This window comes from Vibrio pomeroyi (assembly GCF_024347595.1).
Lineage (GTDB): Bacteria > Pseudomonadota > Gammaproteobacteria > Enterobacterales > Vibrionaceae > Vibrio > Vibrio pomeroyi.
In genome coordinates this window covers 576,714-634,384 of sequence record NZ_AP025506.1, presented here as the reverse complement: position 1 = coordinate 634,384, position 57,671 = coordinate 576,714, and the positions used below count along the sequence as shown (strand labels likewise).

The 57,671-nt window shown below is 44.6% G+C and carries 47 protein-coding genes, 3 tRNA genes, 3 rRNA genes and 1 other annotated feature (2 of these 54 cut by a window edge); of the genes, 20 read left to right on the top strand and 33 right to left on the bottom strand.

The genetic code is table 11. The annotated features are described in order from the left end of the window. The 7 genes from hscA to trmJ all read right to left on the bottom strand — a co-directional run. Nucleotides 1-1,151 carry the 5' portion of a Fe-S protein assembly chaperone HscA gene (gene hscA, locus OCV12_RS02795; RefSeq protein WP_261885294.1) on the bottom strand. It extends 712 nt beyond the left edge of the window, so only the first 1,151 of its 1,863 coding nucleotides appear in the window; its start codon is at nt 1,149-1,151; its stop codon lies beyond the left edge, outside the window. Between the two features lie 22 nt (nt 1,152-1,173). Then, nucleotides 1,174-1,689, bottom strand: a complete 516-nt coding sequence (hscB, locus tag OCV12_RS02790; protein WP_261885293.1) for a co-chaperone HscB — start codon at nt 1,687-1,689, stop codon at nt 1,174-1,176. 84 nt (nt 1,690-1,773) lie between these two features. After that, nucleotides 1,774-2,097 (bottom strand): iron-sulfur cluster assembly protein IscA, encoded by a 324-nt coding sequence (gene iscA / locus OCV12_RS02785; protein ID WP_010440519.1) that lies wholly within the window; start codon nt 2,095-2,097, stop codon nt 1,774-1,776. Nucleotides 2,098-2,195: 98 nt separating this feature from the next. Next, a complete protein-coding gene (gene iscU, locus OCV12_RS02780) occupies nt 2,196-2,573 on the bottom strand; it encodes a Fe-S cluster assembly scaffold IscU (RefSeq protein ID WP_004735094.1) in 378 nt (125 codons plus the stop codon). Nucleotides 2,574-2,606: 33 nt separating this feature from the next. Further along, complete coding sequence (locus OCV12_RS02775) at nt 2,607-3,821, bottom strand: IscS subfamily cysteine desulfurase (protein ID WP_261885292.1); 1,215 nt, start codon at nt 3,819-3,821, stop codon at nt 2,607-2,609. A gap of 27 nt (nt 3,822-3,848) precedes the next feature. Then, entirely contained in the window at nt 3,849-4,370 is a 522-nt protein-coding gene (iscR, locus tag OCV12_RS02770) for a Fe-S cluster assembly transcriptional regulator IscR (protein WP_010440512.1), read from the bottom strand. 116 nt (nt 4,371-4,486) lie between these two features. Further along, on the bottom strand, nt 4,487-5,215 hold the full coding sequence (trmJ, locus tag OCV12_RS02765; protein WP_123301608.1) for a tRNA (cytosine(32)/uridine(32)-2'-O)-methyltransferase TrmJ: 729 nt from the start codon (nt 5,213-5,215) through the stop codon (nt 4,487-4,489). 181 nt (nt 5,216-5,396) lie between these two features. On the opposite strand from trmJ, the gene suhB reads away from it, so the two are divergent. Further along, complete coding sequence (gene suhB / locus OCV12_RS02760) at nt 5,397-6,200, top strand: inositol-1-monophosphatase (RefSeq protein WP_017062520.1); 804 nt, start codon at nt 5,397-5,399, stop codon at nt 6,198-6,200. 140 nt (nt 6,201-6,340) lie between these two features. Continuing rightward, complete coding sequence (locus tag OCV12_RS02755) at nt 6,341-7,354, top strand: IS110 family RNA-guided transposase (protein ID WP_261884832.1); 1,014 nt, start codon at nt 6,341-6,343, stop codon at nt 7,352-7,354. A 444-nt stretch (nt 7,355-7,798) separates the two neighbouring features. Here OCV12_RS02755 and secF read toward each other — a convergent pair whose 3' ends face one another. From secF to queA, 5 genes are all read right to left on the bottom strand, one after another. Continuing rightward, on the bottom strand, nt 7,799-8,746 hold the full coding sequence (gene secF / locus OCV12_RS02750; RefSeq protein ID WP_086716169.1) for a protein translocase subunit SecF: 948 nt from the start codon (nt 8,744-8,746) through the stop codon (nt 7,799-7,801). A gap of 14 nt (nt 8,747-8,760) precedes the next feature. Further along, nucleotides 8,761-10,617 (bottom strand): protein translocase subunit SecD, encoded by a 1,857-nt coding sequence (secD, locus tag OCV12_RS02745; RefSeq protein WP_123309911.1) that lies wholly within the window; start codon nt 10,615-10,617, stop codon nt 8,761-8,763. Between the two features lie 20 nt (nt 10,618-10,637). Further along, nucleotides 10,638-10,967, bottom strand: a complete 330-nt coding sequence (yajC, locus tag OCV12_RS02740; protein WP_010440492.1) for a preprotein translocase subunit YajC — start codon at nt 10,965-10,967, stop codon at nt 10,638-10,640. A 112-nt stretch (nt 10,968-11,079) separates the two neighbouring features. Beyond that, entirely contained in the window at nt 11,080-12,216 is a 1,137-nt protein-coding gene (gene tgt / locus OCV12_RS02735; RefSeq protein ID WP_261885291.1) for a tRNA guanosine(34) transglycosylase Tgt, read from the bottom strand. Between the two features lie 195 nt (nt 12,217-12,411). Beyond that, nucleotides 12,412-13,464, bottom strand: a complete 1,053-nt coding sequence (gene queA / locus OCV12_RS02730) for a tRNA preQ1(34) S-adenosylmethionine ribosyltransferase-isomerase QueA (protein WP_176681929.1) — start codon at nt 13,462-13,464, stop codon at nt 12,412-12,414. Between the two features lie 334 nt (nt 13,465-13,798). Between queA and OCV12_RS02725 the strand changes: the two genes are divergently transcribed. After that, nucleotides 13,799-14,245 (top strand): CBS domain-containing protein, encoded by a 447-nt coding sequence (locus OCV12_RS02725; protein WP_017629871.1) that lies wholly within the window; start codon nt 13,799-13,801, stop codon nt 14,243-14,245. A gap of 74 nt (nt 14,246-14,319) precedes the next feature. Here the strand turns inward: OCV12_RS02725 and OCV12_RS02720 are convergent, their stop codons facing one another. Continuing rightward, complete coding sequence (locus OCV12_RS02720; RefSeq protein ID WP_017632986.1) at nt 14,320-15,225, bottom strand: hydrogen peroxide-inducible genes activator; 906 nt, start codon at nt 15,223-15,225, stop codon at nt 14,320-14,322. Between the two features lie 210 nt (nt 15,226-15,435). On the opposite strand from OCV12_RS02720, the gene OCV12_RS02715 reads away from it, so the two are divergent. The 5 genes from OCV12_RS02715 to OCV12_RS02695 all read left to right on the top strand — a co-directional run bounded on the left by OCV12_RS02715 (nt 15,436) and on the right by OCV12_RS02695 (nt 19,452). Further along, nucleotides 15,436-16,044: a peroxiredoxin C gene (locus OCV12_RS02715; RefSeq protein ID WP_004740353.1), complete on the top strand. Its 609-nt coding sequence runs from the start codon at nt 15,436-15,438 to the stop codon at nt 16,042-16,044. A 316-nt stretch (nt 16,045-16,360) separates the two neighbouring features. Beyond that, complete coding sequence (locus tag OCV12_RS02710; protein WP_261885290.1) at nt 16,361-17,104, top strand: copper homeostasis protein CutC; 744 nt, start codon at nt 16,361-16,363, stop codon at nt 17,102-17,104. A gap of 101 nt (nt 17,105-17,205) precedes the next feature. Then, a complete protein-coding gene (locus tag OCV12_RS02705; protein WP_261885289.1) occupies nt 17,206-18,135 on the top strand; it encodes a LysR family transcriptional regulator in 930 nt (309 codons plus the stop codon). Between the two features lie 129 nt (nt 18,136-18,264). After that, nucleotides 18,265-18,816: a porin family protein gene (locus OCV12_RS02700; protein ID WP_261885288.1), complete on the top strand. Its 552-nt coding sequence runs from the start codon at nt 18,265-18,267 to the stop codon at nt 18,814-18,816. Between the two features lie 144 nt (nt 18,817-18,960). Further along, nucleotides 18,961-19,452, top strand: coding sequence for a hypothetical protein (locus OCV12_RS02695; protein WP_261885287.1), 492 nt, complete (start codon nt 18,961-18,963; stop codon nt 19,450-19,452). Nucleotides 19,453-19,478: 26 nt separating this feature from the next. Here OCV12_RS02695 and phoU read toward each other — a convergent pair whose 3' ends face one another. From phoU to OCV12_RS02675, 4 genes are all read right to left on the bottom strand, one after another. After that, nucleotides 19,479-20,177: a phosphate signaling complex protein PhoU gene (phoU, locus tag OCV12_RS02690; RefSeq protein ID WP_017632981.1), complete on the bottom strand. Its 699-nt coding sequence runs from the start codon at nt 20,175-20,177 to the stop codon at nt 19,479-19,481. A 75-nt stretch (nt 20,178-20,252) separates the two neighbouring features. Continuing rightward, nucleotides 20,253-21,071, bottom strand: coding sequence for a phosphate ABC transporter ATP-binding protein PstB (pstB, locus tag OCV12_RS02685; RefSeq protein ID WP_017632980.1), 819 nt, complete (start codon nt 21,069-21,071; stop codon nt 20,253-20,255). Next, on the bottom strand, nt 21,072-22,766 hold the full coding sequence (gene pstA, locus OCV12_RS02680; protein WP_261885286.1) for a phosphate ABC transporter permease PstA: 1,695 nt from the start codon (nt 22,764-22,766) through the stop codon (nt 21,072-21,074). It abuts the gene before it with no gap. A 44-nt stretch (nt 22,767-22,810) separates the two neighbouring features. After that, entirely contained in the window at nt 22,811-25,039 is a 2,229-nt protein-coding gene (locus OCV12_RS02675; RefSeq protein WP_261885285.1) for an ABC transporter permease subunit, read from the bottom strand. Nucleotides 25,040-25,242: 203 nt separating this feature from the next. On the opposite strand from OCV12_RS02675, the gene ppk1 reads away from it, so the two are divergent. Both ppk1 and ppx read left to right on the top strand, forming a co-directional pair. Continuing rightward, nucleotides 25,243-27,342: a polyphosphate kinase 1 gene (gene ppk1, locus OCV12_RS02670; RefSeq protein ID WP_261885284.1), complete on the top strand. Its 2,100-nt coding sequence runs from the start codon at nt 25,243-25,245 to the stop codon at nt 27,340-27,342. Between the two features lie 112 nt (nt 27,343-27,454). Continuing rightward, the gene (ppx, locus tag OCV12_RS02665; RefSeq protein WP_261885921.1) at nt 27,455-28,912 is read left to right on the top strand and encodes an exopolyphosphatase; all 1,458 of its coding nucleotides are present in this window, start codon (nt 27,455-27,457) and stop codon (nt 28,910-28,912) included. A 15-nt stretch (nt 28,913-28,927) separates the two neighbouring features. Here the strand turns inward: ppx and OCV12_RS02660 are convergent, their stop codons facing one another. The 3 genes from OCV12_RS02660 to phoB are packed head-to-tail and all read right to left on the bottom strand — an operon-like array spanning nt 28,928 to nt 31,923. Beyond that, on the bottom strand, nt 28,928-29,884 hold the full coding sequence (locus tag OCV12_RS02660; RefSeq protein ID WP_239828615.1) for a PstS family phosphate ABC transporter substrate-binding protein: 957 nt from the start codon (nt 29,882-29,884) through the stop codon (nt 28,928-28,930). 17 nt (nt 29,885-29,901) lie between these two features. Further along, nucleotides 29,902-31,200 (bottom strand): phosphate regulon sensor histidine kinase PhoR, encoded by a 1,299-nt coding sequence (gene phoR, locus OCV12_RS02655; protein ID WP_261885283.1) that lies wholly within the window; start codon nt 31,198-31,200, stop codon nt 29,902-29,904. A 33-nt stretch (nt 31,201-31,233) separates the two neighbouring features. Next, nucleotides 31,234-31,923: a phosphate regulon transcriptional regulator PhoB gene (gene phoB, locus OCV12_RS02650; RefSeq protein ID WP_004735064.1), complete on the bottom strand. Its 690-nt coding sequence runs from the start codon at nt 31,921-31,923 to the stop codon at nt 31,234-31,236. 194 nt (nt 31,924-32,117) lie between these two features. Between phoB and rdgC the strand changes: the two genes are divergently transcribed. From rdgC to OCV12_RS02635, 3 genes are all read left to right on the top strand, one after another. Next, nucleotides 32,118-33,032 (top strand): recombination-associated protein RdgC, encoded by a 915-nt coding sequence (gene rdgC / locus OCV12_RS02645; RefSeq protein WP_017062534.1) that lies wholly within the window; start codon nt 32,118-32,120, stop codon nt 33,030-33,032. A 206-nt stretch (nt 33,033-33,238) separates the two neighbouring features. Then, nucleotides 33,239-34,642 (top strand): prephenate-dependent tRNA uridine(34) hydroxylase TrhP, encoded by a 1,404-nt coding sequence (gene trhP, locus OCV12_RS02640; RefSeq protein ID WP_239849038.1) that lies wholly within the window; start codon nt 33,239-33,241, stop codon nt 34,640-34,642. A 28-nt stretch (nt 34,643-34,670) separates the two neighbouring features. Next, entirely contained in the window at nt 34,671-34,925 is a 255-nt protein-coding gene (locus tag OCV12_RS02635) for a YfhL family 4Fe-4S dicluster ferredoxin (protein WP_004735061.1), read from the top strand. A 40-nt stretch (nt 34,926-34,965) separates the two neighbouring features. Here OCV12_RS02635 and OCV12_RS02630 read toward each other — a convergent pair whose 3' ends face one another. The 11 genes from OCV12_RS02630 to rluD all read right to left on the bottom strand — a co-directional run bounded on the left by OCV12_RS02630 (nt 34,966) and on the right by rluD (nt 47,046). Beyond that, a complete protein-coding gene (locus OCV12_RS02630; protein ID WP_076656433.1) occupies nt 34,966-35,274 on the bottom strand; it encodes a hypothetical protein in 309 nt (102 codons plus the stop codon). A gap of 274 nt (nt 35,275-35,548) precedes the next feature. Beyond that, nucleotides 35,549-36,388, bottom strand: a complete 840-nt coding sequence (mepA, locus tag OCV12_RS02625) for a penicillin-insensitive murein endopeptidase (RefSeq protein WP_261885920.1) — start codon at nt 36,386-36,388, stop codon at nt 35,549-35,551. Between the two features lie 318 nt (nt 36,389-36,706). Continuing rightward, nucleotides 36,707-36,783, bottom strand: a tRNA-Trp gene (locus OCV12_RS02620). A gap of 35 nt (nt 36,784-36,818) precedes the next feature. Then, nucleotides 36,819-36,895: transfer RNA gene (locus OCV12_RS02615), tRNA-Asp, on the bottom strand. Between the two features lie 45 nt (nt 36,896-36,940). Beyond that, nucleotides 36,941-37,056: ribosomal RNA gene (gene rrf / locus OCV12_RS02610) — 5S ribosomal RNA — on the bottom strand. A gap of 93 nt (nt 37,057-37,149) precedes the next feature. Beyond that, nucleotides 37,150-40,041: ribosomal RNA gene (locus OCV12_RS02605) — 23S ribosomal RNA — on the bottom strand. Between the two features lie 298 nt (nt 40,042-40,339). After that, nucleotides 40,340-40,415 (bottom strand) — tRNA-Ala (locus OCV12_RS02600). A 76-nt stretch (nt 40,416-40,491) separates the two neighbouring features. Next, nucleotides 40,492-42,046 (bottom strand): 16S ribosomal RNA (locus tag OCV12_RS02595). Together the 16S, 23S and 5S rRNA genes with 3 tRNA genes alongside form the textbook arrangement of a ribosomal RNA operon. Before the next feature lie 566 nt (nt 42,047-42,612). Then, nucleotides 42,613-45,186 carry an ATP-dependent chaperone ClpB gene (clpB, locus tag OCV12_RS02590; protein ID WP_176682032.1) on the bottom strand — a complete coding sequence of 858 codons (2,574 nt, stop codon included), beginning with the start codon at nt 45,184-45,186 and terminating at the stop codon, nt 42,613-42,615. A 142-nt stretch (nt 45,187-45,328) separates the two neighbouring features. Continuing rightward, nucleotides 45,329-46,063, bottom strand: a complete 735-nt coding sequence (pgeF, locus tag OCV12_RS02585; RefSeq protein WP_261885919.1) for a peptidoglycan editing factor PgeF — start codon at nt 46,061-46,063, stop codon at nt 45,329-45,331. An 8-nt stretch (nt 46,064-46,071) separates the two neighbouring features. After that, nucleotides 46,072-47,046, bottom strand: coding sequence for a 23S rRNA pseudouridine(1911/1915/1917) synthase RluD (gene rluD, locus OCV12_RS02580; protein WP_017629774.1), 975 nt, complete (start codon nt 47,044-47,046; stop codon nt 46,072-46,074). Nucleotides 47,047-47,183: 137 nt separating this feature from the next. Here rluD and bamD point away from each other — a divergent pair, with 137 nt between their 5' ends. The 6 genes from bamD to yjjX all read left to right on the top strand — a co-directional run bounded on the left by bamD (nt 47,184) and on the right by yjjX (nt 54,809). Beyond that, nucleotides 47,184-47,912 carry an outer membrane protein assembly factor BamD gene (gene bamD, locus OCV12_RS02575; protein ID WP_176682030.1) on the top strand — a complete coding sequence of 243 codons (729 nt, stop codon included), beginning with the start codon at nt 47,184-47,186 and terminating at the stop codon, nt 47,910-47,912. A 140-nt stretch (nt 47,913-48,052) separates the two neighbouring features. Next, on the top strand, nt 48,053-49,477 hold the full coding sequence (locus OCV12_RS02570) for an MltF family protein (RefSeq protein WP_315972794.1): 1,425 nt from the start codon (nt 48,053-48,055) through the stop codon (nt 49,475-49,477). Between the two features lie 408 nt (nt 49,478-49,885). Beyond that, complete coding sequence (gene hpf / locus OCV12_RS02565; RefSeq protein WP_004735034.1) at nt 49,886-50,221, top strand: ribosome hibernation-promoting factor, HPF/YfiA family; 336 nt, start codon at nt 49,886-49,888, stop codon at nt 50,219-50,221. A gap of 110 nt (nt 50,222-50,331) precedes the next feature. Next, nucleotides 50,332-50,453: a sequence feature (Phe leader region), on the top strand. 12 nt (nt 50,454-50,465) lie between these two features. Beyond that, nucleotides 50,466-51,641, top strand: coding sequence for a prephenate dehydratase (gene pheA, locus OCV12_RS02560; RefSeq protein ID WP_261885282.1), 1,176 nt, complete (start codon nt 50,466-50,468; stop codon nt 51,639-51,641). Between the two features lie 289 nt (nt 51,642-51,930). Continuing rightward, nucleotides 51,931-54,291 (top strand): putative bifunctional diguanylate cyclase/phosphodiesterase, encoded by a 2,361-nt coding sequence (locus OCV12_RS02555; RefSeq protein WP_390904532.1) that lies wholly within the window; start codon nt 51,931-51,933, stop codon nt 54,289-54,291. Beyond that, nucleotides 54,288-54,809 (top strand): inosine/xanthosine triphosphatase, encoded by a 522-nt coding sequence (yjjX, locus tag OCV12_RS02550; RefSeq protein WP_261885281.1) that lies wholly within the window; start codon nt 54,288-54,290, stop codon nt 54,807-54,809. The genes OCV12_RS02555 and yjjX overlap by 4 nt, the downstream gene beginning before the upstream one ends. A gap of 118 nt (nt 54,810-54,927) precedes the next feature. On the opposite strand, the gene trpR is transcribed toward yjjX, so the two are convergent. Next, nucleotides 54,928-55,221 (bottom strand): trp operon repressor, encoded by a 294-nt coding sequence (gene trpR, locus OCV12_RS02545; protein WP_004739494.1) that lies wholly within the window; start codon nt 55,219-55,221, stop codon nt 54,928-54,930. A 173-nt stretch (nt 55,222-55,394) separates the two neighbouring features. After that, nucleotides 55,395-57,344, bottom strand: a complete 1,950-nt coding sequence (sltY, locus tag OCV12_RS02540; protein WP_261885280.1) for a murein transglycosylase — start codon at nt 57,342-57,344, stop codon at nt 55,395-55,397. Nucleotides 57,345-57,607: 263 nt separating this feature from the next. Here sltY and ettA point away from each other — a divergent pair, with 263 nt between their 5' ends. After that, nucleotides 57,608-57,671, top strand: the 5' end (the start) of a protein-coding gene (ettA, locus tag OCV12_RS02535; RefSeq protein ID WP_017629779.1) for an energy-dependent translational throttle protein EttA. Its footprint extends 1,604 nt past the window's final position; only the first 64 of its 1,668 coding nucleotides appear in the window; its start codon is at nt 57,608-57,610; the stop codon falls past the right edge of the window.

Sequence of the window (57,671 nt, the reverse complement as noted above, 5' to 3'; positions counted from 1 at the left end):
TTGTTGCCGACTAAGATATCCGCTTGGATAGAAGCGCCAATCGCAACCACTTCATCTGGGTTAATGCTGGTTAACGGTGTACGACCAAAGAAGTCACCCACCATTTCACGTACTAGTAATGTGCGTGTTGAACCGCCGACCATTACAACTTCTAGCACTTCATCCGCGTCTACTTCCGCGTCTACTTCCGCATCTTTCAGTGCACGACGGCACGAAAGTAGCGTTTTCTTAACCAGCGGTTTGATGATCTCTTCAAACTCTTCACGAGTTAATGAACCAGACCAACCTAGTACGTCAACATCAACACTTTCTGCGTCAGATAAGCCAATCTTCGCTTCTGTTGCTGCATCTAGAAGAATACGGTTTTGTTCTGCTGTCAGCTCAGATAAGCCCATTTGTGCTTGGAAATGATCCGCGACTAGATGATCAAAATCGTCGCCACCTAATGCCGAGTCACCGCCTGTCGCGAGAACTTCAAAAACACCTTTAGACAGGCGTAAGATAGAGATATCAAACGTGCCACCGCCAAGGTCATAAACCGCAATCACCCCTTCTTTACCTGAATCCAGACCGTAAGCAATCGCTGCCGCAGTAGGTTCATTAAGAAGACGTAATACGTGAAGACCAGCAAGTTGCGCCGCGTCTTTTGTACCAGCACGCTGTGCATCATCAAAGTAAGCAGGAACGGTAATAACAGCACCAGATAGCTCGCCACCGAGTGTTGACTCAGCACGTTGGCCAAGCGCTCGTAGAATATCAGCAGAAACCTGGATTGGGTTCTTGTTGCCTTGTTCTGTACGGATCACAGGTAAACCATTATCACTTTCTTCAAACTGATATGGCAGAGACGGGTATCGCTGTTGGATATCTGACAATGAACGACCGATTAATCGCTTCACCGAGATAATGGTATTTTTAGGATCAGTCTGTGCATTTGCACGAGCTTCATCACCAGTCGTGTACGACTCTGACGTATAGTGAACAACGGAAGGCAGAATACTGCGACCTTGTTGATCAACGAGCGTGCTCGCCTCACCACTGCGCACTGCCGCAACCAATGAGTTTGTTGTACCTAAATCAATACCCACAGCAAGCTTGTGCTGGTGAGGAGCGGCGCTTTGCCCTGGTTCTGCAATCTGAAGTAGTGCCATGGATGTGTCCTTGTTATACAAACTAGCCGATCAGACGATCTTCAACTAATTCGATTTCATTCTTTAATTTTGCAATAAACTTAAGCTTTCTTACTCGGTCTGCAGCTTCTAACCAAGCTTCGCTGTCGAGTTCTTGTTGGATAGCGCTTAATTGTTGTTTATACATTTTGCTAACCTTTCCTTCAAATGCAAACAATGCATCTTCAGGATCAGAACTGTCGGCGATGTCTTCAAGCTCTTCACGCAATTCCATTTGCTCCATTAGGAACATAGGATCTTGCATGGTCTGCTGCTCGCCGCGAATATCCTCACCATATTGCACTAACAGGTATTCAGCTCGGCTGATTGGATTCTTCAACACCTGGTACGCATCGTTAATTTGCGCAGCTTTTTGCACCGCTAATAGGCGATCTCGCTCAGAAGCTGTGGCAAATTTATCAGGGTGGAATTGGCGTTGCAGATCTCTAAACTGAGAAGAAAGAAGGCTACCATCCAGTTGAAACTGAAGTGGTAGCCCAAATAATTCGAAATGATTCATGTAACGGTGGTCCTAAGTTTAGGCTCTTAAAACAGAGCCTAATTTTATTCTTCGCTCACTATAAACGCTCAACGATTGAGTCGTTTATACATTGAAGCTCTCACCACAACCACATTCGCCTTTCGCGTTCGGGTTGTTGAATTCAAAACCTTCGTTTAGGCCTTCTTTTACGTAATCAAGCTCAGTACCATCTAGGTAAACTAGGCTCTTTGGATCAATGATGACCTTAACACCTGAATGCTCGAACACTTCGTCTTCTTCGTTAAGCTCGTCAACGAATTCCAGTACATACGCCATACCCGAACAGCCAGTAGTTTTTACCGCTAAGCGCAACCCGATACCTTTACCTCGGTTATCTAGGAAAGCTTGAACTCGGCTTGCTGCCGTATCTGTCATGGTGATGGCCATACTACAACCTTGTGTTTTATATAAATTGAGAACTCAGGGGGAGCACAAAGGATGCTCCCAAATATTACTTTTTTGAAGTGATTACCTTGTAGAAGCGATTAGTGCTTCTTTTTGTAATCCGCAACTGCTGCTTTGATTGCATCTTCAGCAAGAATTGAACAGTGAACTTTCACTGGTGGCAATTCTAATTCTTCTGCAATTTCAGAGTTTTTGATAGCCGCTGCTTCATCAATGCTTTTACCTTTAACCCACTCAGTTACAAGTGAGCTAGAAGCGATTGCGCTACCGCAACCGTAAGTCTTGAATTTTGCGTCTTCAATAATACCTTCTGCAGATACCTTGATTTGCAGTTTCATTACGTCACCACAAGCTGGTGCGCCAACCATGCCGCTACCTACACTTGGGTCTTCTTTATCAAACGAACCTACGTTACGTGGGTTTTCGTAGTGATCAATTACTTTTTCGCTATATGCCATGATAGTTACCTCGAATCCTCTATTTCCGTGAGATTAGTGATGAGCCCACTCAACAGTGTTCAAATCAATCCCTTCTTTATACATATCCCATAGAGGAGACATGTCGCGTAATTTGTTTACCGCTACACGGATTTGTGCAATCGCGTAGTCGATTTCTTCTTCCGTTGTGAAACGGCCGAATGAGAAACGTACTGAGCTGTGTGCCAGTTCATCGTTCAGACCAAGAGCACGTAGGACGTATGAAGGCTCTAGGCTTGCTGATGTACATGCAGAACCTGATGATACCGCTAGGTCTTTTAGAGACATAAGCAGAGACTCACCTTCAACGAAAGCAAAGCTCACGTTTAGGTTGTGTGGTACACGTTGGTCTAAGTCACCGTTTACCGTTACCGCTTCTAGATCTTGAACACCTTTCAATAGGCGCTCACGAAGTGCTAGTGCGTGAGCGTAATCTTTCTGCATGTCTTGCTTAGCAACAGCACAAGCTTCACCCATACCCACGATTTGGTGAGTAGCAAGCGTACCTGAACGGAAACCACGCTCATGACCGCCGCCGTGCATTTGCGCTTCAAGACGGATACGTGGCTTACGACGAACGTAAAGTGCACCGATACCTTTAGGGCCATACATTTTGTGAGCTGAAAGTGAGATTAGGTCAACTTTCATCTCTTGTACGTCTAGTGGGATTTTACCCGCAGACTGAGCCGCATCAACGTGGAAGATGATCTTGCGAGAACGACATAGTTCGCCGATTGCAGAGATATCTTGGATTACACCAATCTCGTTGTTAACGTGCATGATAGAAACTAGAACAGTGTCTTCACGCATTGCAGCCTGTAGCTTGTCTAGATCGATGATGCCGTTTGCTTCTGGCTCAAGGTAAGTTACCTCAAAACCTTCACGCTCTAGTTGACGACATGGATCAAGAACCGCTTTGTGTTCTGTTTTGCACGTAATTACGTGCTTACCTTTCTTCTCGTAAAAGTGCGCTGCACCTTTAATCGCAAGGTTATCTGACTCTGTAGCACCTGAAGTGAAAACAATTTCACGTGGGTCTGCATTTAGTAGGTCAGCAATTTGCTCACGAGCATTATCTACTGCTTCTTCTGCCTGCCAGCCGTAACGGTGTGAACGAGATGCAGGGTTACCGAAGTTACCGTCCATCGTCATGCACTGAACCATTTTCTCAGCAACTCGTGGATCGACTGGGCATGTAGCTGAATAGTCAAAGTAAATAGGCAGTTTCATTTTCTACTCCAATGTAAAAACTGACCGCTAAGAGCGGGCATTAACACCGTGAGGTGCTGCACTAATCGTTGTAGTGCTCGTATTTTTATGTGCAAAACCATTATTAACCGCAAGATCGATATCTTGACGATCAGAAATTTCTAAAACTTCGTTATCTTTCATTAGCTCACCGAGCGTAATGTCGTTTAAGAAGCTGCTGATTCGGGAGCTTAAATCACGCCATAAAGTGTGAGTTAAACAACGACTGCCACCTTGGCAATCAGCTCGACCGTGACACTTAGTCGCATCCACTGATTCGTCTACTGCTGCAATCACAGTTCCGACAGCGATGTCGCTCGCTTCAGCACCTAAACGGTAACCACCACCAGGGCCGCGAACACTAGCAACTAAGCCAGCTTTACGTAACTTAGAAAAAAGTTGCTCTAAGTAAGATAACGAGATGCCTTGTCGCTCTGAAATATCAGCCAGAGGAACTGGGCTTTTTTGCGAATGCAGTGCTACATCTAGCATAGCTGTTACCGCATATCTTCCTTTAGATGTAAGTTTCATATCACACCGTATCCACATTGTTTATGTGGTTGGAATCTTCCCATACCCGACTAAATTGGTCAAGTATTTAGTTGACTATTTTAGTCAGGTATTCACCCTTAGCTATTGTATGGGCTTTATTTGTCGTTTTTGCTCTTCTCAATCGAAGTCAAAATACCGCGAAGCGTGTTGATTTCTTGCAGTTCTGGACGAGCACGGCTAAATAGGCGACGTAACTTGTTCATCACCTGACCCGGTTTATCCTTAGAGATAAATTGGGTATCGATGATCACTTTTTCAAGGTGTTCATAGAACATTTCTAGTTCGTCGTGACGTGGGTACTCATCTTGTTGCTGCGGCTGATATTGGCTAGCGACCATATCAAGGTGTGCAACACGTACTTCGTAGCTGAGTGTCTGTACTGCCATTGCTAGGTTTAGTGAGCTGTATTCTGGGTTAGCTGGAATACATACATGGTAATGACACTTCTGCAGCTCATCATTAGTTAAGCCAGTACGCTCACGGCCAAAGACTAATGCTACTGGGTGCTTCTGACCTTCAACCGCAAACTTTTCACCACATTCGCGAGGCTCAAGCATTGGCCATTCAAGCGTACGAGAACGAGCACTTGAGCCCACAACCAAACCACAGTCTTTTACTGCTTCCTCAAGAGTAGAAACAATCGTCGCGTTTTCTGCGATGTCACCTGCACCAGCAGCCAGTGCTAAGGTCTGCTCGTCAACTTCACATTGAGGGTCTACAAGAACTAATTGACTCAAACCCATCACTTTCATTGCGCGAGCTGCTGATCCGATATTTCCCGAATGAGACGTACCAACCAGAACGACTTTTACATTGTCTAACATGCTATATGACACCACTTTAAAAATAATCGCGAGATATTAACACATAGCAAAGTAAAATGGTCAGACCCTTCGCGGAATGTGAAACCAAGAGTTCAAAAAATAACCACTTCCCTTTTGGTAAAACTTTGGTATACTCGCCGCCGCTTTAAATTGTTCTTTAACATCTTGTGGGAAAAACCATATGCATCCAATGCTAAACATTGCGATACGCGCTGCGCGTAAAGCTGGCAACCATATTGCTAAATCTCTAGAAACAACTGATAAGATCGAAACGTCTCTAAAAGGTAACAACGATTACGTTACTAACATTGCTCAAGAAGCTGAGTACATGATCATTGAGACAATCAAAGCATCTTACCCAGAGCACAGCATTATTTCTGAAGAGAAAGGCCTGACTGAAGGTAAAGACTCTGACGTACAATGGATCGTTGACCCACTAGATGGCACCAACAACTTTGTAAAAGGTTTCCCTCACTTCTCTGTATCTATCGCTGTTCGCATGAACGGTCGTACAGAAGTTGCTTGTGTTTATGACCCAATGCTAAACGAGCTATTCACAGCTCAACGTGGCGCTGGCGCTCAACTTAACAACGCTCGTATGCGTGTTACTCAACTTAAAGACCTTCAAGGTACTGTTCTAGCGACTGGTTTCCCATTCAAGCAAAAACAACACTCTGAATCTTTCATGAAGATCATCTCTGGTCTATTCATCGACTGTGCTGACTTCCGTCGTACCGGTTCTCCTGCTCTTGACCTATGTTATCTAGCAGCTGGCCGTGTTGATGGTTACCTAGAACTAGGCCTTAAGCCATGGGATCTAGCAGCTGGCGACCTAATCGCTCGTGAAGCTGGTGCTATCATGACTGACTTTGCTGGCGGTACTGATTACATGACTTCTGGTAATGTTGTTGCTTCAAGCGCACGTGGTGTTAAGTCTATTCTTAAGCACGTTCGTGAGAACGCTAACGAAGGTATGCTGAAGTAATTCAGGCCTTACGTTAAAGCTCCCTTTTTCAAGGGAGAGTAGAAATTCCAAAGCCTCGCAATCGCGGGGCTTAATTATATGGTCCGCCTCACTCTCAAGCCCTTAAGCTTAGAGTAGGCTCTCAGAATGAGGTGAACCATATGTCTTCTATTCATATTTTAGGTATCGACCTAGGTAAACATTGCTTCCATGCTATCGCACATAACCGTTGTGGAGTGGAGGTGCTTCGTCGTAAATTTAATCGTAACCAACTCTTAATCTTTCTTAGTAAAATAGAACCAACAACTATTGCTTTCGAAGCCTGTGGCGGTGCTCATTGGCTTGCTCGAAAGTGTAGTGAGTTTGGTCATCAACCCCGACTTATTCCTCCTCAGTATGTAAAGCCTTATGTCAAAGGCAATAAAAACGATTTCATCGATGCTTCAGCGATCGCAGAGGCTGCGGGTCGACCGACCATGAGGTTTGTAGCTGTAAAAAGTGAAGAGGCTCAAGTCATCGCAGCGATTCATCGAGTCAGAGATAGTTATATCAAGGAGAGAACTGCCACTATGTCGCGGATCGGCGCGATCTTACTTGAGTTCGGCCTTAGCTTTCCCAAAGGGCATGCAAAGATGAAGTCTCTGTTTCAATGGTTAGCTGAACAAACCGTCTCATTACCAAAAAGCTTGCTATGTGAATTGATATCTATCCACGAACATTACAAGTACCTTAATGAACAAATCAAAACTCAAGATAACAAGCTTCAAACTATTGTTAATAACAATGAAAGTGCTCAATTATTAAAAACTATCCCTGGAATTGGCGATCTTACCTCCACATTGTGTATAGCCGATGTAAGCTCTCCGAATAACTTTACCAATGGCCGTGAGATGGCGGCTTGGTTGGGGCTTGTGCCAAGGCAATTCTCAACGGGAGGAAAGACCAAACTACTTGGTATGAGTAAACGAGGGAATAAACACCTCAGAACTCTGTTTGTCCATGGGGCAAGGGCTGTACTCTCTAGACTAGAGACGACAGGGAAAGTGTTCGGAGAGTGGCTTGCGAACCTACGAGCCACCAAACCATTTAATGTAGTGGTAGTCGCATTAGCCAACAAGCTAGTGAGGATAGCTTGGGCGGTGTTATACCACCGCCAAGCTTTTAAGGCTGTTTAGCTATAACCAAGTTTGCAACGCCAATGAACGTGATGACAAAAACGGTCAATCGGCCAGATTAAGAACCTGACACAAAAAATAGCAATCAATGCTTTGGGCTTTTTAAGGATAATCTGGCGCGGATATCATCGTGGAGCTGGGAAGCTAGTGCTCCCAACAAGGACTCCGAATACATTAGCGCAAACCAACTCCGTTATTACTTAATTGTAGTTGCAATAACGGGGCGGACCATACATTTTTGTATCTGCGATTCCAAGATGCGAGATGCGAGATGCGAGATGCGAGATGCGAGATGCGAGATGCGAGCAGAATATCGCTTATGACATTAAGTGCAACTCACCTCGACTGCAATTTTTAGAGATTTCCTACAAAATGCAGGCATAAAAAAACCGCTAGTTGCCTAGCGGTTTTTTTTTGGTTTAGCGAAACCTATTAAGCCAAGGCCTAAGGCATTTCGTCAAACTCTTCACCTTCTTTTTCCACTTGTGGTGGCATTAGGTGCTCACGCGTAATACCCAACTTCATAGCTAGTGCAGATGCAACGTAGATAGAAGAGTAAGTACCAACCGTAATACCCAATAGAAGTGCGGTTGCGAAGCCGTGAATCATAGCGCCGCCCTGAACGAACAGTGCGATAACTACGAACAACGTAGTACCAGAAGTGATCAATGTACGGCTCAATGTTTGTGTGATTGAGCTGTTCAGTACTTCAGGAGCTTCACCTTTACGCATCTTGCGGAAGTTCTCACGGATACGGTCGAATACAACGATGGTATCGTTGAGGGAGTAACCGACTACCGTTAGCAAGGCTGCTACGATGGTAAGGTCTACCTCAATTTGCATTAGAGAGAACACACCAAGTGTGATGATAACATCGTGCGCAAGTGCTAATACCGCACCCGCTGCCAAACGCCATTCAAATCGCACTGATACGTAGATCAAGATACAGATAAGAGAAACTAGGATAGCAAGGCCACCAGCTTCTGTTAATTCGTCACCCACGTTAGGACCAACGAACTCGATACGACGCATTTCAACTTGCTCACCAGTACCGCTCTCAATAGCAGAAAGGATCTGGTTACCAAGTGTTTCGCCTGCTACGCCATCACGTGGACGTAGACGAACCATTACATCACGAGCTGAACCGAAGTTCTGTACCGTTGCATCACCAAAGCCTTCGGCTTCTAGTGCACTACGGATATCAGGAAGGTGTGCTGGTTGTTCAAAGCCAACTTCAATCAGAGTACCGCCAGTAAAATCTAGACCCCAGTTCAACGATTTCGTTGTTAGAGTGAAGATAGCAGTACCAATCATCAAGATAGAAAAAACAAAGGCAACCTTTGACCAACGCATAAAGTCGATCATTTTGTCTGCTTTTAGAATCTGAAACATATTAATTCCTAGCCTTAGATCGACAGTTTTTTAACGCGTTTGCCGCCATACATCAGGTTCACGATACAACGTGTTCCGACAATAGCTGTAAACATTGAAGTCAAGATACCGATAGACAGCGTTACCGCGAAGCCTTTAATCGCACCAGTACCCACAGCAAATAGAATGATTGCTGTTAGTAGTGTGGTGATGTTGGCATCGGCGATTGTGCTGAATGCGTTTGCGTAACCTTGGTGAATCGCTTGTTGTGGACTGCGTCCATCTCGAAGCTCTTCACGTATACGCTCAAAGATCAGTACGTTCGCATCGACCGCCATACCGACCGTTAATACGATACCGGCAATACCTGGCAGGGTCATGGTTGCCCCCGGAATCATCGACATCACACCGATAATCAACACCAAGTTAGCCATTAGTGCAACGTTCGCAATCAGACCAAAGCTACGGTAGTAAAGCAGCGTGAACAGCATAACTGCAGCCATACCCCAAACCATCGCCATGATACCCATATCGATGTTCTGTTGACCCATAGATGGACCAATCGTACGTTCTTCTACAATCGAGATAGGTGCAATCAGAGCACCAGCACGCAGTAGAAGTGCCAAGTTATGAGCTTCAGCCGTTGAGTCGATACCAGTAATACGGAAGTTACGACCAAGTGCAGACTGAATCGTCGCTTGGTTAATCACTTCTTCGTGCTTACTTAAGATCACTCGGCCTTCAGGTGTTTTACGACCGCTGTCTTTGTACTCTGCAAATACCGTTGCCATTAGCTTACCGATATTCTGACGAGAGAACGCAGACATCTTGCTACCACCTTCGCTGTCTAGCGAGATGTTAACTTGAGGACGACCATATTCATCAACACTTGAACTTGCATCAGTAATACTTGAACCGCCTAGGATAACGCGCTTCTTAAGTACCACAGGGCGACCATCACGATCTTGCTTGATTTCGCTACCCGCAGGGGCACGACCAGAAGCGGCAGCGGCTAAGTCAGCACTGCTATCTACTTCACGGAACTCAAGTGTCGCAGTCGCACCAAGAATTTCTTTAGCACGAGCCGTGTCTTGAACACCAGGCAATTCCACTACGATACGGCTAGCGCCTTGACGTTGAACCAAAGGCTCAGCAACACCAAGTTCGTTCACACGGTTACGTAGAATGGTAATGTTTTGCTCTACCGCATAGTTGCGGATTTCTTGAAGACGAGTCTCTGTGAAGCTAGCAACCAAAGAAAAACGACCGTTAGATTCAGAATCTACAAACGTCATGTCTTGGTGCTTAGATTGCAGTAGCGATTTCGCTTCAGCAAGTTGCTCTGCGTTACGTAGAATCACTTCAACCGCATCTTTACCAGATGGGCGAATTGCACGGTAACGGATTTTTTCTTCACGAAGTTCGCTACGGAACGCTTCTTCTTGTTGGCCAACCAGCTTTTGCATCGCAGCGTCCATATCCACTTCCATCAAGAAGTGAACACCACCACGTAGGTCAAGACCAAGCTTCATTGGTGCAGCACCAATAGATTCAAGCCAATCAGGAGTTGAAGCCGCTAAGTTTAAAGCAACGATTACATCTTCATCTAATGCTTCAGTGATGACATCACGGGCACTAATTTGAGAGTCTGTATCGTTAAAGCGAACAAGAATGGAACCGTTTTCTAAAGCAACGGATTTAGTAGAAAGGTTTTCAGCTTCAAGAGCATTGGTGACAGCATCCAGCGTAGACATATCTACAGAGGCGCCGCGCGCCCCTGTAACTTGAACTGCCGGATCTTCACCGTATATATTCGGAAGTGCGTACAACGCAGCGATGGCGATAGTAAACACCACCATCAGGTACTTCCATAACGGGTAACGGTTTAGCACAGCGAGGATCCTCTAGCTGTTTATAGAGATTTCAGAGTACCTTTTGGTAGCACTGCTGTAACGAAGTCTTTCTTGATAACTACTTCGTTGTTTGCATTCAGTTCGATAGCAACGTAGTCGCTGTCTTCTGCAATCTTAGTGATCTTGCCGATTAGGCCGCCGCTTGTAAGAACTTCATCGCCTTTGCCCATAGAAGACATAAGGTTCTTGTGCTCTTTAACACGCTTAGCTTGTGGACGGTAGATCATGAAGTAGAAGATCACAGCGAACATACCTAGCATGATAAGCATTTCGAAACCGCCGCCTGCTGGTGCACCTTCTGCTGCTGCGTGAGCTTGAGAAATAAACATTTAAAACATCCTCTATTTATATTTTCGTAATTGTTTGACTAATTGGGTTGCATCCCTTTATTTTCAAGCCCCATCACTCGGAAGAGAGATAGGGCTCGCAAAAAAAGAAATACTAATATTCTTTACCTAGTGGTGGCACTTCACGCCCCATTCTTGCGTAGAACTCTGCAACGAACTCTTCAAAGCGGTCTTCATCGATAGACTGACGAATGTCTGACATTACTCGTTGGTAGAAACGCAGGTTATGAATCGTGTTCAGTCGAGCACCTAGGATTTCGTTACAACGATCCAAGTGGTGTAAGTACGACTTGCTGTAGTTCTTACAAGTGTAACAGTCACACTCTGAATCTAGTGGTGTTGTATCGGTTTTATGCTTCGCATTACGGATCTTGATCACACCTTCAGTTACAAACAGGTGGCCGTTACGTGCATTTCGCGTTGGCATTACACAGTCAAACATGTCGATACCACGGCGAACACCTTCAACTAGGTCTTCTGGTTTGCCTACGCCCATTAGGTAACGTGGCTTATCTTCAGGCAGTTGAGGACATGTGTGCTCAAGAATACGATGCATGTCTTCTTTTGGTTCGCCTACTGCTAGACCGCCAACTGCGTAACCGTCAAAACCAATTTCAGTTAGGCCTTTAACAGATACATCACGAAGGTCTTCGTACACACCACCTTGAACGATACCGAATAGTGAATTCGGGTTTTCAAGCTTGTCGAAGTGGTTGCGTGAACGCTCAGCCCAACGAAGAGACATCTCCATTGAGTCTTTTGCTTCTTTGTGTGTCGCTGGGTAAGGCGTACACTCGTCAAAGATCATTACGATGTCTGAACCTAAGTCTTTTTGGATTTCCATAGACTTCTCAGCGTCCATGAAGATCTTGTCACCATTTACAGGGTTACGGAAATGTACACCCTCTTCAGTGATCTTACGCATAGCACCTAGGCTGAATACTTGGAAGCCGCCTGAATCAGTCAGGATAGGACCGTGCCAGTTCATGAAATCGTGCAAGTCGCCGTGCATCTTCATGATTTCTTGACCAGGGCGCAGCCATAGGTGGAATGTGTTACCTAATAGGATTTCAGCGCCTGTGTCTTTCACTTCTTCAGGTGTCATACCTTTTACAGTACCGTAAGTACCTACAGGCATGAATGCTGGGGTTTCAACGGTACCGCGTTCAAACTGAAGTTGACCACGACGTGCGCCGCTATTAGTTTTTTTAAGTTCGTATTTTAATTTCACGAAGCCTCCAATATGCCAGAGAAACAATCTGACTGTTAATTCAGAACCTTAAGCCAAACAAAAGTTCAGTCCAGTGGGTTCTATGAGGAGCGGTCGCGTATTCCTTGCGAGAGATTAGACAGACACCCTGCCCGACTCCTAGCTTACTGCTAGCACCCGTAAATTCTTATGTATATCGTTTATAACTAGCTTAAATTAGCTTGTTTTCTTATTGATGAACATGGCATCACCGTAGCTGAAGAAACGATATTCGCTCTTCACTGCGTGATCGTATGCGCCCATCACGTTGTCGTAACCTGCAAATGCACTCACCAACATAATCAGCGTTGATTCTGGTAAGTGGAAATTGGTAATCAAGCAATCCACCAACTGGTATTCGTAACCAGGGAAGATAAAGATTTCAGTGTCACCAAAGAACGGAACTAACTCTGTGCCTTTCTTCAACGCATCTTGCGCTGCACTCTCTAGTGAGCGAACCGATGTTGTACCAACGGCAATAATACGTCCGCCACGCGCTTTAGTCGCTGCAACCGCATCTACCACCTCTTGCGGTACTTCAACGTACTCGGCATGCATGTGGTGGTCATTGATGTTGTCTACTTTAACGGGCTGGAATGTGCCAGCGCCAACGTGAAGCGTCACGTAAGCAAACTCAACACCTTTCTCTTTCATGTCAGCCATTAGCTTGTCATCAAAATGAAGACCCGCTGTTGGAGCAGCAACCGCACCTGGCTTCTCATTATAGACCGTCTGGTAACGCTCTTTATCTGCGTCTTCATCTGGACGATCAATATAAGGAGGTAGCGGCATATGACCAACGCTGTTCAGAATCTCTAAAACGCTTTGGTCAGATGTGAAATGGATTTCAAATAACGCGTCATGTCGCGCCACCATTTCAGCTTCATACTCATCGTTCTCACCAAGGAACAACTTAGTGCCCGGCTTAGGTGATTTAGAACAACGAACATGCGCTAGAATACTTTTCTCATCAAGCATACGCTCAACCAGCACTTCAAGCTTACCGCCTGATGCCTTGCGACCGAATACTCGAGCAGGAATCACGCGTGTGTTATTGAAAACAACAAGATCGCCTGGCTCAACCAAGTCTAAAACGTCTTTAAACGAACCATCTGTCAGGTTGCCATTATTGCCGTCTAATTTAAGCAGGCGGCTTGCTGTACGCTCTTCTTGAGGGTAGCGAGCAATAAGTTCATCTGGTAGGTCAAAGTGAAAATCTGAAACTTGCATGTGTCTAGTCTTGTCTTAGTTGATGAGATTTGTGCTGTTGACGAATAATAAATCGTTGTCGCTAATCAATCGTTACAGTAAGTAAACCGTTACCGTAAACAAAGCGCAAACACGACTAAAAATTTCGCAGTGGGCTAGTATAGGCACACGAGCCGCAATAGCAAGGTTTACAGCTATGGATTATTGTAAAGAGGCGTAAAATAATGCTACCGATTCACCGCTTCACGTTAGAGAATTAGTTGCATAAAACTCCCTCAAAAATGCGCCAGCTCTCAGTTATTTTTTGGATAAAAAACTATAGTGATAGCAACAAATAAAAAATAAGGAGGTTCGTATGATCAAGGTTGAAGATATGATGACTCGCAACCCTCATACTCTATTGCGCTCACACTCACTGGCCGATGCAAAGCACATGATGGAAGCGCTTGATATCCGCCATATCCCAGTCGTCGATGCCGACAGAAAGCTGCTTGGTGTGGTTACTCAGCGAGATGTTCTCGCAGCCCAAGAATCCAGTCTACAAAACATCCCTCAAGCTCAATCTTTTACCCTTTCAACACCACTCAACGACATCATGCACAAAAGCGTTATGTCGGTAGAGCCGCGTGCGGGTTTAAAAGAGTCAGCTATTTATATGCAGAAACACAAAGTGGGCTGTTTACCTGTCGTCGATAACCACGAACTAGTCGGCATTATCACTGACAGCGACTTCGTAACAATCGCAATTAACTTGCTAGAGCTACAAGAAGAAGTAGAACCGGAAGAAGCTGAAGTGGAGTAACGCTCGGAAGCTATAAAAGAGCGGCTTAAAATAGCCGCTCAAAGGTAGATTTTTATCTATTTGTACGCTGCGCTTTAAAGTAGCTCAGACACCACATCGGCTAACTGATGGAAGGTTTCACGACGTGATGAGCTTGGACGCCAAACAAGGCCTATATCTCGATACGCTTGCTGGCCTGGAGGATCGATAACCACCAGGTTTTGATTTTCAAGCAAGCCGTGATCAATCGCCATTTGCGGGATAAAGGTGGTTCCTAACCCATTAGCTACCATTTGCACCAATGTGTGAAGACTCGTCGCTGTGAACGGGTTAATCTTCTCTTTGTCGGTTAACTTACACGCTGATACCGCGTGCTCGGTTAAGCAGTGTTCATTTTCTAGTAGGAATACAGATTCATCTGGTAGGTCGTCATATTTAATTGGGACACGAATACCGTCAGCTTGATTTCGACTTATCACCATTCTAAAAGGATCTTGCCCAACCACTTTGCTCTCCATATTGTCGATATCGACAGGCAGAGCCAGAATCAACACGTCTAACTCACCATGACGCAATGCTGCGAGCAAATTCGTTGTCGTATCTTCGCGTAACAATAAATTTAGCTGAGGGAAACGTTGATTGGCTTCTTGTACCAAATCACACAAAAGAAATGGTGCAATGGTAGGAATACACCCTACTCGTAGCTGACCTTGCATCGCGTCGCCATTACATAGGTTTCCGAGTTCAACCAAGTCCTGTCCTTTCGCCAATAACTCTCGACCATGCTTAACCACCAGCTCTCCCGCTTGAGTGAAAACGAGTGGACTTTTTTTATCTTTCTTCTCGTAAAGAGGACAACCGATCAGCTCTTCTAGGTTTTGAATACCTTTACTTAGCGTCGATTGGCTAACGAAACAGCGATCAGCGGCGTCGCTAAAGTGGCGTGTTTCGTGAAGAGTAACAAGATAGTGAAGTTGCTTAAGACTTGGCCATTTATTCATGAAATTACTTTGTAATATGAGTAGGATAAGTTACACGAAGGTCATAAGACCTGAGGAAAGGACAAAGAATAAGCTTATCGCTTTTTTCGATGAACTTAATCTATTTAATTCGCTTTTTTCTATAGTACCGATTGTACTATAGTTTGTCGCGTAGAAACGGAGCCCAAACAAAGATGTGTTGGGCCAACTAATTTTTTAGGAGATTCCAAAATGGTACTAGTAGGTCGTCAAGCCCCTGACTTTACTGCAGCAGCTGTTCTAGGTAACGGTGAGATCGTTGATAACTTCAACTTCGCAGAATTCACTAAAGGTAAGAAAGCGGTTGTTTTCTTCTACCCACTAGACTTCACTTTCGTTTGTCCTTCAGAGCTAATCGCTTTCGACAACCGTCTTGAAGATTTCCAAGCTAAAGGCGTTGAAGTAATCGGTGTTTCTATCGATTCTCAATTCTCTCACAACGCATGGCGTAACACTGCTATCGCTGACGGCGGTATCGGTCAAGTTAAATACCCACTAGTTGCTGACGTTAAACACGAAATCTGCAAAGCATACGATGTTGAGCACCCAGAAGCAGGCGTTGCTTTCCGTGGTTCTTTCCTAATCGACGCTGACGGTCTTGTACGTCACCAAGTAGTTAACGATCTTCCACTAGGTCGTAACATCGATGAAATGCTACGCATGGTAGACGCACTAAACTTCCACGAAAAGAACGGTGAAGTTTGTCCTGCACAATGGGAAGAAGGTAAATCAGGTATGGACGCATCTCCAAAAGGTGTTGCAGCATTCCTATCTGAGCACGCTGACGACCTAAGCAAGTAATTACCTCTTAAGCCCGCCTCAACACGGGTTAATGGTTGGATGACTCTCTTTAAAGAGAAATAAAGCATAAGCTAACAGCGCAAAGCGCACCGCCAATCAGTTAAGAAGTAAAGTCTTATTCAAAGCCCGAAGTTAACGCTTCGGGCTTTTTGTTTTTACGCACTTTGGTAACCATTGAGTCCATGCTCTCTTTCACAATGAATAGAGGTAACCGCAAAGCGAAACTTTACCCCTATTTTCCTCTATCGCTACCTATTCAGAATCGTCTCAAGATTGCTATGATTTCCTCAGTCTCAATTTGAACGAGTAAAATATCATGAACATCGAAATTGAAGTTTGTATAGATAACCTAGAATCCTTACACAATGCCCTAGCAGGCGGAGCTAATCGTATTGAGCTCTGCTCTTCACTGGCACTTGGTGGATTGACTCCGAGCTTCGGAATGATGAAGCAAGCTGCTCAAATCTCATCAGTTCCTGTATATGCCATGATTCGCCCAAGGCAGGGTGACTTCATCTTCGATAATGACGACGTGATGAGCATGCTTGATGATATCCAAGCCGCAGCCAATGCTGGCTTAGATGGTGTGGTATTGGGTGTGCTTACCGCTCAAGGTGAAATAGACATGGTTGCGATGAAAGCCCTAACCTCAAAGGCTCACCAGCTAAAACTTGGCGTCACCTTTCATCGTGCCATCGACCAACTTAAGGATTACCAAAAAGCACTAGATCAGATTATCGAGCTTGGTTGTGAACGTGTGTTAACGTCAGGATTAGCAAGTAATGCCGAGCTAGGAAAAGACACTCTTAAAGAGATGGTCTCACTCAGCCAAGGACGATTGGATATCATGGCAGGGGCCGGTGTTACCGCTGACAATGGTCATGAAATTCTTAAGCATGCCAAAGTTCAGGCTTTGCACCTGTCTGCAAAATCAACAAGGCCGAGTCTAATGACACAAGCTTCAAAAGCTCAGATGGGACACAATGAAGTAGACGACTACTTAATCCCAGTAACGAGCACGACAAAAATTCAAAACCTGATAGTCTCGCTTAACAAATAGATAAACACCCGAGAGCTGACTAAGCACCAACACAACATGGCTAGTAAAAGCTTAGAAGTCACGTATATTAATAGACTCGATATAGCGACTCATGGAATGTTATGGCTAAGGATCTATTCAGCTCTCTTGATTTAAACCTATTGCGTACCTTTTTGATTGTTTACCAGGAAAAAAACACCAGAAAGGCAGCGGAGCGTTTATTTGTTTCTCAGCCAGCAGTGAGCCAAGCTCTACAAAAACTGCGTCATCACTTTTCGGATGATCTATTCGTGAAAGTGCACGGAGGGCTGCAAGCAACTGCTTTTTCAGAGCAACTAGCTAACGAGATAACACCTCATCTCGACGGTCTAATGACAGCCGTTAACTCCTCAAGTGCATTCGACCCTACAGAGATTGATTACCCTATAAAAATCGCGTTGTCGCCAGTAGTACTAGCATGTTTATCAGGCTCCCTCTACAAAGCCATTAAGCAGCAATCCCCAAACTGCAAACTTGAGCTCACCAGCTGGACAACAACGTCTTCCGAAGATATCCAAAAAGGAGATACCCTACTAGGCATCGCCTATCAACTACCAAACATATCTAAAGAGATATATGTACAAAAAATACTAGACATAACTGGGCGACTATTTGTTCGAAAGGGACACCCAATAACAAAGTCGAGTGTCAAACCACATGATTTAGCTGGCTATGAGATAGCCTCACTAATCTCACCAGGGTGGAATGACAGCTTTAGTCAAGCATCACAAATTCTAGAAACTCTATCAATACCGCACTCTGTTGGTTTTCGTTCAGAGATGGTGTTAGCGCTCATGGATGTTTTACTCAACTCTGATATGTATATGCCTCATACCAACCTATTTCCGATAGACAATTACCCAAAACTCAGAGCTATAGACGTAGAGATAGATGATCAATACAAATGCATTCCAGTTTATAGCTACATACATTCTAAGAATAGGAATAACCCAATTTTTATATGGCTATTTAATCTAATCCAACAATCACTATATGAACAAACTAATAAGTAGGACTTATTGATGATATATAGATAGCTACTTAGCCTAAAAATAAAACACTGTTTAATATTAGCTCTATCAAAACGGACACTGAAGTACGAAGGATCGTGCAGTTAAAGTTAACCCTAAATAGAGACTAATATGAAAATTGCACTTACTACCCTAATCTCAGCTTCACTACTATCTGTTCCAGCGCTAGCAAACAGTTTCGAGAGCCAACATCGTGTCGGTATTGGCTATAACAAAACCCAAATTGATACTTGGCTGACAGACGACACTGTTGATTGGGGTAACGGTATCAAGCTTGAATATGGTTACGAATTTAACCGTATCGTGGGTATCAATGTTTCTTATGCAGCCAACAGTGATGATGAGAGTTTTGAAGGTATCAAGGCTGAGATCGATGGCTACAAGTTCCAAGTTGACGCCGATATCGGTTACAAGTTTGAGCTGGATGGTTTCTCTTTAAAACCTTACGGTGTTCTTGGCCTAGCGCGCCACAGCGAAGATAATTCGATTAGCTACTCCGATACAAAGTATACTGACTCATACAACGATACCAGCCTTGTTGTTGGTTTAGGTGGCCGAGCTGAATTCGGACAACACCTATACACTGATATGCGTTTTGAATTCGCGAGTTACGACGACGTAGATTACGACACATTCTCGTGGACTGTCGGATACCGCTTCTAACAGCTTATAAAGCCAGCGACCAAGCTGGCTTTTTACGATCTAATATTGCCGAGATTAAACACCTCAATAAACCTGACTCACTTTTAAACGATTCGAATCAAAATTCATTGCAGCCAAGGACGGCTATATGCTCTAGGTATTGTTATGAAGATAAAAACTCCCCTGCTTTTGCTAACTCTTCTTTCAACTTCAGTTTCAGCAAGTGGGCTACACCTATCCCCAGAACTAAAAATCGGGGCTTATCATGGCTTTGGTATTCAATTAGGAATCACCGAGGTTGCTGACCTTGGGGCGATCTATTTAAGCTATTCAGATATTTGGTATGAAAGCGACCGCTATGATGAAACGGTAAACTCATATCGTATTGGCATCCAAAATATGTTTGGTTCAAAGCAGATACATGGTTTTCAAGCTGAGATTGGCTTCGCTGATTATGACGGTGAGAAGACACGCTCAGGTGTCACTGAAAGGAAAACGGCGACAGGCTTAAGTTTAGGTGGTGCTTACGTGTATCAAGCTAATTCAGTATTGGCCTTGAGAGCCGGCGCAGACTTAAATATTTTTGATCACAATAAGACTTTCGTGCCTTATAACACCACTATCAACCTCAACCTAGGGGCAATCATACGCTTCTAGATTGAGTAGATTTTTAAGATAGACCACTACCGTAAAACGTCATCTAGGCTTTGTTCTCCTAGGTGACGAACATCTTTGCCTTTTACAAAGTAGATGATGTATTCACAAATATTCTGACAACGATCCCCTACACGCTCAATAGCTCGCGCAGACCACATCACTTGTAAAATATTGGGAATGTTCTTCGGGTCTTCCATCATGTAAGTCATTAACTGGCGAATTACAGCTTCATATTCAGCATCAAGCTTGTCGTCGAGTTTATGAACTTCGGCTGCTGCATCTACATCCATACGAGCAAACGCATCCAAAACCTGATGAAGCATGGTGATCGCTTGTCGACACAGTGGTTCTAAAGACACATGGAATTTTTGTTCTTTAGTCGAAGGGATTTCGATGGCGCCTTGCGCTATTTTAGAAGCAACATCGCCAATACGTTCCAGATCTGTAATGGTCTTGATGATCGCCATAATCAAACGCAGATCTTTCGCTGTTGGCTGACGCTTGGCAATGATTCGCGTACATGCCTCATCAATCGACACTTCCATCGCATTTACTTTATGGTCGTCACGAATGACTTTTTTGGCCAATTCCACATCATCTTTATGAAGTGCTTGCATCGCAAAAGAAAGCTGCTGCTCCACTAACCCGCCCATAGTAAGTACATGAGTACGGATAGACTCTAATTCAACATTGAATTGTCCTGAGATGTGGCGACCAAAATGCATGTCAGCTCCTTAATAGAAATGAATTAAGCCGTTTACATAAGAGTGGCTCAGCTCTATATGGCGCGAACGATCGCGTTAGCCATATCTACCAGTAATGTAGTCTTCCGTTTGATTTTTCAATGGTGACGTGAATATTGAATCCGTATCTGAGTACTCGATCAATTTTCCCATATGAATAAACGCAGTATGGTCACTCACGCGAGCGGCCTGTTGCATGTTATGGGTCACGATCACCACGGTGTATTGCGTTTTTAGATCGTTGATCAACTCTTCAATCGTCAGAGTAGAAATCGGATCCAAGGCTGATGTCGGTTCATCAAGCAACAGTACCTCCGGCTCTATTGCCACCGCGCGAGCGATAACCAAACGCTGCTGCTGACCGCCCGATAAACCAAAAGCATTTTCATGTAAGCGATCTTTCACTTCATCCCATAACGCCGCGGCACGTAATGAGCGCTCAACAGCATCATCTAAATCACGACTGTTACTCACGCCTTGTAGTCTCAACCCATAAACCACATTTTCATAAATAGATTTAGGAAAAGGATTTGGGCGTTGGAATACCATGCCAACACGACGTCGCAAGGTCGCGACATCAACCTTAGGATGATAAACATTGTTACCGTACAGTTTCACCTTGCCAGAAACTCTACAACCTTCGACAAGATCGTTCATACGATTAATACAGCGAAGCAGTGTCGACTTGCCGCAACCAGAAGGACCGATAAAAGCCGTCACCTGCCCTTTCGGTATCGTCATTGAGATATCATCAAGCGCCTGAGCTTCTTTATAGTATAGGTTCAGGCCCTCAATCGAGATGGCCGTTTGCTCTTCGGTTAGGTTGTGCACATCTAAAGGTGCTTGATAACCCAAGGTTTCATTAATTGAGAACATCTAATCTTGTCCTAAGGTTCGGTACTTTTCACGCAAGTTATTTCGGATGTTAATTGCCGTTAAGTTCAATCCAACAATCACGGTAACCAGCAAAAATGACGTTGCATAAACCAGCGGTCTTGCTGCTTCTATGTTTGATGTTTGAAAACCCACATCATAGATATGAAAACCTAAATGCATAAATTTTCTGTCGAGGTGTACATACGGGAACTGCGCATCAACAGGTAGGCTCGACGCTAACTTCACTACACCCACTAGCATTAATGGTGCAACTTCTCCCGCAGCACGGGCCACAGCCAGAATAAGCCCAGTAATAATCGCAGGGCTCGCCATAGGTAACACGATTCGCCACAAGGTTTCAGACTGAGTTGCGCCCAAAGCGAGAGAGCCGTGTCTCACAGAGCTCGGGATTCGAGTTAAGCCTTCTTCGGCGGTCACAATCACGACAGGCAATGTTAACACAGCTAGCGTTAATGCCGACCACAACAGGCCCGGCGTACCAAACGTCGGAGCAGGTAAACGCTCTGCATAGAATAACGAGTCTATCGAGCCACCAATGGTGTACACAAAGAAACCTAAGCCAAATACGCCATAGACAATGGATGGCACACCCGCTAAGTTTATGACTGCTATGCGAATCAAGCGAGTTAGCGCGTTATTTTTTGCGTATTCGTGTAGATAAATCGCAGCAACGACACCAAGTGGCATAACGACGATCGACATGATAAGCACTAAGAGTACCGTACCGAAAATCGCGGGGAATACGCCACCTTCAGAGTTAGACTCTCTAGGATTTTCAGATAAGAACTTCCAAACCTGCTCGCACCAATGCAACACTTTCTCTGGATAGGTCATCTGATTGGGGAACCAGAAGTCTAAGATCTCACTCAATGGAATCTCGACGACTTTGCCTGTCATATCTTCAACAATCAGAGCATCAAGGTTGAGCTGTTGCCTAAGAGAATCAAGTTGATACTCTCCAGAGGCTAACTCTCGACTTAAAGCCAAACGTTTAGATTCTAGCTCTTGTCGCTCTTGCTCGGATAGGTTGTCATTAAGCTCTTTTTTACGCTTTTCTAAACGTAACTGCTCCAATGACCAACTAGTCGTTCGAACCGTTTGGTTAACGATCTTTTGAATTTCATCACGTAACGTATCGGCGTGAGTTAAACCTTTAACCAATTCTTTCTCGATATTATCGGTTAGAACACCGTCTGCACTCCTAAAGCCAACCGGTTTTCCGAAAAAGTAGCCCCCGCGGCTACGCTCGATCACAGCCCACTCTTTTGGCGTCGTCGGTTCTTTCAGGTTCACCTCAAGAATTGACACAAAGTCTGCAGGGTACAATTCACGGTTAGCGATCTTGATACTCAGACGTCGAACTAACCCTTTATCGATGATCTCTTGTGGTAGCTTCTTATCGTGCACATTCGACAGTTGTTCAACCGGAATGTACTTACGTTCGTAAAGTTGACCAATTAAACGATTCTTCGCCATCTCTTGATGTTGAAATGGAACATTGGCAAGGCTCTCTGTTTCATTCACTTGCCACTGATAAAGAGGCGCAGGCCAGAAATAGGTCAACCCTTTCCAACCAATGAACAAGATAAGGCCAAGTACCGACAGCATACTAATACTAACGGCACCACCAGTTAGCCATATCCAAGGAGATCCCGATTTAATCCACTTAAACATGAAAAAACTCTCTTACTGGTTGCGATTGACGATTCAGATAAAAATTATAAAGCACGGTATTTATCTCGCAGCCTTTGTCTAACCCATTCCGCAATCGAGTTCACGGCGAAGGTAAAGACGAATAGAAGTAACGCAGCTAAGAACAGCAATCTAAAGTGAGGGCTGCCAACCTCGGATTCTGGAAGCTCAACCGCAATCGTCGCAGATAATGTTCGCATCCCCTCAAGAATATTCCAGTCCATAATAGGCGTATTACCGGTCGCCATTAACACGATCATGGTCTCACCCACCGCTCTGCCTAAGCCCATCATTATTGCTGAGAAAATACCGGGACTCGCAGTAAGCAGAACAACATAAATCAGTGTTTGCCAAGGCGTGGCGCCTAGTGCCAAAGAACCGTCCGACAGGTGTTTAGGCACTGAGAAAATAGCATCTTCTGCGATAGTAAAAATGGTCGGGATAACCGCGAAGCCCATCGCGAAACCAATCACGAGCGCGTTACGCTGATCAAAATCGATTCCGTGGTGATTTAAGAAGAGTTTGATATCACCAGCAAACAGTAGTGATTCAATTTTCCCACCAAAGTTAAGCACGACCACTGTAGTCACAATCAACACCGGAACCAGAATAAGTGCGTGCCAACCATTAGGGAAACGGCTCACCCAGTCTTGTGGTAAGCAATACCAAATTAAGCCAACAACCAGAGTACTAAGAGGCAACACCAATAGCAGTGACACAATGGCGGTTAAATGCGTTTCCACGATAGGAGCAAACCATAAGCCCGCGATAAATCCGATGATAACGGTCGGCAATGCTTCCATTAATTCAATCGAAGGTTTTACCACTCGACGCATCTTAGGTGTCATAAAGTAAGCGGTATAAATGGCACCAAGTACCGCAATAGGCACGGCGAACATCATTGCAAACAACGCCGCTTTAAGCGTACCAAAAGTCAAAGGCACTAAGCTGAACTTACCTTCAAAATCATCATTCGCAGAAGTGGATTGCCACACATACTGAGGCTCTGGGTAGCTCTCGTACCACACCTTTTTCCATAACGATGAAAACGATATTTCAGGATATGGGTTATCAACCAATGCAAGACTAATAACGCCATCACTCAGCGTTGCGAGATGAAGCTCGTTGGCAGACATAGCCGCAAGTTGTGGCGACTTCTTATAAGCTTTCTCAAACAGAGATAACTTTTCACTGGTCGTGTAGTGACTCTGAATCGTGCCATTCTTATAGAAGCTGTAAAAGCCTTTGCGGTAGGTATCGGGCAGTAAGAACTGAACCTCAGAAGGCAGTTTAAAATCACGGATGTGAGTCAGGCTACGCTGCTCATTGCTCAATACATCAAACCATTGAGAGACTCGCCCATCGAAATGACTCACGAGCAGAGAATAAGCACCAGACAACAAGTCAATATTCTTAACGGCATGCTGCTCATCACCTAAACTTAAATCGATCACTTCTCGAACCGAGAACTTGTTCGCTTCCGCAGTTAGAACCGTAAGGTCAGAAGCGTTTCGAAGATACAAAGTATGCCCGTTAGGTGTCATTAACAACTGGTCTTGCTGACCAAACTCTTTCGATAACCATTGAGAGTTAATCTCTGAGTATTCACCCGTTAGCGACGCTTGATACCATTTCACCAAAATGCGTTTATCGGATAACTGAGCCACCAGCGTCAGATGACCATTGTCAGTCGCAAATGTAAGCTTCTCGATGCTCAAGCCATCACTAAACGCAATGCCATCTAAAAACTCAAATGGTTGGCTTTTGGGTTGAAGGTAATTAATTCGAGGGCTAGCGGCTTGCCCTTTTACGGCAAGAGGCTTTGAAAATTCTGGTTGAAACAACTGAACTTGGCCTTGGCGGTTAGCAAAGGCAAACCAATTGTCTGCTGGTGTGCTTCGAGCAAACGCGACCGAATCTGGAATAATGGATTCAGAAAAGTACGGCGTAGTTTGGGAGTTATCGAGAGTCCAATAATCGACAGAACCATCACGGTCGATCACTAACGCATGTTGACCATACTCATCGATCGTCATTGCGATCGGATCTTGCACGATCACTGGTTGGACTTTTTGATCGGTCTCTAAACTTGAGTCAGCGAAGATCGGAAGAATGACCATTGCTAGGTAAATAAAGATCAGAACAAGTGCTGCCAGCACGCTCACACCGCCTAATGTCACCGCAAAACGCATAAGACGGTCTTTCAACCATCTTTTTTTATCTCGTTTTTTCAATGAAAGTTCGGCTGCGGCCATCTGTCTATCTACCTTTTTTGAGCTAATATCATAATATTTCGTTTACATGACAATTATATTACAACTCACATTAAACAACTGAAAATAATAGTAAGTTTTATTGAAACTGTAGGGTGAAATAATACCGTAACAAAAACAGCATACTCTGCTCATTTTTTACAATTTGAGTAATCTCACACTCTTTAAGATGTCTAGGATTGATTATGAACGCTGAAAAGCTCTATATAGAAAAAGAACTCAGTTGGCTCTCTTTTAACGAAAGAGTCTTACAGGAATCAGCGGACAAAACAGTACCTTTGATCGAAAGAGTACGCTTTCTCGGGATCTTTTCTAACAATCTAGACGAGTTTTACAAGGTTCGATTCTCGGATGTGAAACGTCGCATTTTGATCAACCAAGAGCGTGGGATCAATGACAACTCAAAGCATCTGCTCACTAAGATGCAAAACAAGGCGTTTAAGTTAAACCAACGTTTTGATGAACTCTACAATGATCTCATTCTAGAGATGGCAAGACGACGTATTTTCCTGGTTAACGAGACACAACTGAATGACGCTCAAAAGAAGTGGGTAAAGAAATACTTTAAGAAAGAAGTGCTTCCTCACATCACGCCCCTTTTAATGAACGACGAAATGAATGTGCTTCAGTTCTTAAAAGATGAGTATGCCTACCTGACCGTCGAGCTTCAAAAAGAGCAGCAATCCAAATACGCCGTCATTGAGATACCGACCGATCACCTTCCGCGCTTTGTCATGGTTCCAGAGCAGAAAGGAAAACGCCGCAAGACCATAATCTTACTTGATAACATTATCCGATATTGCATCGATGATCTATTTAAAGGCTTTTTCGAATACGATCAGCTCAACTGCCACGCAATGAAAATGACTCGTGATGCTGAATACGACCTTAGCCACGAAGTCGAACACAGCTTACTGGAACAGATGTCTGAAGGTGTGGCTCAGAGGCTCAGTGCCCTGCCTGTACGTTTTGTTTATGAACACACGATGCCTCAAAACATGCTGGATTTCTTGTGCGGAAAATTAGGCATCTCTAACTACGACAACCTGATACCAGGTGGTCGTTACCATAACTTTAAAGATTTCATCGGTTTCCCGAACGTAGGTCGTGAATACTTAGAAAACAAACCTTTACCACCAATGTCATGTGCAGACTTTGATGGGTTTGATAACAGCTTTGATGCAATCAAGAATCAAGACATCTTACTGTACTATCCATATCATACCTTTGACCACATGACAGAGTTGGTTCGTCAGGCTTCATTTGATCCAAAAGTCATCAGTATCAAGATCAACATCTATCGCGTAGCAAAGAACTCTCGATTAATGAATTCGTTGATCGATGCCGTTCACAATGGCAAAAACGTAACAGTAGTAGTTGAGCTTCAAGCTCGGTTCGACGAAGAAGCCAATATCGAATGGTCAAAGATCCTAACTGAAGCTGGCGTTCAAGTTATCTTTGGCGCTCCGGGTCTAAAAATACACTCTAAGTTACTTCTGATCAGCCGCCGTGAAGGTGAGGAAATCACTCGCTATGCGCATATCGGCACAGGCAACTTCCACGAAAAGACTGCAAGAATCTACACCGACTTCTCGCTGCTCACCGCCGATCAAGAACTGACTAACGAAGTGCGTAATGTCTTTGGGTATATAGAGAACCCTTACCGCCCTGTAAAATTTGACCACTTAATTGTGTCGCCACGCAATTCACGTAAGAAACTTTACCGTCTTATCGATACAGAAATTGCCAATGCTAAAGCGGGTAGAAAAGCGCAAATTACCTTAAAAGTGAACAACTTGGTTGATAAAGGGCTTATCAATAAGCTTTATGGCGCAAGCAATGCGGGTGTCAAAATTCGCATGATCATCCGAGGTATGTGCTCATTGGTTCCGGGAGTCGAAGGTGTTAGTGAGAACATTGAAATCATCAGTATCATCGACCGATTCCTAGAGCACCCACGCGTTTTGATTACTCACAACGATGGTGACCCAAAAGTATTCATCTCATCGGCAGACTGGATGACGCGAAACATCGATCACCGCATTGAGGTCGCGGCGCCAATCCGTGATGAACGTTTGAAACAACGCATCATCGACATTGTAAATATTCATTTTACCGATACAGTTAAGGCAAGGTGGATAGATAAAGAGATGAGCAACGCTTACGTTCCTCGTGGTAACCGTAAAAAACGCCGATCTCAAGTCGCCATCTATGATTACCTCAAGCAGGTAGAGAAACAGACTCGAAAAGCTAGGGAACAACAATCTCACGATGAGCCAAGCTAAAAACACTAAGGCCAATACGCCAGAAGATTCCAACAATACCGCCTCACTTGAGGCGGTATCTCCACCTATCAAAAACGTTGCTGCCATCGATTTAGGCTCTAATAGCTTCCACATGGTTGTGGCAAAAGTCATCGGGCAAGAATTGCAACTTGTCAGCCGACACAAACAAAGAGTCAGATTAGGCTCAGGCCTCGATGACCAATCAAACCTCAACAATGCAGCCATCGAGCGTGGTTTAGAGTGTCTCTCAATGTTTGCCGAGCGCTTACAAGGCTTTGAAGTCGATAACGTTCGTATTGCTGCCACCCACACTCTCCGCCAAGCAAACAACGCTCATATTTTTATCCAGCGTGCACGTGAGGTACTTCCTTTTCCTATCGAAGTGATTCCCGGTGAAGAAGAAGCGCGACTTATCTATTTAGGCGTGGCTCACACACAACCCGAGTCGGACTCCAAGTTAGTTGTCGATATTGGTGGTGGCAGTACCGAGTTGATTATTGGCAAAGGTTTTGAGGCGAAGCTCGTCAACAGTAAACAGATGGGCTGCGTGAGCTTTACACAGCGATATTTTTCGAATGGAAAACTCTCTCGCAAGAACTTCTCCAAGGCCATTATTGCGGCTCAACAGCGTCTAGAACCTCTTGCCGCTAAATACAAAAAGAAAGGCTGGGATGCTGCTCTTGGCTCTTCAGGAACCATCAAAGCAATCAAAGAAGTCTTGGTCGGAACGGGCTATGAAGATGCTATTATTACCGAAAAGCGATTAGGCCATTTAATTGATGTATTGTGCGAACACGACATCATTGAAGAGATAAAACTCAAAGGGCTCACTGAAGAGCGCCAACCCGTCTTTGCTGGCGGAGTGGCTATTCTCACTGCGATATTCATGGCTCTTTCAGTCAAAGAGATGCACTTTTCTGACGGCGCGCTTCGTGAAGGATTGCTCTATGAGATGGAAGATCGCTTTCAGCGTTCAGACATTCGTATGCGAACCACTGAGAACCTCGCAACCAAACACACCGTTGATTTCGACCACGCAACTCGCGTAAAAGATCAAGCAAGCGAGTTCTTACATCAGATATGCGATGAACTATGCATTAAGAAAAAAAGTCAGCTGTTTGAACTGCTTGAATGGAGTGCGCTATTACACGAGGTCGGACTGAGTATCAGCTTCTCTGGTTTCCATAAGCACTCTGCGTATCTTCTACAGCATACCAATATGCCGGGCTTTAATAGCGAGCAACAGATGGTCATGTCGATTTTAGCTCGCTTCCAACGTAAAGCGCTCAAGCTTCAAGAGATGCCCGAACTGAATTTGTTTAAGAGTAAGCACTTAATCAGTTTGATTCGCATATTACGTCTATCCATCATTCTCAATGGTCAACGTAACGACTCTCCACGTCTAAAAACACGCATTGAGGTCATCGAGAAAGATCATTGGAAGATTTGTGGTGCCGATGGTGATTGGCTTGATGAGAACAAGCTATTGGCGGCGGACTTACTCGCTGAACAAGAACTGTGGAGTAATATTGAATGGCAACTAAGCTTCGATGAGAATCAAAAAGCGTAATTGCCAATCGGGAGATTAAAGCCCTACTTTTGCGAGCTCTTGTTTAGCGTATTCGTGAGGAATAGAAACGTAGCCGTCTTTTTCCACCAACTCTTGGCCTTGTTTAGAGAAGATAAAAGTTAGGAACTCTTGCTCTACCGGGGAAAGCGGCTTGTTTGGGTGTTTATTCACATAAACGTACAAGAAGCGTGAAAGCGGGTAAGCGCCACTTAGGATATTTTCTCTTGTTGCGTGTACATATTGATCACCCGTCTTAACCACAGGAACCTGTCTCACACCCGCAACACGATAGCCAATGCCTGTGTATCCAATGCCGCTGATCGACAAGGCAACTGACTGAACAACAGAGGCTGAACCCGGCTGCTCATTGACTCGATTCTTGAAATCACCACCGCACAGAGCATTCTGCTTAAAGTAGCCGTAAGTACCGGATACGGAGTTTCGGCCAAACAGTTGGAAACGATGTTTTGCCCAAGGTTGTTTAATGCCTAGTTCTTGCCAGCTCTCGATATTTTTAACACCGCCACAGCGCAACGTTTCAGAAAAGATGCCATCTATCTGACGAAAGTTAAGCCCTTTGATCGGGTTATCTTTGTGTACAAACACACCAATCGCATCGATCGCGACTCTAAGCGCAGTAGGCTTATAGCCATGCTCTCTCTCGAATGCCTCAATCTCACGTAATCGCATTGGTCTGCTCATTGGCCCTAAATGCGCTGTGCCCTCAGTAAGTGCGGGAGGCGCGGTCGCAGAGCCTGAAGCCTGAACCTGAGCATTCACATTCGGGTAGTAAGATTTAAACTCTTCAACCCACAGTGTTGTCATACCCGCCAAGGTATCTGAACCTACCGATAGCAAGCTGCCAGAAATTCCCGGCACCTTAGAATAATCAGGAAGTGATTCGACAGTCAGTTCTGCATGAACCGGAGAAGCCAACGCACACGCTAGAAGCGAACTAATGGGTAAACGCATCCTGCGTATTAAAGCAATCATGAAACGGTCAATCGGTTTGGTAACGTGAAATGGAAACGACTGCCGACACCTAGCTCACTCTGGATTTCCAAATGAGAGTCATGGTGAGTCAAAGCATGCTTAACAATAGCCAACCCGAGACCACTGCCGCCAGTATCACGTGAGCGCGCCTTATCAACACGATAGAATCGCTCTGTAAGTCGATGCAGGTGTTGGGGTTCGATACCGTCTCCAGTGTCAGAGACATCCAAACAGGCACCTTGGCTTGTTTGATACCAGCGAACTTTAACCGTAGCGCCCGGAGGTGTGTATTTGACTGCGTTGTAAACCAGATTCGATATAGCACTTCGCAACTGATCTTCATCCGCTAATACGCGTAAGCTCTTATCAATATCAAATTCAAGCTTATGTTCGCGATCGCCACTTAAACTTGCGGCTTCTTTCTCAAGAACCTCAAGCATAGCGGGAACGTTCACCACTTCATCCAACTCGTGCATTGGCGCTGCTTCAATTTTTGAAAGCGTAAGTAGTTGATTGACCAGACTGTTCATACGATTCAGTTGCTCAGTCATTACACCATGAGCCTTGGTCCACATAGGGCCAACGATCATGTCTGGATCTTCCGTCATTTCAAGATAGCCTTGAAGTACGGTCATTGGAGTACGCAACTCATGAGATACGTTAGCGAAGAAGTTACGACGCATACCTTCTAGCTGCTTAAGCTGGGTCACATCACGCACAACCATCAGGTGTTCACCCTCGGTATAAGGCACGATACGCAGTTCAAGCATACGCTCCACATTCAGTGGAGAAGGCATCTCTAATGGCTCAGAGAAATCTTGCTTGTTCAGATATTTAATGAAATCTGGAGTGCGAATCAGGTTCGAGATCGGTTGTCCAGAATCGTCGGGCCAACGAAAGCCTAGTAAATACTGAGCAAGCTTGTTACACCAAACGATATTGCCTTCACCGCGAAATACCACAACGGCATCGGGAAGCGATTCAGCACCGTTACGGAAACGGCGGATAAGATTGGTTAGTTCTTTACGTTTGCGACGCTGTCTCTGCTGCATACGATAAATACCGTTGAACAGAGATTCCCAGTTTCCTGAGCCTGAAGGTGGTGTTAGACGCTTCTCATCCCACAACCATGCGGACAAACGCATTTGGTTATGTAGATGCCAGCCGAGCTGCAATATCGTAGCAGCCAGCAGTAACCAAGGTAGGTAACCGAATATCCATCCGACTAAAATCCATGGTGCGTAAAAAAAAGCCAGCTCCCAAGCCAGCTTTTTCCAGGTTAACTTTTCAACCATTCAGGACTCCGTAAACTGGGCAGCGAAGCCACATTAAGCCTTTGTAGAAAAACGGTAGCCAGCGCCACGAACCGTTTGGATTAGCTTATCGTGACCTGCAGATTCAAGCGCTTTACGTAGGCGTCGAATATGTACATCAACGGTGCGGTCTTCAACGTAAACGTTGGTGCCCCAAACGTTGTTAAGCAGCTGCTCTCGGCTGTATACACGCTCTTGGTGCGTCATAAAGAAGTGCAGCATTTTGAATTCTGTTGGTCCCATATCTACTGGACCTTCACTCGCGGTAACACGGTGTGATACAGGGTCTAGTTTAAGACCTTGAACATCAATCACATCTTCCAATGCGGTTGGGGTTACTCGGCGAATAACCGCTTTCAGGCGAGCTACTAACTCTTTTGGCGAAAATGGTTTGGTAATGTAGTCATCAGCGCCAACTTCTAAACCGCGAACCTTATCTTCTTCTTCACCACGAGCCGTCAGCATCACCACAGGGATGTTGCGAGTTAACTCTTCACGCTTCATGTGCTTGATAAAGTTTATCCCGCTACCACCAGGTAGCATCCAATCTAGTAATACTAGATCTGGGAAAGGTTCGCATAGCTTGTTTACCGCTGTATCGTAATCTTCAGCCTCTACTGCTTGGTAGCCTTTTTGTTCAAGTACAAAACACAGCATCTCACGAATAGGTGCTTCATCTTCAACGACCAGAATCCTTCTCGACATAATTGAATAGCCTTTGTATTTAATCAACGCATTGCATTATCTGAGTTAATTATGACACTTTTGTGACCTTTGAAAACAAATTTTCATATAACTGTCTCAAACGTTTCACTTTACAACTTTTGATACAGAGCTAAGGACAAATCGAATTAGATCTCATATCATGAAGCACTTCTAAAAAGGTATGAGAAAAATTTATGTGGTTTAAAAATTGCCTAGTCTATCGCTTCAACCGTGATATTGATTTCAACGCAGATCAGCTAGAGAAACAACTTGAAGAATTCCGCTTTACTCCTTGTGGTAGCCAAGACAAACAGAAGTTTGGTTGGGTACATGCAATGGGTAGACACGGCGATATGATGACGCACGTATCAGAAAACCGCATTCTAATCTGTGCAAAGAAAGAAGAGAAAATGCTACCAGCTTCAGTGATCAAAGAATCACTGAACGCAAAAGTAGAAACGCTTGAAGCTGAATCTGGCACGCCTCTTAAAAAGAAAGAAAAAGATAGCCTGAAAGAAGACATCATCATTGATCTGCTTCCTCGTGCATTCAGCCGCAGTAACTTCACTTACGCGCTGATCATGCCAAAAGAAGGTTTCATTGTGGTTGATGCTAGCAGCTACAAAAAAGCGGAAGACGTATTGGCATTGCTACGTAAAACAATGGGTAGCCTACCAGTCGTGCCCGCGATTCCTGAGCAAGCGATTGAAACGACTCTAACTGAGTGGGTTAAATCTGGTGATACGCCTCAAGGTATCACGATGCTTGATGAAGCTGAACTTAAGTCGATTCAAGAAGACGGCGGTATTGTTCGAGTTAAGAAGCAAGAGCTAGAAGCGGACGAGATTAAGAACCACATCGAAGCCAATAAGATGGTGACTAAACTTCTTATCAACTGGCAAGATCGTATTGAATTCATTCTGGCAGAAGACGGAAGCATCAAGCGCCTAAAATTCAGCGATGAGCTTAAAGATGAAAACGATGATATCCCTCGTGAAGACCAAGCTGCACGTTTTGATGCTGATTTTTCACTTCTATGTGGTGAGTTCAGTGTTTTCCTTCCTAACTTATTCGAATCACTTGGCGGGTTAACTCAACCAAACGCTTAATCTGTGATTTTAAAAGCTCAGATGTCGACGGCATCTGAGCTTATTTCCTACCAAACTCCTGCTTATATTCGTCTCTCAGCCCTCTTCTTAATGTCATTGCTATCTTTAGGGCTATCAACCAAACTCGTTTTAGCGTAAAATTTGCGCCCCTTTGATATCACTTGGTGGTATCAACCTGACTTGAGATCAGATTAGAGAACGAAGCAATGACTACACAAAAACCATTTGTACCTGAACTATTATCACCGGCAGGAAGCCTTAAAAACATGCGTTACGCATTCGCCTACGGCGCAGATGCAGTTTACGCAGGCCAGCCACGTTACAGCCTTCGTGTTCGTAACAACGAGTTCAATCACGAAAACCTACAAATCGGTATCGATGAAGCTCATGCTCAAGGCAAAAAGTTATATGTTGTATGTAACATTCAGCCACACAACTCTAAATTAAAAACATTCATTCGCGACCTTAAACCAGTTGTAGATATGGGTCCTGACGCTCTTATCATGTCAGATCCTGGTCTTATCATGATGGTTCGTGAAGCATTCCCTGAAATGCCAATCCACCTTTCTGTTCAAGCAAACGCTGTAAACTGGGCGACCGTAAAGTTCTGGTCAACTCAAGGCGTTGAGCGTGTGATCCTATCTCGTGAGCTATCTCTTGAAGAGATCGAAGAGATTCGCGAACACTGCCCAGAAACAGAACTAGAGATCTTTGTTCACGGTGCACTTTGCATGGCGTATTCTGGTCGCTGCCTACTTTCGGGTTACATGAATAAGCGCGATCCAAACCAAGGTACTTGCACTAACGCTTGTCGCTGGGAATACAAAACTGAAGCAGCGAAAGAAGACGAGAACGGTCAAATCGTTGAAGCAAACCCTACTGGTGTTGAGATTCAAGATGTAGAGGTTCAAGATGAACGTCCAGACAACACATTAGGTCTTGGTAAACCAACAGACGAAGTCGTTCTACTTTCTGAGTCACACAAGCCAGAAGAGAAAATGGCTGCGTTTGAAGATGAGCATGGTACTTACATCATGAACTCGAAAGATCTTCGTGCAATCCAACACGTTGAGCGCCTAACGAAGATGGGTGTTCACTCTCTGAAGATTGAAGGTCGTACTAAGTCTTTCTACTACTGTGCACGTACAGCTCAGGTTTACCGTAAAGCTATCGATGACGCTGTAGCAGGCAAGCCATTTGATGAAAGCTTAATGGGTACACTAGAGAGCCTAGCTCACCGTGGTTACACTGAAGGTTTCCTACGCCGCCACACTCATGATACATACCAAAACTACGAGTACGGTTACTCTATCTCTGACACTCAACAGTTTGTTGGTGAATTCACAGGTAAGCGCCGTGGTGACCTAGCGGAAGTAGAAGTGAAGAACAAATTCCTAGTAGGCGATAGCTTAGAAATGATGACACCGAAAGGTAACGTTGTTTTCACACTAGAAATGATGGAAAACCGTAAGTCTGAAGCAGTAGAAGACGCAAAAGGTAACGGTCACTTTGTATTTATTCCTGTACCAGCCGATCTAGACTTAGAATACGGCTTGCTGATGCGTAACTTGAGCGAAGGCCAAGACACACGCAATGCATCAGGTAAGTAACTTTACTTAGAAAACTGAGAAGTAAGCAATGGCTCTGTTAATCACTGACAAGTGCATCAACTGCGATATGTGTGACCCTGAATGCCCAAATGGCGCAATCACTATGGGTGACAGCATCTTCGAAATCGATCCAGATTTATGTACTGAATGTAAAGGTCACTATGAGAAGCCAACGTGTCAGTCTGTATGCCCAATTACCAAGTGCATCATCACTGATCCAAACCATATTGAAACGGATGACGAGCTACTAGAGAAGTTTGTAATCATTCAAGGCTTGACCTAAAAGAGAAAAGGTTCAACTTACTGTAAGTTGAACCTTTTTTTTATCCTGACTTTTCTATTGGATAAATATTACAGAAGAGCTCTTTTTCAAATTGATATTCGAGTCGCTCTCGCCAATTGATTGATTGAGCTATAGGGACAAGATAAAAGTTTTCCCTGCTGGTATCAGTCACAAACGCCATTCCATATTGCATCAACTCATAATGGACATCGTTTACAAAACTAGGGTCTAGTCGTTGTCTGCCCGTCAATTGATTGATGTCATCTCTTGAAATAGAAATACCCGAGTTTTCTGTACTGAACCTATGTCTTAACCATTCTGAAAATTCCTTTGCACAAATCATAGTCATAGTCTTATCCTTGAATTATCTATCGACGGGTATCAGACTCTGATTTCGCATACTGCACATAAGCCGCATCTTTCACCCCAAAAACACTCCATCCCTGACCAACCCTTGTCAAATTCGTCACTGTTCTTGCTGTTGTCGTTATTGGTTTTGTTAATATCAAACGATGTTCTTAATCTCGTGTTTATAAACTCTAGACAAAAGTGTGACATTTCTCAACTTTCAGAGACGAGAAAGCCAGTGGCATTACCACTGTAATTAACCTCGATATATGCGATTACTTATTGGATATCAAGGCTAAACACTGACTTGGCATCACTTTAACTTTCTTCTTTTTCTTACTTTTTGCGACTTTTTTAGGAGGAGATACAGGTATGGTTTTCGGAGCCCAACTTGCAAGTTCTTCTCCACAACCATCACCTTTTGGAGGGCTAGCTTGAGCAATGCAGTTCGTACTCCCTTCAGGGCACTTTAAGCGAACATGAAAATGAGAATGATGCCCCCACCAAGGTCTGATTTTGCCAAGCCAAGCTCTATCATCTGCATCAAAGTTTTCTTGCTCACAAAGGGTTTGCTTAATCACGGGATGAACAAAAATTCGCACTACTTTCTCATCTTTCGCGGCATAGCGGATCACTTGAAAATGATCCTCTGTCCAATTTGATTTGCGAAGCTTGTAGTTAGTAAGATCAACGACACTCACTGGCTTAGGGACAGCAAGCTCATTCACCGAAAGCCTCTTGCTTGTGAGTCTTAACCATATATCGATATCTAGCCCTGTTTGATGACTTGAATGACCAGATGAAAAGCGCCCGCCACGAGGCAAAGAAATATCTCCTACCAGTAAGTTGGTATCGAGTTGCTCACTTGTAGTTATGCCTAGCCTTTCAATGAACTGAATGGCCTCTGTATGACCATAATAACGCCCTCTTTGAGGACGAATAATCTGGTAACCGACGCCATCGATTGGCAAGGCCTGTGCGCCATCAAGGCAACCGTTAGCATAGCTTCCTATTGATGAGGTTGAATTTACCGTAGGGGTCTTCTCTTTCTCCCAAGTCGTTGCCGATACGAAAAAAGAACAAAAGGCCCAAACTAATACACAAAATAACCTCATACCAATTCCAAGTGAAAGATGCATATTATTTATACTAGTCGTCATTAGAAAATATATTCATATTGACCGTGATTTTTTGGGAAAATAGAGATTTGTTTATTGAGAGCTAGGAATGAATCTTGAAACTTTACAAAGTACACAGACTCTTCTTTCAACTAAAGCTTTAAATTTGGAAGGAGTGGAATGGATCGGCACTCCGGAGGTTTGAACTCCCACACGCGCTGCTCTGGTAAGTCGGGAAACCCGGAGCTCTGCTAATGACATGTTTCAACGCCAAAAAGCAAAAAGGCTCTAGTCTTTCAACTAGAGCCTTAAATATGGCAGGGGTGGAGAGATTCGAACTCCCAACACGCGGATTTGGAATCCGCTGCTCTGCCAATTGGAGCTACACCCCTATTTTCAGTTTTAAAGAGCTGAAACTCTGAATAAGTGGCGGAGTGGACGGGACTCGAACCCGCGACCCCCGGCGTGACAGGCCGGTATTCTAACCAACTGAACTACCACTCCGCAGTGGACTACTTGTCGTCGCTGACAAGTCGTTCATAATTTAAAGCCTGGCGATGTCCTACTCTCACATGGGGAAGCCCCACACTACCATCGGCGCTATTGTGTTTCACTTCTGAGTTCGGCATGGAATCAGGTGGGTCCACAATGCTATGGTCGCCAAGCAAATTTTAAAATTCGGAAAACTGTATTTAAAAGTAACTCTTCAAACTCATTCAAGGTCTGTCTTTGAGTCCACAAAACCCCTTGGGTGTTGTATGGTTAAGCCTCACGGGCAATTAGTACAGGTTAGCTCAATGCCTCGCAGCACTTACACACCCTGCCTATCAACGTTCTAGTCTTGAACAACCCTTAAGGACGCTTATAGCGTCAGGGAAAACTCATCTCAGGGCTCGCTTCCCGCTTAGATGCTTTCAGCGGTTATCGATTCCGAACTTAGCTACCGGGCAATGCCATTGGCATGACAACCCGAACACCAGAGGTTCGTCCACTCCGGTCCTCTCGTACTAGGAGCAGCCCCCTTCAATTTTCCAACGCCCACGGCAGATAGGGACCGAACTGTCTCACGACGTTCTAAACCCAGCTCGCGTACCACTTTAAATGGCGAACAGCCATACCCTTGGGACCGACTTCAGCCCCAGGATGTGATGAGCCGACATCGAGGTGCCAAACACCGCCGTCGATATGAACTCTTGGGCGGTATCAGCCTGTTATCCCCGGAGTACCTTTTATCCGTTGAGCGATGGCCCTTCCATTCAGAACCACCGGATCACTATGACCTGCTTTCGCACCTGCTCGAATTGTCATTCTCGCAGTCAAGCGGGCTTATGCCATTGCACTAACCACACGATGTCCAACCGTGTTTAGCCCACCTTCGTGCTCCTCCGTTACTCTTTGGGAGGAGACCGCCCCAGTCAAACTACCCACCAGGCACTGTCCGTAATCCCGATTCAGGGACCAACGTTAGAACATCAAAACTACAAGGGTGGTATTTCAAGGACGACTCCACCACATCTAGCGACGCGGTTTCAAAGTCTCCCACCTATCCTACACATGTAGGTTCAATGTTCAGTGCCAAGCTGTAGTAAAGGTTCACGGGGTCTTTCCGTCTAGCCGCGGGTACACTGCATCTTCACAGCGATTTCAATTTCACTGAGTCTCGGGTGGAGACAGCGTGGCCATCATTACGCCATTCGTGCAGGTCGGAACTTACCCGACAAGGAATTTCGCTACCTTAGGACCGTTATAGTTACGGCCGCCGTTTACCGGGGCTTCGATCAAGAGCTTCGACCGAAGTCTAACCCCATCAATTAACCTTCCGGCACCGGGCAGGCGTCACACCGTATACGTCATCTTACGATTTTGCACAGTGCTGTGTTTTTAATAAACAGTTGCAGCCACCTGGTATCTGCGACTCTCGTCTGCTCCATCCGCAAGGGACTTCACTGATAAGAGCGTACCTTCTCCCGAAGTTACGGTACCATTTTGCCTAGTTCCTTCACCCGAGTTCTCTCAAGCGCCTTGGTATTCTCTACCCGACCACCTGTGTCGGTTTGGGGTACGATTCCTTACAATCTGAAGCTTAGAGGCTTTTCCTGGAAGCATGGCATCAATGACTTCACTACCGTAGTAGCTCGACATCGTATCTCAGCGTTAAGAAAGTCCGGATTTACCTAAACTTTCCGCCTACGTACTTGAACCTGGACAACCGTCGCCAGGCCCACCTAGCCTTCTCCGTCCCCCCATCGCAATTGTAAGAAGTACGGGAATATTAACCCGTTTCCCATCGACTACGCCTTTCGGCCTCGCCTTAGGAGTCGACTTACCCTGCCCCGATTAACGTTGGACAGGAACCCTTGGTCTTCCGGCGAGGGAGTTTTTCACTCCCTTTATCGTTACTCATGTCAGCATTCGCACTTCTGATACCTCCAGCAGCCCTTACAGACCACCTTCAACGGCTTACAGAACGCTCCCCTACCCCACATACCCTAAGGTACGTAGCCGCAGCTTCGGTGTATAGCTTAGCCCCGTTACATCTTCCGCGCAGGCCGACTCGACCAGTGAGCTATTACGCTTTCTTTAAATGATGGCTGCTTCTAAGCCAACATCCTGGCTGTCTGAGCCTTCCCACATCGTTTCCCACTTAGCTATACTTTGGGACCTTAGCTGGCGGTCTGGGTTGTTTCCCTCTCCACGACGGACGTTAGCACCCGCCGTGTGTCTCCCGGATAGTACTTACTGGTATTCGGAGTTTGCAAAGGGTTGGTAAGTCGGGATGACCCCCTAGCCTTAACAGTGCTCTACCCCCAGTAGTATTCGTCCGAGGCGCTACCTAAATAGCTTTCGGGGAGAACCAGCTATCTCCAGGTTTGATTGGCCTTTCACCCCTAGCCACAAGTCATCCGCTAATTTTTCAACATTAGTCGGTTCGGTCCTCCAGTTGATGTTACTCAACCTTCAACCTGCCCATGGCTAGATCACCTGGTTTCGGGTCTAATCCTAGCAACTGTACGCCCAGTTAAGACTCGGTTTCCCTACGGCTCCCCTAAACGGTTAACCTTGCTACTAAAATTAAGTCGCTGACCCATTATACAAAAGGTACGCAGTCACACCACGAAGGTGCTCCTACTGCTTGTACGTACACGGTTTCAGGTTCTATTTCACTCCCCTCACAGGGGTTCTTTTCGCCTTTCCCTCACGGTACTGGTTCACTATCGGTCAGTCAGTAGTATTTAGCCTTGGAGGATGGTCCCCCCATATTCAGACAGGATATCACGTGTCCCGCCCTACTCGTTTTCACTGATGATGAGATGTCGATTACGGGGCTATCACCCTCTATTGCGGCACTTTCCAGAGCCTTCATCTGTCTCATTAAAAGCTTAAGGGCTAATCCAATTTCGCTCGCCGCTACTTTCGGAATCTCGGTTGATTTCTCTTCCTCGGGGTACTTAGATGTTTCAGTTCCCCCGGTTTGCCTCCTGTTGCTATGTATTCACAACAGGATACTTACTTATGTAAGTGGGTTTCCCCATTCAGGAATCCCAGACTCAAAGGTTATTACTACCTAATCTGGGCTTATCGCAAGTTATTACGCCTTTCATCGCCTCTGACTGCCAAGGCATCCACCGTGTACGCTTAGTCACTTAACCATACAACCCGAAAGGGTCTTAGTGTATGGCAACTAACCAAGGTTTTTGGTTGTCATTAAGAAGGGTTAATTCTCAATGACTGTTTGCCGGACTCAATGTGATTCAAACGAATTTGAATCGAATACAAGACACTTGAATGTGTTTGTTGTGTTTATCAAAAGATAAACATTGAGAACTTTTAAATTTGATTGAATTACTCGTAAGTAATCAATCAGTCAGCTTTCCAAATTGTTAAAGAGCTAGGTATTTCAAAAGAAATAACCATTTTTAAAGATTCTTAAGGAAGAACACTTAAAGATGGTGGAGCTATGCGGGATCGAACCGCAGACCTCCTCGCTGCCAGCGAGGCGCTCTCCCAGCTGAGCTATAGCCCCATCTGGAAAAGTATTTCCTACTCTTAACTTATTAAACCATCAATCTGTGTGGACACTTATCGTGAATATCTTCGTATAAGGAGGTGATCCAGCCCCAGGTTCCCCTAGGGCTACCTTGTTACGACTTCACCCCAGTCATGAACCACAAAGTGGTGAGCGTCCTCCCCGAAAGGTTAAACTACCCACTTCTTTTGCAGCCCACTCCCATGGTGTGACGGGCGGTGTGTACAAGGCCCGGGAACGTATTCACCGTAGCATTCTGATCTACGATTACTAGCGATTCCGACTTCATGGAGTCGAGTTGCAGACTCCAATCCGGACTACGACGCACTTTTTGGGATTCGCTTACCATCGCTGGCTTGCTGCCCTCTGTATGCGCCATTGTAGCACGTGTGTAGCCCTACTCGTAAGGGCCATGATGACTTGACGTCGTCCCCACCTTCCTCCGGTTTATCACCGGCAGTCTCCCTGGAGTTCCCGACATTACTCGCTGGCAAACAAGGATAAGGGTTGCGCTCGTTGCGGGACTTAACCCAACATTTCACAACACGAGCTGACGACAGCCATGCAGCACCTGTCTCAGAGCTCCCGAAGGCACACCTGCGTCTCCGCTGGCTTCTCTGGATGTCAAGAGTAGGTAAGGTTCTTCGCGTTGCATCGAATTAAACCACATGCTCCACCGCTTGTGCGGGCCCCCGTCAATTCATTTGAGTTTTAATCTTGCGACCGTACTCCCCAGGCGGTCTACTTAACGCGTTAGCTCCGAAAGCCACGGCTCAAGGCCACAACCTCCAAGTAGACATCGTTTACGGCGTGGACTACCAGGGTATCTAATCCTGTTTGCTCCCCACGCTTTCGCATCTGAGTGTCAGTATCTGTCCAGGGGGCCGCCTTCGCCACTGGTATTCCTTCAGATCTCTACGCATTTCACCGCTACACCTGAAATTCTACCCCCCTCTACAGTACTCTAGTTCACCAGTTTCAAATGCAGTTCCGAGGTTGAGCCCCGGGCTTTCACATCTGACTTAATGAACCACCTGCATGCGCTTTACGCCCAGTAATTCCGATTAACGCTCGCACCCTCCGTATTACCGCGGCTGCTGGCACGGAGTTAGCCGGTGCTTCTTCTGTTGCTAACGTCAAGAGATAGCGCTATTAACGCTACCCCCTTCCTCACAACTGAAAGTACTTTACAACCCGAAGGCCTTCTTCATACACGCGGCATGGCTGCATCAGGCTTTCGCCCATTGTGCAATATTCCCCACTGCTGCCTCCCGTAGGAGTCTGGACCGTGTCTCAGTTCCAGTGTGGCTGATCATCCTCTCAGACCAGCTAGGGATCGTCGCCTTGGTGAGCCATTACCTCACCAACTAGCTAATCCCACCTAGGCATATCTTGACGCGAGAGGCCCGAAGGTCCCCCTCTTTGGCCCGTAGGCATTATGCGGTATTAGCCATCGTTTCCAATGGTTATCCCCCACATCAAGGCAATTTCCTAGGCATTACTCACCCGTCCGCCGCTCGACGCCCATTAACGCACCCGAAGGATTGTTAGTGTCGTTTCCGCTCGACTTGCATGTGTTAGGCCTGCCGCCAGCGTTCAATCTGAGCCATGATCAAACTCTTCAATTTAAGATTTTGTGACTCAACGAATACTGACTTCAAAACTACAAAAAGTAATTCTAAAGCTATTACCATTCCAACAGAATGGTAATGAATTGACTGTGCCAAATAACCGAAGTTATTTGTATTGGTCACTCAGTTCATTGAAATCATTTTGATTCCGAAGAATCTGTTTTATCTAACGATAAAACGTTTTGATATTCATCAACGAGTGCCCACACAGATTGATAGGTTTAAATTGTTAAAGAGCTTTACTTCTTGAGCGTTCCTTTTAACCAAGGAGCCTCTCGAAGTGGACGGCCATTCTAGCGAATTGGGTTCCAGTGTCAAACACTTTTTCCAGCTAATTTTTCAAAGCATCTTAAATGCTTAGTTCCGTCTTGTTACTCAGTTCAAACCGCTTGGTTATCCTTGGCAACGGAGGCGCATTATAGAGAGAATAATCCTTTGCACAAGACCAAAAACAAAAAAAAACCGCCACCGGCGACCGTTCGAACACTATTCAAACAAAGCGTTCAAAATAGGTACGATTACGCCTTAATTTCAGCTAATCGTACCTACCGTTCGTGCTTTAATTATTGGTGAGCAATGATTCTGTCGTTATTTACTAATAGTTGAACTTTTTTCTCTGGGTTTATTTTTCCAGCCAGTATCGCTTTCGCTAGCGGGTTCTCAACACTCTGTTGAATCGCTCTTTTCAACGGTCGAGCACCATATACCGGGTCGAAGCCAACTTGAGAAATCAGCTTAAGCGCTTTTTCCGACACTTCAAGTTCATAACCATTATCTTCCATACGCTTTTTCAGATGCTCAAGCTGGATAGAAGCAATAGATTGAATGTGTTCTTGGCCTAATGGGTGGAACACAACACTTTCATCAACACGGTTTAAAAACTCAGGACGGAAATGCTTACCTACAACTTCCATCACCTCATTCTTTATCCCTTGATAGTCGAGTGTGTTGAAATTCTCTTGGATTCTCGAAGAACCAAGGTTAGATGTCATGATCACCACCGTATTTCTGAAGTCGACCGTGCGACCCTGACCATCGGTTAAGCGACCATCATCAAGAACCTGCAACAAGATATTGAAAACATCCGGGTGTGCTTTCTCTACTTCATCCAACAAAATCACTGAATAAGGCTTACGACGTACAGCTTCTGTTAAGTAACCACCTTCTTCATACCCAACATAACCTGGAGGCGCACCAACCAAACGAGCAACTGAATGCTTCTCCATGAATTCAGACATATCGATACGAACCATCGCATCATCACTATCAAACATAAAGTTAGCGAGTGTTTTACACAGTTCGGTTTTACCTACCCCAGTAGGACCGAGGAATAGGAAGGAACCAATCGGCTTATTCGGATCAGACAAACCTGCACGGCTACGACGAATCGCATTCGAAACCACTTCCACCGCTTCTGCTTGACCGATGACACGTTTATGCAGAACACCTTCCATTTTAAGAAGCTTCTCTTTCTCCGCTTCTAACATTTTCGAAACTGGGATGCCGGTTTGCTTAGATAGCACGTCTGCAATTTCTGCGTCGGTAACCTTATTACGTAATAAGGTCATTTCTTGCATTTCAGCTTGAGTCGCGAGATCTAACTGCTTCTCTAGTTCAGGGATGCGGCCGTATTGCAATTCAGACATTCGGTTAAGATCACCAGCACGTCTTGCAAAATCCATATCCATACGAGCTTGTTCTAACTCTGACTTGATATGTTGCGTGCCAGACAATGCGGCTTTTTCTGCATTCCAAACTTCTTCGAGCTCTGCAAAATCTCTTTCTTTATCTGAAAGCTCAGCTTGTAATGTACGAAGGCGTTTTTCACTGGCTTCGTCATTTTCGTTGGTCAGAGCTTGCTGCTCGATCTTCAATTGAATGATCTTGCGTTCAAGCTTATCCAGAGATTCCGGTTTTGAATCGATCTGCATACGGATACTTGATGCAGCTTCATCAATCAGGTCAATAGCCTTGTCCGGTAATTGGCGATCAGAAACGTATCGATGAGACAACGTTGCCGCTGCCACAATTGCTGGGTCAGTAATTTCAACGTGATGGTGAAGTTCGTAGCGCTCTTTCAGACCACGAAGAATGGCTACCGTGTCTTCAACCGTTGGCTCATCGACCAGTACTTTCTGGAATCGACGCTCTAATGCAGGGTCTTTCTCTATATATTGGCGATACTCATCGAGGGTCGTCGCACCTACACAGTGTAATTCCCCACGAGCCAACGCTGGTTTCAGCATATTACCGGCATCCATAGAGCCTTCGCCTTTACCGGCACCGACCATGGTGTGAATTTCATCGATAAAGAGAATGATGTTGCCTTCTTCTTTAGACAATTCATTGAGAACCGATTTCAAACGTTCTTCAAATTCACCACGATATTTAGCACCCGCCACTAAAGAGCCCATATCCAATGAAAGCACACGTCGGCCTCTTAAACCTTCAGGTACTTCATTATTGATAATGCGCTGAGCCAAACCTTCAACAATCGCGGTTTTACCAACACCAGGTTCGCCAATAATGACAGGGTTGTTTTTGGTACGACGCTGAAGTACTTGGATGGTACGACGAATTTCATCATCACGACCGATAACAGGATCGAGTTTTCCTTGCTCTGCTCTTTCAGTCAGATCAATGGTGAACTTCTCTAATGCTTGACGTCTGTCCTCGGCATTTGGGTCATCGACCTTTTGACCACCGCGAACTTGCTCAATGGCTTGAGATAATTTCTGTTCAGTAAGACCAAGCTCCTTAAGCAAGTTACCTAAAGGACCTTTGTCTTCAATAGCAGCAAGTAGGAAGACTTCTGAAGATATGTAACTGTCTTGACGCTTTTGCGCGACTTTGTCACATAGGTTGAATAACGTGCCCATTGCATTCGACAGCTGAACATCACCACCGATACCACTTACTTTTGGTACACGATCTAATATTTCGCTTAGCTTTGAACGCAATTGAACCACATCAATATTCAACATGGTCAGCAATGGGCGAATTGCACTGCCATCTTGATTAAGCAAAGACACCATTAGGTGTACAGGTTCTATATATTGGTGATCACGACCTAATGCGAGCGACTGAGCATCAGATATCGCAATTTGGAATTTACTAGTGAATCGATCGAGACGCATGCCAACCTTCCTACTCTTAGATATGTTTATCTTATGGTTAGAAGATGGATACGGTAACGTAGATTTTCAAGGGATAAGAATGAAGAATAGAGCTTATCTAAAAATATAAATGAGCTGGATGAGTAGTTGCACTAGTTAGAAATTACTCTAACCAAATAAAAGTAGCCTGACGCCCTGTAATGCCATCACGACGATAAGAATAGAAAGCGTCTGAATCTGCGAATGTACATAGGTTAGAGTCAGTCACTTGTGACACGCCCACTTTCGCAAGTCTTTGTGTTGCAAGTTGAGACATGTTCGCTAGCCATTTTCCTGATTCAGCTTTGGCTTGAAATGCTAATTGAGCTTGAGGATCAAAGCGAACAAAAGCTTCTAGCACGTCATCACCAACCTCAAACGCATCTTTACCAATAGCAGGACCAAGCCAAGCCATAATTTGGTTATCTGAATCAAGGTTTGAAAACTTTGCGACTGCATTCTCAAGAATACCACCAGCAAGACCACGCCAACCAGCATGAACAGCTGCGACTTGAGTGCCTTTGGTATCAGTAAGAATGACTGGTAAACAATCGGCTGTCATTGCAGAACAGACAACACCGGTAGCTGTGGTAAATGCCCCATCAGCATCGAGAATATCCGTCGTCGGTTCTAAAACCGTAACAACATCTGTTGAGTGAGTTTGATTTAACCAGACTGGTGAAGCAGGCATGTTAGATTGTTGCTTAAGCCATGCTCGGTTATTTTCAACAAGCGAAGCATCATCCCCAACATGCGTACCTAGGTTTAATCCTTGATACGCACCCGTTGAAAAACCCTCGAAACGTGTCGAAGCAAATGCCTTCACGTTTTTAGGTGCATTCCAGTTAGGGATGATCATTGACACGATTAAATGTCGTCTTCTAGGTTTTCGCGAGCATCAACACGTAACGCTTCAGCCATCACAACCATGTCATTTGGCACTGGAGCGTGGAACTCAACTTCTTCACCTGTAATTGGGTGAACAAATTTAAGCATAACCGCGTGTAGTGCCTGACGGTCAAAAGAACGAATCATTGTCGTTAGTTCTTCAGATGCGCCTTTTGGAATGCGTGCACGACCACCGTATGCCACATCACCTAGCAGCGGGTGCTGAAGGTATGACATGTGAACACGGATTTGGTGAGTACGACCCGTTTCTAGACGCAGACGAATACGCGTATGTTCACGGAAGTGCTCAGCAACACGGTAGTGAGTTACCGCAGGCTTACCTACTTCATTTACTGCCATTAACGTGCGCTTAGTTGCGTGACGGCTAATGCCTTTTTCTACCACACCACCAGCAGTCATTTTACCGATAGCAATCGCTTCGTATTCACGAGTAATGCGACGCTTAGCCAATGCACGTACAAGACGAGTTTGAGCTGGAACCGTTTTAGCCACAACCATAAGACCAGTTGTATCTTTATCAAGACGGTGCACAATACCAGCACGAGGTACTTCAGCAATTTGTGGGTAGTGGTGCAGTAACGCGTTTAGCACGGTTCCATCCGGCGTACCTGCTCCAGGGTGAACAACAAAGTCGCGAGGCTTGTTGATAACCAATAAGTCGTCATCTTCGTAGACAATGTCTAGAGGAATGTCTTGTGCTTCCCAGCGCTCTTCATCTGCAAGTTCAGCTTGCAGGATGATCTCTTCACCGCCCATAACCTTAACGCGCGGCTTAGTGATAACTTCGCCATCCACTTGGATTTTGCCGTCAAGAAGCCACTCTTTAATACGAGAGCGAGAAAAATCGGTAAATAGTTCAGCGACAGCTTGGTCTAAACGTTGACCTAACTGGCTGCTTTTTACTGTGTCTGTTAATGTGATCTGCTGAGCCATATCGAACTTTTTTAAAAACCGTGAGACTAATACCCATTAGTATGGATAAAATAGAATAATTGCATCATTGTATCTGTTACTGGTTAGAAAGTAACGGAAGCTTACGAAATATTTAATTCAAGGAATCGACGCCTGACATGAAACACCTTACTTTATCGGGTCTATTAGCCGTATCACTCTTGGTTGGTTGTTCAAGTAGTGAAGAGATAGTGCCAGATGTACCGCCATCGGTTCTCTACTCTGACGCTCAAGAATCACTGCAGAGCGGTAGCTGGCTTTCTGCAATCGAAAAGCTAGAAGCCCTAGACTCTCGTTACCCATTCGGCGCCTATTCTGAGCAAGTACAGCTCGATCTGATTTACGCTTACTACAAAAATGATGACTTAGCCCTTGGCCTTGCGACCATTTCACGATTCCTGCGTTTAAACCCAACTCATGAGAAACAAGACTGGGTTCTTTACATGCGCGGCCTAACGCACATGGCACAAGATCGAAACTTCATGCACGATATTTTTAATATCGATCGTAGTGACCGAGATCCAGAACCAGTGAAGCTTGCTTTTGCTGACTTCAAGCGACTACTTGAGCGTTTCCCTGCGAGCCCTTATGCGGAAGATGCACAAAAACGCATGTTCGCACTTAAGAACCGCCTAGCGGAATACGACTTAGCAACAGCTGATTTCTACTTACGCCGTGAAGCTTGGATTGCTGCAGTTAACAGAACTCAAGAACTGCAAAAGACTTACCCTGACACAATTGCAGCGCGTAAATCTTTGAAAATACAGCTCGAAGCCTACAAACAACTGGGCCTAGAAGACGCAGTTTCAAGAACAGAAAAGTTGATTGAGTTAAACCCACTCCCTTAATCAACCATTTACATATCAATCAAAAAAGCGCGCTAATTAACTAGCGCGCTTTTTTTTCAACTGGATTTCGCAAACTTGATGAATCGCACAATACACGGTATCTTCAATAAATAACTGTTAACAAAACATCAACATGGAGTGTGGATGTGAGTAGGTTGTTATTACTTATCGGGATCATGCTATTTAGCCAATTTTCCCACGCATTAGAACTGTCCCCATTGAGCAATAAGCCATACATGGGAGACTTAGATGTACTCAAAACCAAAGGAACGGTTAGAGTGCTGGTTTCTGCTGATCTTGGCTTCTACTACATAGAAGATGGTAAGCCAAAAGGCATAGTGGCAGAAATGCTCTACCACTTTGAGAAAAGCCTTCGCAAGAAACACCCTTACCTCAATGTTCAAATCATTCCTGTACAACGAGATGATCTGCTGCCTTCTTTACAGTCTGGCTATGGTGATGTTGCCGTAGCTAACCTGACGATCACCGATAAACGATTAGAAAGCATCGATTTCTCAGATCCTATGATTAAAGATGGTAAAGAACTCATTATCACCGGGAAGAAGTCAGCGCCTATCACTGAAATCAAGCAATTGAGCGGTAAGGAAGTATGGATACGCGCGAGCTCTAGCTACTTCGAGAGTGTGCAAAGGGTGAATAAAGAGCTCAACGAATTAGGTTTACCACCACTGCATGTCCACTTTATCGAAGAATCACTGCAAGACTATGAACTAATAGAACTGGTTAACCAAGGCTACATACAAGGCACAATTCTAGATAGCCATAAAGCTAAGCTGTGGATCGATGTAATGGAAAACATTCAGGTTCATAACGACTTACCGTTACGTGAAAATGGCCGTATTGCGTGGGCTCTGAGAAAAGACAGCCCAATCCTCAAAGCAGAGATCAATAAATACGTTAAGAAAGCTCGTACTGGTACCTTATTGGGGAATGTGATTTACCAGAAATACATCGACAATACCCGTTGGTTAGGGCGAGCCCTCAACCCTAACAAAGTAGACAGAGTCGCTAAGCTGGCGGATGTCTTTGAGAAATACTCCAGCAAATACGAATTTGACCCATTAATGATGTCGGCGCAGGGCTTTCAAGAGTCAGGGCTTGATCAGAGCCAAGTCTCTCATCGTGGTGCCATTGGTGTGATGCAGGTATTGCCTAGCACAGCTCGAGATAAAAACGTCAACATAAAAAATATCCATAAAGTAGACAACAATATCCACGCGGGCGTGAAGTACATGCGCTTTATCAAGGACCGCTATTTTAGTGACGTGGCGATTTCCCCCGACAACCAGATCTACTTCACCTTAGCCGCTTACAATGCAGGTCCAGCCAAAATCAGAAAGATGAGGCAACTGGCTAAGAAACAAGGCTATAACCCCAACATCTGGTTCAAGAATGTCGAAATCATCACTCGTAAATATGTCAGTAAAGAGCCTGTAACCTATGTTGCTAATATCAACCGTTACTTTGTTATCTACAAACAGCTAGCGGCGATTAATGCTACTCGAGAAAACGGAACCGCGAGACTACTGCAAACCAACGATTAACGCTTTTTGGCATTCTTAGCCATAACAACAAACGCTTGAGAACGGACTAAAAACACAAAAGCCGCATAAGAAAACTTATGCGGCTTTTGCTTATAAAATTCGTAGAGGTCTTGAATGTGACTTCAATCACGAAAGCGTATTGAGTGAATTTTCATCAAGCACTTTCAATAAGCTGTAAGACGCCCCTAAAAACCGTTTTAATTTTTAGCGAAGCCTTGCCTCCAAGTTATCGTTTTTCATAGGGATAACAAGCATTTTCCGACAAAAAGATACCAAGACTTGCGTGAGATCACATTTGATTTTAATGATCATGACACCCAACCAAAACAAGATCTAGATCACATTCTTTATTCCTAAAAGTCGTAATCTGAAGTTAACCCATGAGGGATACAACAGAGGAAAACTTCTATGAAAATGAACATCACTGGTAAAAACATCGACATTACCTCTGCAATCCGTGATCACATAGAAAGCAAATTTAAGAAGCTGGATAAATGGCAAGTAGACATCATTGGCTGCCAAGCGAGCTTTAGTGAAGAACCAAACAAGAAGAAGAAATTTGAAGCGGTACTAACCGTACCAAAAGGCCAACTTGTTGCTTCATCAATCCATGACGACCTCTACGTTGCCATCAACGAAGTAGAACAAAAACTAGAACGTCAACTCAACAAGCTGCGTCATAAACCAGAAGCGCGCCGCGCTGAAAAGCCTGAAATCGAAGAGCTAGAAGCTGAAGTAGAATAAGGAAAGATAACAGATTAAAAAATAGCGCCTCAGGGCGCTATTTTTTTGCTTGACGCTCGTGGCTCGCTTGCTTATTGTGTTTAAACATTCATAAAACAATCACTTTTTATGCACACTCAATCTTTGTTTATTTTTGACTTCTTTTTTCTTCCGTAAATCGGAGGCTAAGTCGTTTTAGAAAAACAAGTCAAAAACGAACAAGAAGCCTCCCACACTAGGGAGGCTTTTTTATAAGGACACATTTATGACTGACCGCTCAATTTCACTGGATGATATCCGCCTTCGTCTTAATGACTTAGACGACGAACTACTGAACCTACTTTCAGAGCGTCGCAAGCTAAGTATCGAAGTTGCGAAAAGCAAGGTAGAAACATCAAAGCCAGTTCGTGATGCAGTAAGAGAACAACAACTATTAGTAAAACTGATCAACAACGGCAAAGATAAATACGAACTTGATGCTCAGTACATTACCAAACTGTTTCACACCATCATCGAAGATTCTGTTTTACTGCAACAGTCATACTTACAAAACCTAGCGAATCCGCAAAGCCGCAAGCCATTGGCTCGTGTAGCGTTCTTAGGTTCTAAAGGATCTTATTCTCACCTTGCGAGTCGTGAATATTTCAGTCGCAAGAATATGGAATTGATTGAGCTAAACTGTAATCACTTCAAGGAAGTCGCCTCAACGGTAGAATCTGGCCATGCTGATTACGGTGTACTGCCTATTGAGAACACCAGCTCAGGTTCGATTAACGAAGTCTACGACCTACTACAACACACAACGCTTTACATCGTTGGCGAGCTTTCCCAACCAATCGAACACTGCCTAGTGGCGAAAAGTGATATCCGATTAGAAGACATCAAAACACTTTACTCACATCCACAACCACATCAACAATGCAGTGAGTTCTTGAGCCGCCTCAAAGGTGTGACTCTTGAGTCTTGCGCAAGCACAGCTGACGCAATGAAAAAAGTTAAAGACTTAGACGGTGATGATGTTGCTGCGATTGGTAATGCGTCTAGCGGCAAACTTTACGGACTTCAGCCAATTCAAGGCAACATTGCGAACCAAACAGAAAACCACACACGTTTCATCGTGGTCGCTCGTAAGCCTGTTGAAGTATCGACTCAGATCCCTGCGAAAACGACACTGATCATGTCGACTTCTCAAGAGGCGGGTTCTTTGGTTGAGACACTACTGATTCTACAGCGCTTGGGCATCAACATGACTAAGCTAGAGTCTCGTCCTATCATGGGCAACCCTTGGGAAGAGATGTTTTATGTCGATCTAGAAGCCCACCTAGATTCAGACAATATGCAGCAAGCAATCACTGAGCTAACAGCGATTACTCGTCACCTGAAAGTGCTGGGCTGCTACCCGAGTGAGAACATCAAAGCCACGCAAGTTAAGTTGTCATAGCTTTGAACTAGTATGAACTTCAGCCTCACAAGCATTTGGCCTACAGTAGGCCAAATGCTTTAGTCACTAGCTAGGCACAATTTATTTGTTTCGCAGCCCCTGCATATCTACCGACCACTATCGTTTTGTACCTTTCTAGAATAAAACTCACTAGTAGCTTTTTTGTCAATTAAGACAAAACCTTACCCCCTTCACAGGAAATCACCGAACATCGTCTAAAAAATAGCGAGCTCCTGCCAAGTAACATAAACTGACGCGCTAAAATTTATAAACAATGTTGTGAATAGCCATGAAGCTAAGTACGAAAATATTACTTCTGATTGCCCCTGTAATACTGATCAGTACGGCGACTTCTAGCTATATCATCTACTCCACGCAAAAAAGCAGCTTCATCAAACGTGAAGACAATGCACTGCAGTTAAGCATGGAAAAGCTAGCTGGTTACTTTCGTCAGTCTCGATCTTTCCTAAACAGTTACTCTTATACCCTCACCAAAAGTGACATGGTTAAGAACTACTTTATGGTTGATGATAATCCCAACCGTGAGCTTGAGCTGATTGATAACCTCCACGAGACGATTCAACTGCTGCAAGATGGCGACGACAGCTTTACAGGGCTTGCCCTTCTCGATGGCGATCGAACCCTCAGCTATTACGCTGAAAATAGTAGTGATCCTTTCGCAAAGATGGATCCTAAAGTGTTGGAATTCATCGACCATCAATATCATGCAACCTTAGCTACTTCGAGCACCAACTACATACAAAACTCCGAAGGCGAAGGGATGTTGGTTCACTATGAGGTGCTTGATAAAAAAACGGTTTCAACACCCATAAGCTATCAACTCAACAATGTGTTTTTTGTGGTAGTGTCAGTCTCACTCGATAAGTTTAATTCACTGCGGAAACAGATAGAGTTCGACTACCAAACCAGTTTGTTCTTTACCCCAACACCTGTCACTTTAGGGCATGAATTAACCCAAACCGTAAAGCTTGCACCAGAGCTTTACGCCACACTCGATCCCGCACAGTTCTTGTTAGACAACAAACTCAAATCTATCTGGAATGAACTCAGCCTATCCTTTGCCTTATCTGCATTTGTTTCGGTTACCTTGCTACTGATTCTTCTGTCTCGTTGTGTAATAAGCCCAATCACACGTTTAGACAGACAACTTCAGCAAGTAGAAAAAAAACAGAGAAAGAACATTGAACGTTTGGGGACGAATGATGAGTTAGGCCGCTTATCACAACGTTTTTACGATATGTACCAAGAGTTGGATAACACCTATCAACAGACAAAGGTGTTGGCAGAAAACGACCAACTGACCAAGATTGCCAATCGACGTCAATTCCAATCATTCGTTGAACAATCTCTGCCTAAACCGAATTCAAATACCTATACCTGGGTGCTTTATCTCGACTTAGACAACTTCAAATTTGTGAACGACAAGTATGGCCATCAGATCGGTGACTCAATACTGGTGTCCTTTGCTCAACGCATCACGGATATTTGTGCTCTTTATCAAGATAAGTACTGTGCTCACTGCATGCCTGCACGCTTGTCTGGTGATGAATTTGTTGTGTATATCAATGCGCCCGCTCATTCGGGTAACGTGGCACATGACTTCTCTGAAAAACTATTAGAGCCGCTGCAAAAAGGGTTTATTACCGAATCTGGTAGCTTTCCGATCACCGTCAGCATTGGGATCGCAACCTACCCTAACGATGGGTACTCGATCGAGAAGTTGTTATCGAATGCTGATACTGCGATGTATCAAGCAAAGCGAGCTGGCAAAAATCAGTTTGCGGATTACTCGTTAGACTTAGACAAAACAATTCAACGCCAAGCTAGCATCGAGCAAGCGTTAAGAGAGAAGAACTTTGATGAAGAGTTTAAGCTTGTTTACATGCCTTATATGGACTCTAGTGGCAGCGAGGTTATTGGCGTAGAGGTACTGCTGCGTTGGAAATCAAGTCATCTTGGATTGGTTCCGCCGAATGAGTTTATTCCGATAGCCGAACAAACCGGTTTATTTGAGCTTGTCGATCGCTGGGTGATTAAGAATGCATTCGCCTCCTTTCATCAACTGCAGGCTCAATTTGATCACTCCATTCAACTATCAATCAACTTGTCTTCAGCCGGGATAGAAACCACGCACCTCGCTGAATTCATTGATCAACACGCTGGGATTCAAAACATTCCACCAAGTTTGATTGATTTTGAGATCACCGAAACTTTCTATTCAAACTCACAAGGCTTCCCGCGGCTCAACGAACTGTCTCGAATGGGCTACCGATTAGCAATTGATGATTTTGGTTCGGGCTACACATCCATAACCCAATTAGTTGAGTATCCAACCCAGAAAATTAAATTGGATAAAGGCTTTTTAGAAACCTTGATCGAAACAGACAATCAGAACATAGTTAAACCCGTGATAGAGCTGTGTCATGCACAGGGCAAAACCGTTACGGCTGAAGGCATCGAAACCAAAGAGATGCACAAATGGCTGCAAGATGCCCAGTGCGACATGCTGCAAGGCTATTACTTTGGTCAACCTATGCCACTACAAGAGCTCAACGAATGGTATCGTGCGCATCAACTTCGTTTTAATCAGCTTCGATTTAATCAACAAGAAGAAGAATCCAACACATGAAGAACGTCATCATTGCTTCGCTAAACCCGGCAAAAATAAATGCTGTTAAAAGCGCGTTTCAGTCAGCTTTTCCAGATACCGATTTTGAGTTCACTGGCGTCAGTGTGCCAAGTGGCGTAGCAGATCAACCGATGAGCAATGATGAAACCTATCAAGGTGCGGTGAACCGCGTACATAACGCTACTCAAGCGCAGCCTAATGCGGACTTTTATGTTGGTCTAGAAGCAGGAATAGAAAAAAACGTCACCTTTGCATGGATGGTGATTGAATCTAACGGGCAACGAGGTGAATCACGTTCAGCAAGTCTGATGCTGCCACCAGCCGTGCTTGAAAAGCTAGAGCATGCAAACGAGCTCGGAGATGTAATGGATAAAGTGTTTGGTACTGATAATATCAAACAGAAAGGCGGTGCGATTGGCTTACTGACACATAACCAGCTGTCTCGCAGTTCTGTGTATCACCAAGCTTTAATCTTAGCGCTGATCCCATTTGTGAATCCTGAGCACTTTCCTATTTAGTGTTTAGCTGGAGCTCAAGAAGATCTGAAGTGAATGAGCTGAAATCAATGTTCAGAAACAAAAAACGCTAACAGTCAGTTAGCGTTTTTTATCAAATCTTACTCTCACAACTTAGTGACTATTTGAGTAATAGATCCGCAATCACGGCTTTCTCTTGTTCCGATTTTGCCTTTAGCTCATTCGAACCTCGAGTAATTGTAGCCACACCTACTCCTAACATTTGGCTTACTTGTCTTTGAGACATCTCGCCTTTCATCAGCTCACAAAAGATATTAATTCGAGCAACCAGAGCATCTCGCTCATCGGGGGTCATCATCATAGTCAACAACAGTTCGTGCTGATCTTTTTCGACAGCCGTCTTTACCAAATCCATTAGTTGTTGCCAATTATCATATTCAGGTTGTGATGCCATATCTCTACACTTACTTTTAAATTCAGACTTTAAAGAGTCGCTTAACGATTGAAAGCGTTTAACACTTTATACCGCAACACTTGATGCAATCCAATGTAAAAAGGCAGTAAGTGGAAATGGTTCGCACTCACTGCCTATAATATTTACTCAGTTTTGGACCAAGCGCCGAGAGCTTAGTATTTCGTTTTTGCCTCATGAGGCGCTAAAAACGTGCCCTTCTCACCTAAGATATCTCGATAGTAAGTCTCAAACATCAAGATGTTCTGAACATATCCACGCGTCTCTTTGAATGGAATCATTTCAATAAAGGCATACGCATCAAGCTTTTCGTCACTGCGTGAACGCCACTGCTTCACACGGCTTGGCCCTGCGTTGTATGCAGCAAAAGCAAAAATACGGTTGTTGTCATACTGAGAAAGCAAACCATCGAGATAGTGACTCCCAATCTCTATGTTCTTACCGACATCATAAAGATCATCGCTGCCCTTGTACTTAATCTGATGCTTGTTAGCCGTGTATTGCGCCGTCTTCGGCATAATTTGCATGATGCCACGCGCGCCAACAGGAGATCGAGCTTCCGAATCCATCGCACTCTCTTGTCTTGCTAAAGACATCAAGGTGATTGGGTCGATATCGTGCTTCTCAGCATAAAAATTAAACCACCACTTATGAGCTACCGGGAAACGTAATGCAATGTTATCCCACATTTTCGCTGAGATACTCGCCGTCACCGTAAAGTGATTCCATCGTTGTTTCGCAGCGTGGGCAGCAAGCATCGCCTTTTGGTCTTTGTCTGCATTAGTTAATAACCAACGCCACTCACTCTTCGCAGCCGCAATTTTATCTCGGTCAATCAGCTCACCAATACGAACTAAAGACGTATCGAATGGCTTCACCATTTCAGCATTGTATTTGAGGGTCGATGTTGGGTATTGAACTGGCTTTCCTAATTGCTTCGCTGCAGCCACACTATAGAAATTACGTTGCCCCAAGATATCAGACAATCGCTTGTTACCTTCCGCGGTATCACCCAGCGCAATCTCCGCTCTGCCCTGCCAATATTGCCAGCGAAGCGAAGCTTGATGCTTATCATCCAAGCGTGCGATCCACTGCTGTAAACCAGACCAATCGGCATGTTGAATCGCTAAACGAGCACGTCGCTCAAGCAGCACTTGCTTTGATGAACTCGCGAGCATTTTGTCTCGCCACGCCATCAACTCTTCAGAATCTGTGTTAATCAAACGGAACGTTAAGTAATCCGCAAGTTCTTGAGACTTCTCTTTTGAAAACTTCTGAGCCTTGATGACATCATCAAACACCGCTTGAGCATTGCTTGATGACTTCCTTGCTAGCTTCTCGAAACCAAACTCGGTTTGAGCTCGATAGAATTCATTAGCAGGATGTTTCCTAGCAAATGCGAGCACGTTTTCAGGCTTGTTGTACAAGGCTTTCATCTGCTTAGCTTGAGCAATTGACTCATCATGATCCAATTGCTTGATCAGGTAGCTCATCAGCTTGCCGTTACGGCCTTCAAACGCTAATAACATTCTATCTAGTATGAGTTCATCCGTTCTTAAACCAGCTTGGTCCCAGCTCTTAAACAAAGGGTCACAGGCATCATCAACACCACTGCCGCTCAACCAAAGCTGTTTCGCTCCTTTGAAAGCAAGCTCTTTGTTACCTTGCTCGTAATGCGCTCGATAATAGATACATTGGTATTTTTCACCGACAGGCTCTTTGGTTTGAAACTCAAGGATGGTCTTCCACTGCTTTTGAGAAGCTAATGAATCCAGATAAGGTGCACGCATTCGATTGGAGAAAGGCAGTGCCTTGTTCTCTTCAATAAAAGCATCGACCTCAGCAGGAGTGCGATCACCTAAGCCAATCAGAAAGGCTCGATAATCGGTGTAAGGTGTTAAAGGATATGTTTGAATTTTGTTACGCAGCGTCGAGTAGGCTTTTAGATCACGGCTGTCTAAAACCTCTTGCGCTCTATCATAAACATCACGCTGCATTTCAAGCTCGGAGGCGTTGCTAGCCATAGCCATCGGAGCCAGTGAAAATGAAGACAAAATTGCTGATGCAGCCACAGCAATTTTCGTATTACCAATGCGGAAAAACATTCGCTCTTTCCTTAGTGCGTGTATGAATACGTGAAGTCTATTTACGCCCGACATCACATCAAATGTAAAGAGTTTGAGTGTAAATATTATTAACATTTAACACTTCGCCTCAGAAGCTCATTAAATATAGTTTTAATGACCAATGTGACAATAATAGGTAAGGATTAGTTCAAGAATGGCTTTTCTGACCTAGGAGTAACATCTTTGGGGATATTGGTATAAAATAGCAGACAATTTTGAACAATAATTAGGATCGATCGGCAATGGCTGAATACGTATATACCATGTCTCGGGTGAGCAAAACTGTTCCACCTAAGCGTCAAATTC

Coding starts and splice junctions, on each gene's coding strand:
- hscB (WP_261885293.1), bottom strand. CDS start 1,689: ATGAATCATTTCGAATTATTTGGGCTACCACTTCAGTTTCAACTGGAT.
- iscA (WP_010440519.1), bottom strand. CDS start 2,097: ATGGCCATCACCATGACAGATACGGCAGCAAGCCGAGTTCAAGCTTTC.
- iscU (WP_004735094.1), bottom strand. CDS start 2,573: ATGGCATATAGCGAAAAAGTAATTGATCACTACGAAAACCCACGTAAC.
- OCV12_RS02775 (WP_261885292.1), bottom strand. CDS start 3,821: ATGAAACTGCCTATTTACTTTGACTATTCAGCTACATGCCCAGTCGAT.
- iscR (WP_010440512.1), bottom strand. CDS start 4,370: ATGAAACTTACATCTAAAGGAAGATATGCGGTAACAGCTATGCTAGAT.
- trmJ (WP_123301608.1), bottom strand. CDS start 5,215: ATGTTAGACAATGTAAAAGTCGTTCTGGTTGGTACGTCTCATTCGGGA.
- suhB (WP_017062520.1), top strand. CDS start 5,397: ATGCATCCAATGCTAAACATTGCGATACGCGCTGCGCGTAAAGCTGGC.
- OCV12_RS02755 (WP_261884832.1), top strand. CDS start 6,341: ATGTCTTCTATTCATATTTTAGGTATCGACCTAGGTAAACATTGCTTC.
- secF (WP_086716169.1), bottom strand. CDS start 8,746: ATGTTTCAGATTCTAAAAGCAGACAAAATGATCGACTTTATGCGTTGG.
- yajC (WP_010440492.1), bottom strand. CDS start 10,967: ATGTTTATTTCTCAAGCTCACGCAGCAGCAGAAGGTGCACCAGCAGGC.
- queA (WP_176681929.1), bottom strand. CDS start 13,464: ATGCAAGTTTCAGATTTTCACTTTGACCTACCAGATGAACTTATTGCT.
- OCV12_RS02725 (WP_017629871.1), top strand. CDS start 13,799: ATGATCAAGGTTGAAGATATGATGACTCGCAACCCTCATACTCTATTG.
- OCV12_RS02720 (WP_017632986.1), bottom strand. CDS start 15,225: ATGAATAAATGGCCAAGTCTTAAGCAACTTCACTATCTTGTTACTCTT.
- OCV12_RS02715 (WP_004740353.1), top strand. CDS start 15,436: ATGGTACTAGTAGGTCGTCAAGCCCCTGACTTTACTGCAGCAGCTGTT.
- OCV12_RS02710 (WP_261885290.1), top strand. CDS start 16,361: ATGAACATCGAAATTGAAGTTTGTATAGATAACCTAGAATCCTTACAC.
- OCV12_RS02705 (WP_261885289.1), top strand. CDS start 17,206: ATGGCTAAGGATCTATTCAGCTCTCTTGATTTAAACCTATTGCGTACC.
- OCV12_RS02700 (WP_261885288.1), top strand. CDS start 18,265: ATGAAAATTGCACTTACTACCCTAATCTCAGCTTCACTACTATCTGTT.
- OCV12_RS02695 (WP_261885287.1), top strand. CDS start 18,961: ATGAAGATAAAAACTCCCCTGCTTTTGCTAACTCTTCTTTCAACTTCA.
- phoU (WP_017632981.1), bottom strand. CDS start 20,177: ATGCATTTTGGTCGCCACATCTCAGGACAATTCAATGTTGAATTAGAG.
- pstB (WP_017632980.1), bottom strand. CDS start 21,071: ATGTTCTCAATTAATGAAACCTTGGGTTATCAAGCACCTTTAGATGTG.
- pstA (WP_261885286.1), bottom strand. CDS start 22,766: ATGTTTAAGTGGATTAAATCGGGATCTCCTTGGATATGGCTAACTGGT.
- OCV12_RS02675 (WP_261885285.1), bottom strand. CDS start 25,039: ATGGCCGCAGCCGAACTTTCATTGAAAAAACGAGATAAAAAAAGATGG.
- ppk1 (WP_261885284.1), top strand. CDS start 25,243: ATGAACGCTGAAAAGCTCTATATAGAAAAAGAACTCAGTTGGCTCTCT.
- ppx (WP_261885921.1), top strand. CDS start 27,455: ATGGTTGTGGCAAAAGTCATCGGGCAAGAATTGCAACTTGTCAGCCGA.
- OCV12_RS02660 (WP_239828615.1), bottom strand. CDS start 29,884: ATGCGTTTACCCATTAGTTCGCTTCTAGCGTGTGCGTTGGCTTCTCCG.
- phoR (WP_261885283.1), bottom strand. CDS start 31,200: ATGGTTGAAAAGTTAACCTGGAAAAAGCTGGCTTGGGAGCTGGCTTTT.
- phoB (WP_004735064.1), bottom strand. CDS start 31,923: ATGTCGAGAAGGATTCTGGTCGTTGAAGATGAAGCACCTATTCGTGAG.
- rdgC (WP_017062534.1), top strand. CDS start 32,118: ATGTGGTTTAAAAATTGCCTAGTCTATCGCTTCAACCGTGATATTGAT.
- trhP (WP_239849038.1), top strand. CDS start 33,239: ATGACTACACAAAAACCATTTGTACCTGAACTATTATCACCGGCAGGA.
- OCV12_RS02635 (WP_004735061.1), top strand. CDS start 34,671: ATGGCTCTGTTAATCACTGACAAGTGCATCAACTGCGATATGTGTGAC.
- OCV12_RS02630 (WP_076656433.1), bottom strand. CDS start 35,274: ATGACTATGATTTGTGCAAAGGAATTTTCAGAATGGTTAAGACATAGG.
- mepA (WP_261885920.1), bottom strand. CDS start 36,388: ATGAGGTTATTTTGTGTATTAGTTTGGGCCTTTTGTTCTTTTTTCGTA.
- clpB (WP_176682032.1), bottom strand. CDS start 45,186: ATGCGTCTCGATCGATTCACTAGTAAATTCCAAATTGCGATATCTGAT.
- pgeF (WP_261885919.1), bottom strand. CDS start 46,063: ATGATCATCCCTAACTGGAATGCACCTAAAAACGTGAAGGCATTTGCT.
- rluD (WP_017629774.1), bottom strand. CDS start 47,046: ATGGCTCAGCAGATCACATTAACAGACACAGTAAAAAGCAGCCAGTTA.
- bamD (WP_176682030.1), top strand. CDS start 47,184: ATGAAACACCTTACTTTATCGGGTCTATTAGCCGTATCACTCTTGGTT.
- hpf (WP_004735034.1), top strand. CDS start 49,886: ATGAAAATGAACATCACTGGTAAAAACATCGACATTACCTCTGCAATC.
- pheA (WP_261885282.1), top strand. CDS start 50,466: ATGACTGACCGCTCAATTTCACTGGATGATATCCGCCTTCGTCTTAAT.
- OCV12_RS02555 (WP_390904532.1), top strand. CDS start 51,931: ATGAAGCTAAGTACGAAAATATTACTTCTGATTGCCCCTGTAATACTG.
- yjjX (WP_261885281.1), top strand. CDS start 54,288: ATGAAGAACGTCATCATTGCTTCGCTAAACCCGGCAAAAATAAATGCT.
- trpR (WP_004739494.1), bottom strand. CDS start 55,221: ATGGCATCACAACCTGAATATGATAATTGGCAACAACTAATGGATTTG.
- sltY (WP_261885280.1), bottom strand. CDS start 57,344: ATGTTTTTCCGCATTGGTAATACGAAAATTGCTGTGGCTGCATCAGCA.